The sequence below is a fragment of the Actinomadura scrupuli genome (assembly GCF_050971785.1).
GTDB lineage: Bacteria > Actinomycetota > Actinomycetes > Streptosporangiales > Streptosporangiaceae > Actinomadura_E > Actinomadura_E scrupuli.
In genome coordinates this window covers 57,672-112,947 of record NZ_JBPCCU010000014.1, presented here as the reverse complement: position 1 = coordinate 112,947, position 55,276 = coordinate 57,672, and the positions used below count along the sequence as shown (strand labels likewise).

Here is a 55,276-nt window from a genome sequence, read left to right as displayed (position 1 = left end):
GCGGAATCCCCTTCACCGGGACGTCCAGCGTGTCCTTGAACTCCACCAGGATCGTGATCGGCACGTGCGAGGGGTTCGCCTGGGACCACGCCCGGACGGCCCGCAGGCAGGCCACGAACGTCAGGCAGGTGCTGTGGTAGTCGATCCCGGCGATGTGCAGGACCTTCGCGCCCGGCCGCCTCATCTCCGGGTCGTACTCGGCCGGCTGGCCGGTGAGCACCCGGATCGGCGGGGTCGCGTACGCCCCGCCCTTGGGGTCGGCGTAGACGTCCAGCTCGATCTGCCGTACGTGCTGCCCGTCGAACTGCTGGCCGAGCGGCGGATGGCTGTACTGCAGCCCCTCGGCCAGGGAGCCCCCGGCCGTGGAGATCAACCCGAACTCCTTCTGCGGTGGCTCGAAGCGGTAGCTGTTGTGGGTCCCGATGACCTGGATCTGGTTGAGGCGCAGCTCCGGGGCACGCGCCCCGGCGGATCCGGCGGGGAGGACCGCCAGGAGGAGGCCCGCGAGGGCGAGAGCGGCGGCGGGCAGCAGACGACGGCGCGACGGGGGGAGATCGCTCATGGACGTGAGAAGATCTCAGATCCGCTGTGGCGTCAAGAGACCACAGTGGCCGGTGTTGTCCGCTCCCGGCCGTTCCCGGCCGTGGCCGACCGGACGGGCCACAGGGCCCGCCGCGCCAGGTCCGGCGCGGCGGCGACCGCGTGGGGATCAGTCGTCGCGGTGGACGGTGTCCGGGGTGAAGGCGGGCAGGCAGACCGCGATGTACTCGGCTCCGGCCGGGTCGGGTGAGCTGTAGCGGATCCACTCCCCGGCCCTGGTCTGGACGGCCTGCCCGGCGGCGACGTCCAGGGCACCGCCTTCGTACTCCACGTGCAGGGTGCCGTTCAGCACGAGGGTGAACTCGTCGAACTCGGGACGCTGACCGGGCTCGGCCCAGCCGGACGGGCTCCGCATGTGGGCGATGCTGAGGCGCGACTCGCCGGTGTTCACCCCGCCGACGTACTCGTCGATCAGTTTCGGCGGCTCACCGGCGGCGGTCACCCGGGACGGCTTCTCGATCAGTTGAGGCATTGGCCCAGTATGCCCGCGGGCCAGGGCTCAGCCGCAACAGCCACCGCCGCAGCAGCCACCGCCCCCGCCCCCGCCGCCCCCGGACGGCCGGGGGGCCGGTGCCCCGCCACCGCCGAACGCGACGGTGGACAGCAGCTTGACGGTGTCGTCGTGGCCGGACGGGCAGGTGGCCGGTGCGGAGGACTCGCTCATCGGCCGGGACATCTCGAAGGTGTCCCCGCAGGAGCGGCAGCGGTACTCGTAACGTGGCACGTCACCAAGGATAGGTCAGGCCGCGGGTTCGCTGACGTACAGCGCCCATTGCGGATCGCCGTCGTGGACGATGCCGATCAGCCGCCAGTGCGCGCCGCGGGGCACGGCGGGGGTCGTGGGCAGCGTCCACCCGATCTCCTCCAGCAGCCGGTCGGCCTTGCGGTGGTTGCAGGTCATGCAGGAGGCGACGCAGTTCTCCCAGGTGTGCTTGCCGCCACGGCTGCGGGGTTGTACATGATCGATGGTCTCGGCGTGGCGGCCGCAGTAGGCACATCGGTAGTTGTCCCGCCGCATCAGGGCGGCCCGGGTCAGCGGGACCCGTGTCCGGAAAGGGATGCGCACGTATCTGCGCAGCCGGATCACCGACGGCACCTGTATGGAGTTGGTCGCGGATCGGAGCAGGGCACCCGAGGCGTCGTGGTGGACGACCTCGGCCTTCTCCCGGAGTACGAGGCACACGGCCCGCCGGAGCGGCAGTGTGGTGAGTGGCTCGTATGTCGCATTCAGGAGAAGGACCTGGCGCATCAGACGGCCTCCGCCGGTATCAGGGCGGCGGCCGCCCAGCAGGCCACGATCCGGCGCGCCCTGCGCCTGGACCCGGCCGAGCCGTCCAGCACTTGTACACCCGCCACGAGGACCTCCTCACGAGCGAACCCGAAGCTGAAATCAGTGTGACTGCTGGGAAGGTGTTCCCGCTACCCCATTCATCCCCAATCAGGCCTGGCTCCAGACGTGACGGGACGGCAAGAACTCCCAACACCGCGCGGTTCGCGGCGTTGGGAGCCCTGCTGGAAATTGCCAGATTTTCCGGAAAAATCCGGCTATGTTCGCCTGCTGTGCGGCCGTACGGAAGCCGTGGACGTGCTCGCCACAGTGGACCTGCCCGCTCCGGCGGAGGTGCCGGCGACCGCGGACACGCCCGCGGTGGCGGACCCGGCCGCCCGGGCCGTGGGCGCCACCGCGGCGACCTGGCCGCTGACCTGTACCGGGACGGTCGGCACGACCGTCTCGAACACGCCCTGCCGCACCTCACCCGCCGCGAGCGAGGCGAACTGGCAACGGACCACCGAGGCCGCCGTCGTGCACGGCGCCGACGCCGAGGTCACCGCCACCGCCGGCGTCAGGGTGTGCGTCAGCACGACATTGCCCACCGCGTGCGACTGGGCGTTGGTGAGCGTCCAACGCCACACCACCCGGCCGCGGCTCGCGGCGATCTCCGGCGCGCCGAAGACCAGCCGGATGCCTGCCGGGCCACCCGCCACCGGTGCCGGTGCCGGTGCCGGTGGCGCGGGTTCCGTCCAGGTGGCCCCGCCGCTGACCCGTACCTGACCGGTCGGCACGACCGTCTCGATCACCCCCTGCCGCACCTCACCCGCCGCGAGCGAGGCGAACTGGCAACGGACCACCGAGGCCGCCGTCGTGCACGGCGCCGACGCCGAGGTCACCGCCACCGCCGGCGTCAGGGTGTGCGTCAGCACGACATTGCCCACCGCCTGCGGCTGCGTGTTGGTGAGCGTCCAACGCCACACCACCCGGCCACGGCTCGCCGCGATCTCCGGCGCGGCGTAGGCGAGCGAGACACCTGCCGCCTGAGCCCGTGGCGGCTGCGCCGCGCGCGCCGGCACCCCGGCGGACATCGGCGCCGCGGCCAGCACCGCCGCGGTCAGCGCCGGTACCAGCAGTCGTCCTCGCCTGAAAATCGGTTTCACTCGTCCCCCCTCTGTCGGACCACATCCGGGTCCCCCGCCACCTGATACCGAAGATCACCGACGGTGTGACCCCGCCACACGGGGCTTGACCCGAACAACAGGCCGGGCCGGTGGGGTACTGGCCACCCGGGAGGCGGCGACCATCGCCACCAGGACGTAAGGTGCGGCCATGAGCCGCCCCGCGCCGCCGACGGCGTACCCGCCCGCCCGCCGCCAGGAGATCGTCGAAGACCTGCACGGCCGCCGTGTCCCCGACCCCTACCGCTGGCTGGAGGAGGCGGGAAGCGAGGAGACCCGCGCCTGGCTGACGGCGCAGGACGAGCTGTTCCACCGGCGGGTCGACGGGCTCCCCGGCCGGGAGCGGCTGCGCAAGCGGATCAGCGAGCTGCTCGGCGCCGGCCATGTGAGCGCACCCACCTGGCGCGGTGACGTGCGGTTCTTCATGCGCCGCACCGCCGAGCAGGAGCACGCGGTGCTCTACATGACCGACGCCGAGGGTGCGGAGACCGCGCTGATCGACCCGATGCGGCTCGACCCCGGCGGGACGACGACCCTGGACTCGTGGCGGCCCGACGTCGAGGGCAGGCTGCTCGCCTACCAGCTCTCCCACGGCGGTGACGAGGAGTCGCTGCTGTACGTCATGGACCTCGCGAGCGGCGAGCAGGTCGAGGGCCCCATCGAACGCGGCCGCTACTCGCCCATCGCCTGGCTGCCGGGCGGGGAGGCCTACTACTACGTGCGCCGGCTGCCCAAGGACCAGGTGCCCGAGGGCGAGGACCAGTACCACCGGCGGGTCTACCTGCACCGCGTCGGCACCGACCCGGAGACCGAGGATGTCCTGATCTTCGGTGCGGGCATGGAGAAGACCAACTACTACGCCGTCTCGGTGAGCCGCGACGGCCGCTGGCTGACCATCTCGGCCTCCCAGGGCACCGCCCCGCGCAACGATCTGTGGATCGCCGACCTCGCCGCCTCCGCGCCCGAGCGGCCGGTGCTCCGGGCGGTCCAGGAGCACGTGGACGCCGAGACCGGGCTGTACGTCGGCCGGGACGGGCGGGCCTACGTCTTCACCGACCGGGACGCGCCACGTGCCCGGCTGTGCGTGACCGACCCCGCCGATCCGGCGTACGAGACCTGGCGGGATCTGATCCCCGAGGACCCGGAGGCGGTGCTCACCGACTTCGCCGTCCTCGACGGGCCGGAGCTGGAGCGGCCGGTGCTGCTGGCGGGCTGGACCCGGCACGCCATCAGTGAGATCACCGTCCACGACCTGGAGACCGGCGAGCGGACCGGCACGGTGCCGACCCCGGGCCTGGGGTCCATCGGCGGCCTCGCCGAGCGGCCCGAGGGCGGGCACGAAGCGTGGTTCGGCTACACCGACAACGTCACTCCCTCGTCGGTGGAGCGATACGACGCGCGTACCGGCGAGACCTGCCTGTGGGCCTCGGCCCCCGGCAGCGTGGACCTGCCCGAGGTGGAGACCCGCCAGGTCACCTACGCGTCCAAGGACGGCACACAGGTCCGGATGCTGGTGATCGGCGGCCCCGGCGACGGGCCGCGGCCCACCGTCCTGTACGGCTACGGGGGCTTCAACGTCCCGCTGACCCCGGCGTACTCCGCGGGGGTGCTGGCCTGGGTGGAGGCCGGCGGGGTCTACGCGATCGCCAACCTGCGCGGCGGCTCCGAGGAGGGCGAGGAGTGGCACCGGGCGGGCATGCTCGACCGTAAGCAGAACGTCTTCGACGACTTCCACGCCGCCGCGGAGAAGCTGATCGCCGACGGCTGGACCACTCCGGACCGGCTGGCGATCTCCGGCGGCTCCAACGGCGGGTTGCTGGTGGGCGCGGCCATGACACAGCGGCCGGAGCTGTACGCGGCGGTGGTCTGCTCGGCCCCGCTGCTCGACATGGTGCGGTACGAGCGCTTCGGGCTGGGCCAGACCTGGAACGGCGAGTACGGCTCGGCCGACGACCCCGAGCAGCTCGGCTGGCTGCTGGCGTACTCCCCCTACCACCGGGTGCGCGAGGGGGTGGCGTATCCGGCGACGCTGTTCACCGTGTTCGAGAACGACGGCCGGGTCGATCCGCTGCACGCCCGCAAGATGTGCGCCGCCCTGCAGCACGCGACCTCGGCGGAGGCCCCGATCGTGCTCCGCAACGAGAGCGAGGTGGGGCACAGTGCCCGCTCGGTGAGCCGCAGCGTGGACCTGTCCGTGGACAGCCTGTCCTTCATGGCCGCGCACACCGGCCTCGTGCTCCAATAGAAGCGGGAGCGGACCACGAGCGATCACGGAGAGTCGCCCATCCGACCACAAGGAGGCTCCGGCCCACCTGGCCGCGTTGAGCCGGATGGACGTCAAGCTGGGGCACCGTATGCGCCCCTGTCCCGACGTGCTGGTCATCGACGCCGTGGTGGCCGAGGACGACGACCGGACCTGCTACCGCCCCGACGAGGTCCAGCTGGTCATCGAGGTGGTCTCCCCGGAGTCGGAGGAACGCGACCGGAAGACCAAGCCGCAGCGCTACGCGGAGGCGGGCATCGAGCATTTCTGGCGGGTCGAGGACGTCGCCGGGGCACCCGTCGCCTACGTCTACGAGCTCGACCCGGCGACCAGGGCGTACGCCCTCACCGGCATCCACCACGGCCGGCTCACCGTCCCGGTGCCGTTCAAGATCGACCTTGATCTGGACGCCCTGCCCCGCTAGCCGTACCGGCACGGCCGGCCGGGTCGCGACGGCACCGGCGGAGTAGGCTCGATCACATCGCGTCAGGACACCTGGCCCGCCTATTCGACTACTGATCGAATACCTCTCATGGCCATGCCGACCGCTTATGAGCGGATCCTCAAGCTGCTCGACAGCGCTCCCGCCGATCCGGATCTGTCCGGCGGTTATCTGAACCTGCTCCAGACCACGCCGGAGCCGAGCCTGGCGCAGAGCGTGATGCAGTCCACCTTCCTTCCGAAGATCTACGAGCGCGTGTGGCGGCCGGTGGGGTTCAACCTGGCCAAGGGCTGGCCGTTCGGTCCCAGCACCGCCGAGGAGTTCGCACTCGCCCGGGAGCGGCTCGGGCTCAGGCGTACCGGCGACGGGGACGGTCCGGCCGCGACGGTGCTGGACGTCGCCTGCGGCCCCGGCAACGTCACCCGCGGGCTCGCGGCGGGCGTCGGCGAAGGAGGGCTGACGGTGGGCATCGACATGTCGCCGACGATGCTCGCCCGGGCGGTCGCCGACACCGCGCTCCCCGGCGTGGGCTATGTGCGGGGCGACGCCATGCACCTGCCGTTCCGGGAGGGCTCCTTCGACGCGGTCTGCTGCTTCGGCGGCCTGTACCTGTTCAGCGACCCCTGGGCGGCGCTCGACAGCATGACCCGGGTGCTGAAGCCCGGCGGGCGGATCGCCCTCCTCACCTCACGGCGGCCACGGCTGCCGCTGAGCCGGCGGGCCGGGGACCTCGCCGCAAGGGCCGGGGGCATGACGATGTTCGGGGACACCGAAGTGACCGGGGGCCTCGGCGCGCGAGGGTACGAGGACGTACGGCGGCGGAGCTATCCGCTGATGCAGTTCGTCTCCGCGCGGCTCGGCTGAGCGGGAACGGATCGCGCACCGGACCGCGCTCCGGTGCGCGATCCGTTCCCCCTCAGCCGAGTGGCTTCTCGATATGGATGTTGGTGATGCCGTTGATGACCTCGCGCCGGGTCTCCCGCCAGCCGAAACGGCGGTAGAGCTCGAGCGCGGGTTGCTGGTACGCCGTCGTGTCGGCGCGCAGCGTCAGGTAGCCGAGCTCCCTGGCGCGTTGCTCCAGCGCCGTGACGATGGCCGAGCCGTAACCGAGGCGCTGGAGGTCGGGGCGCACCCGCAGCCGCACCATCTCACCGACGTCGCCCCGCTGGGCGACGCAGCGGAAAGGGCGGAGGCCTCCCATCGCCACCGGCCGTCCGGCGTCCAGCGTGCCGACGAGGAACTCACCTCCGTCGCGCAGGTAGAGCTCCCGCATCTGGAACAGGTCGTGCTCGTAGTAGACGCCGTCGCCGGGGCGCAGGCCGACCTGGGCGAGCCCTTCGCGGTGCAGGGCGAGAACGGTGTCGAGGTCGGCAGGGTGGTAGCGGCGGATCAGCAGGTCGCCGTACTCCCAGACCGGGGGTTCCGCGCGGAGCCGGAACAGGGTGCGGGTGCCGCCGGCCGGCCGTTCCGTCGAGCGTCCCTCGCCCCCGCCGAGGCAGGCAGGTGGGATCATGACCTCAGACGACCTCGGACGGCGGCGGGCTGACGGTGGGGCTCTGCACGCTCGGCCCGGCGAGCGCCTCGCGGAAGTCCCGGAGGGCGGGCATGTCGCCGTGCGTGCTGGCCGCCGCGGCGCCGAGCTGGCGGGCGCGGTGCATGAGGATGTCGGAGCGGTGCTCGGCCGGCAGATCCAGGATCGCCTCGCGGCCCGCGCTGAGCGCCGCCTCGGGCTCGCCGGCCTGCAGCCTGCAGTGCGCCCGGTCGAGCCGGACCAGGGTCCGGTCGAGCCGGTCGTTGACGGTGTAGAGCGTGAGCGCGTGGCTCAGCACCTCGTCGCCACGCTGGTGATCGCCAAGATTGGTGTAGGTGTCGCCCTCGTAGAAGGTCATCTGCCGGTCGGTGAACCCGAAGACCAGGTCGCCGACCTGGTTGCGGGAGAGCTGGTCGAAGACGGCCCGCCCTCGTACCAGTGCGCGGCGCGCGCTGGGCGCCGCGTCCGAGCGGCCGCGCAGTGCGAGCATGCCGAGCGCGCGCGCCTCCACGGCGGGCGCCATCGCGGCCGCCGCGCAGGGGGTACGGCCGGCCAGGTCCTGCGCCTTGCGGGCCAGGTGCAGCGCCTCGCGCGGATCGCCGTAGTACATCGGCACCAGTGACTCGCGCACCGTCACCCAGGCGCGCAGCGCGCGGTCGCCCGTCTCGTCCGCCGCCGTGCGAGCGGTACGGAAGAACGAGCGGGCCAGCCGGTGGTCACCAAGATTGATCATGATGAGCCCGGACATCCCGGCCAGCTGGGCCGCCAGCCGGCACAGCCGTTCCTGCAACTCGATCGGCTGCCGCTGGTCGCACATGCGCCGGACCTCGCTGAAGTCCAGCAGGACGTCGCAGAGCAGACGCAACGACGGGGTGGCCTGATACTGCTGGCCGTACCCGAGGATCGTCTCCTCCCACTGGTCGAGCATCGTCGGCGACACCGTCGCGCTCACCAGGGTGTCGTCCATCTTGCGCCGTAGGTTGTCGATGGCGCCCAGGAATTGCCCATCCACGGCCACGCCCGCGCCGGCAAGAAGCTGTAGAAGCGTTCTGCGAAGCACGATGTCCTCCTCTCCCATGTCCGCGCTCCCGGAGCCAACGGCGCGGTGCTGGCTCCGAGGATCGCTATTGATCATCCAATGGGGGTCGACGTGCGAGGGCACGACGACCGATCCGACGAGGGTGTCGGACTCGCCCGGCCGGGACTGCGCGGTCTGCGCCCCGCCGGGACGTGCGTTATGACCTCGGCCGCAGACGCACTGCCCCTGAAAACCGAGATCCTGAGGCTCGACCCGGTAGACACTGCACAAATAGTGCAGATATGCCGGGCCCGGCTTTTTGTAACCACTCTCGTAGGCCGACAGCAAAGTCTCACCGAGCTTCGGCGGAGGTTTTCCGTCGACCTCGTAGAGGGCCCTGATCTGCGCGATGACATCAGAGAGCGCGATGCCCCGCGCGAGCCGCTGGGATTTGACCTTGCTGGTGCCGAATAGCGGTGCGCACTGATCGTGGATCTCATCCGCGATCTGTGCGTGGGTATGCCCCCTCGCCAGACCGTGCGCGCGTATCCTGCGCGCTATGTCCGTTTCCTTGCGGGGGGTCTCCGGCATCCCTATCTCACCACTTCGGCGAACGTCGGTGACCGTAGATCATGGCCACAGCAGATAGCCTCTTGCGCACGCAGCGTAACTCTCTAGTCGTACCAGGCCAACCCATTCCCGAAAAGTGGGTGCGCACCGGGTGTACCGCCTGGCACCTGGGCAGACGAACCTTACACCCGGGATGGCAATCGTCCCCCCGGTGGCAAGTATTTCCTTCTCCCTCGACAAGCGGCCCTTGACCGGCAACGGCGGACTTGCAATTCTCGCCAGGCGTAGTGATACGCATTCAAACTGTTGATCACATGACTTCGAGGTCAGGCCGCACGGACACGGAGGGGGTGCGCGAGGTGGTCAGCGACAACCGGCTCGGCTACCTGGAAGAGCTGGTGGACGAACTCGGTACGCGTGGACTGACCGCCCGGGTGGTGCGCACCCGGTCGGGACCGGCGTTCCTGCGGGTGTGCAACCCGGAGGCGGCGAGCCTGGCGGAGAACGTCACGTGCGCTCCGGCCCCCGACTCGAGCGAGCACTACTACTGGTGGTCGTGGGGCGAGCGCATGCACCGGGTGGACGATCCGGGCGGTGCCGCCACGAAGGTGGCGCACGTGCTGGAGGCCCACCCCCACTGACGTGGCACGTCCCGCGGATCCTGGTCTGGAACGGCGCGGGGATCCGGCTCCGCGGGACGTGTCCACCCTCATGCGACACCCGGCGTCGCCCCGGTCCGCAGTCCTCATCCGAGAGGCATCTGAGGGGCGGGCGACTCCGCCGGACGGCGTCCGACTCCGAGAGGGGGGTGGGTCGGGCGCCCGTCCGGCGACCCTCCATCGGTGAGCACTACCCTCACCCCGCGGTCGTACGTTCCGGTCGCCGCCGTCCCCTACGATCGGTTTGCGTACTCGCCGGGATCCACGGCGGCAGTCCGACCGACCCGGGAGGGTCCCCACTCGTGTTCCAGCACTACCCCACTCTGGCCGGACCCATCTTCCAGGCGAAGGGGACGGCCGAAGAGTTCTGCGGCCGGAATCCGGCGCCGAAGCTGCCCTGCCGGCTGGTATGGAACATCACCCACAGCCCCGACGCCGCGAGGTTCGTCCACGCCTACAACCTCGATGTCTGGACGAACAAGATCGTCGCGATCATCGTCACCATCGTGATCGCGCTGATCGTCCGCCGCGTCGTCCACAAGACCATCAGCAAGATCACTACCCGCATGGCCGAGGGCACCATGTCGGAGAAGATCCGGGAGAAGACTCGGACGATCTTCGATGGCAGTCCCGCGCTGGTGAGCGAGCGCCGCCGCCAGCGCGCGGAGACGATGGAGTCCCTGCTCCGCAGCATCGCCTCGGTGATCATCCTGGGCATGGCGGTGTTCTCGGTGCTCGGTGAGATCGGTCTCAATCTGGCCCCGGTGCTGGCCAGCGCGAGCATCATCGGCGTCGCGGTGGCCTTCGGCGCGCAGAACCTCGTCAAGGACTTCCTGTCCGGCATCTTCATGCTGCTGGAGGACCAGTACGGCGTCGGGGACGTCATCGACGTCGGCCCGGCCAAGGGCACCGTCGAGGCGGTCACCCTGCGGGTCACCCGGCTGCGGGACGTCAACGGCGTGGTCTGGTACATGCGCAACGGCGAGATCCTGCGCATCGGCAACGAGTCCCAGAACTGGGCCCGCGCCGTGCTGGACATCCCGGTGTCGTACGCCGAGGACGTCGACAAGGTGCGCAGCATCCTGGAGACGACGGCGGCCGGCATGACCGTCGACCCGCCCTGGGACGAGATCGTCCTGGACGAGCCGTCGGTCTGGGGCGTGCAGGCCCTCACCGGCGAGGCGGTGATCGTCCGGGTGGTCGTCAAGACCGCTCCCGGCAAGCAGGGCGAGGTCGCCCGGGAGCTGCGCGGCAGGGTCAAGAAGGCCTTCGACGAGGCGGGCATCTCGGTGGCCCCGCTCACCGGGTGACGAGTCCGCATAGGCTTGGAGCGATGGCTACCGAGTTGAGTTTGTACGATGCCGTGGGCGGCGAGGAGACCTTCCGCCGGCTGGTCCACCGCTTCTATCAGGGTGTGGCCGAGGATCCGGTGCTGCGTCCCCTCTACCCGGAGGAGGATCTCGGCCCGGCCGAGGAGCGCCTCCGCCTCTTCCTGATCCAGTACTGGGGCGGTCCGCGGACCTACGGGGAGCGGCGCGGGCATCCCCGGCTGCGCATGCGGCACGCCCCGTTCACGGTCGGGGCGGTGCAGCGCGACGCCTGGCTTAAGCACATGCGCGACGCGCTGGACGAGGTCGCCCTCCCGGAGGAGGCCGACACCCTGTTCTGGAACTACGTGGTGATGGCCGCGAGCAGCCTTCTGAACACCGACTAGGGGTGCTGACCCGGAAGGCCCAGTTCGACCTTCCTTGTCATCCCTGGCGTTCTCTTGGGTAGAGCGCACCTTATGATGCGATCCTCCTGGTGGCGCGATGCCGTCGTGTACGAGGTGTACGTCCGCAGCTTCACCGACTCCGACGGGGACGGCGAGGGCGACCTCGCCGGAATCCGGAGCAGGCTGCCCTACCTCCGCGACCTCGGCGTCGACGCGCTCTGGCTGACCCCCTTCTACCGTTCCCCGCTGGCGGACGGCGGTTACGACGTCGCCGACTACCGGGACGTCGACCCGCGCTTCGGCACCCTCGACGACTTCCAGGAACTGGTCGGCGACGTCCACGCGCACGGCCTCAAGCTCATCGTCGACATCGTGCCCAACCACACCTCCGACCAGCACGCCTGGTTCCAGGAGGCGCTCGCCGCCGGGCCGGGCAGCCCGGCCCGGGAGCGCTATCTGTTCCACCCGGGCAGACCGGGCGGCGCACCGCCCAACGACTGGCCGTCGGCCTTCGGCGGCCCGGCCTGGACCCAGGTCCCCGACGGGGAGTGGTACCTCCACCTGTACGCGGCCGAGCAGCCCGACCTCAACTGGCGCAACCCGCAGGTGCGCCAGGAGTTCGAGGACGTGCTGCGGTGCTGGCTGGACCGGGGCGTCGACGGCTTCCGCATCGACGTGGCCGCCGGCCTGTTCAAGGACCCGTCGTTCGCCGACCTCGGCGACCTGCACCGCCACGCGGTCGGCAGCCCGATGTACAGCCGCCCCGAGGTGCACGAGGTCTATCGCGACTGGCGGCGCATCCTGAACGCCTACTCGGGCGAGGAGCCCGGGGACGAGCGGATGGCCGTCGGCGAGGTCTGGACCGACAGCCCGGAGGACCTCGCGCTGTTCCTGCGCCCCGACGAGCTCCACCAGGCGTTCAACTTCGCCCTGCAGCTGGCGCCCTGGTCGGCCGGGGACTTCAAGACCGTCGTCACCGACTTCCTGCGGACCGCCGAGCCGATCCAGGCCGCGCCGACGTGGGTGCTGTCCTCACACGACGCCACCCGGCACCGCACCAGGTACGAGGACGGCACCGGCAACGGCCTGCGGCGGGCCAGGGCCGCGCTGCTGTTCATGCTGGCGCTTCCCGGCTCGGCCTACCTCTACCAGGGCGAGGAGCTGGGGCTGCCGGAGGTCGTCGACCTCCCGGACTCGGCCCGCCAGGACCCGATCTGGTTCCGCACCGGGGGCACCGAGCGCGGCAGGGACGGCTGCCGGGTCCCCATCCCGTGGTCCGGCACGGACGAGCCGTACGGCTTCTCTCCCGACGGCGGCAAGCCCTGGCTGCCGATGCCGGAGGACTGGGGACCGCTGACGGCCGAGGCCCAGGCCGGCGACCCCGGCTCCGTGCTGAACTTCTACCGGCAGGCGCTGCACCTGCGGCGGGAACTGCGGGGGACGCTACCGCAGGACCTGGATCTGCAGTGGCTCGACTCCGGCTCCGCGCAGGCGCTGGCGTTCCGGCGCGGCCCGCTGGTGTGCGTGCTCAACTGCGGCGCCGAGCCGGTCCCGCTACCGGCCGGGCGCGAGCTCCTCCTGGCCAGCGCCGCCCCGGCCGGTGACCTGCTGCCCGGCGACGCCGCCGCCTGGCTCCGTTGAGATCATCGGCACCATGAGGGTCGCGACGAGCGGGAAGACGAGCACCGACGCGAACGCCGCCCCGTAGCCCGGCCCGCCGACCACGATGCCCAGCACCGGCGCGGTGGCCAGCGCGAAGGCGTTCTGCACGGTGTTCTGCAGGCCCAGCGCCCGGCCCGCCCAGGCGCCGCCGGCGTATTCGGCGACGGCGGTGAAGGCCAGCCCGTTGGGGCTCACCGTGATGACACCGGCGATCAGCAGCGGCACGATCGCGGCACCGGAGCCGGCGTAGGCCCCGGCCGCCAGGGCCAGCATGACGACCGTGATCGCGGCCGCCACCAGCCGCAGCGGGCGGACCCGGCTGCCCACCCGGTCGGACCAGATCCCGGCAGCCAGCCGGGTCAGCGCGCCGCCCACCTGCGTCAGCGCCAGCACCCGGCCCGCGGTATCCGGGGCCCAGCCGCACGCGTCGACCAGGTAGACCAGCGAGAAGGTGGCGACGGCGAACTGGGGGACGACCAGCAGGGCGCTGGTGGCGTGCAGCCGCCACAGCACCGGTGTGCGATACGGCGACCGGTCCCGTACCGCCGCCCGGGCGGTACGAGCCGGGTCGCGGGCGAGCAGCGCCGCCAGGACGGCCATCGACACGCAGAAGCCGCCCAGCGCCAGCAGAGGGGCGCCCAGGCCGAAGGCCGCGAGTCCCGGCAGGGTCGCGGCCGCCAACGCCACCCCCAGCGGCTGAGCGGTCTGCCGGATGCCCATCGCCAGGCCCCGCTCGCGCGCGGAGAACCAGCCCAGGATCAACCGGCCGCTCGCGGCGTGCACCGACGCGCCGCCCGCGCCGGCGACGACGATGCAGATCGCCAGCGGCACCAGGCCGTGCACGAACGCGGCGGCGCACTGGGCCAGCCCGGCGATCAGCAGGCCGAGCACCAGCACCAGCCGCTCCCCGTGGCGGTCGGCCAGCAAGCCCCAGGCGAAGAGCGTGCCGAGCAGGCCGGCCATCGGACAGGCCACCACGATGCTCGCCTGGCCGAGTGAGAGTCCCTCGGCGCGCAGGGCCGGGATGAGGAAGGGCAGCCCGAACTGCGCGGCGCAGCCGGCGGTCATCGCGCCGAGACCGACCGCCAGCACCACCCAGCGCCACCGTGCGGGGGGCGTGGTCGCTGTGTTCATATGATGATACTAGCGTCTCGCATTCTGAGACGCCGATCAGGTGTGCGCGACCGCCGCTCGCTCGCTCGGTGAGTGGACGGCGGTCGGAAGCCGGCAGGTGGCGGACGGCGGGTCAGGCCTGGGGTGCCATGTAGCGGCGGATGAACTCCCGCTCCTCGGCCGTGAAGCGGCGCAGCGTGGCCGCCTCCGGGTCGAAGGCGACGATCGAGGAGGTGGCGGTGGCGTACACGTGCTCGTCGTCGCGGATCTCGTAGGCCAGCTTGAACGACGCGGCGCGCGCCTCGACGACCCAGGTCTCCACCCGGATGGGGTACAGCACACCGGTCAGCGGCCGCAGGTAGTCGATCTCGTGACGGGAGACGACCATGCCGCGAACCGGCTTCTCCCCCTTGCGCACCGGATCGGAGTGGAACATCTCCAGCCGCGCGTCCTCGAGATAGCCGAGGAACTTGACGTTGTTGACGTGCAACTGGGAGTCGATGTCTCCGTAGCGGACACGGAACTCGTAGACATGCCGGTAGTCGGTCGCGGACGGCATCATCTCGCTCATGTCCTCACCAGGGAATAGGCGGCGCTCACACAGGGATCGCAGCGATGCTACCCGGCCGGGAGGCACCCATCCGGCGACTGTGACGCGCCCCACTCTCCGTGATCATGCAATCGTTCGACGAACGATTGCATGATCACGGAGGTGAAGGGGTCAGCGAGTGAGCTTGCGGTGGGTGACGCGGTGCGGGCGGGCCGCGTCGGCGCCGAGCCGCTCGATCTTGTTCTTCTCGTAGTCGGCGAAGTTGCCCTCGAACCAGAACCAGCTCGAGCCCTCTTCCCACGACAGGATGTGGGTGGCGATGCGGTCCAGGAACCACCGGTCGTGGGAGGTGATGACCGCGCAGCCGGGGAACTCCAGGAGGGCGTTCTCCAGGCTGGACAGGGTCTCGACGTCCAGGTCGTTGGTGGGCTCGTCGAGCAGCAGCACGTTGCCGCCCTGCTTGAGGGTGAGCGCCAGGTTGAGCCGGTTGCGCTCGCCACCGGACAGCACGCCCGCGGGCTTCTGCTGGTCGGGGCCCTTGAAGCCGAACGCGGCGACGTACGCCCGGGAGGGCATCTCGACCTGGCCGACCTTGATGTGGTCGAGCCCGTCGGAGACGACCTGCCAGACGTTCTTCTGCGGATCGATGCCGCCACGGCTCTGGTCGGCGTAGGAGACCTTGACGGTCTCGCCGAGGCGGAGCTTGCCGGCGTCGGGCTCCTCCTCGCCGACGACCATGCGGAACAGCGTGGTCTTGCCGACGCCGTTGGGCCCGATGACCCCGACGATGCCGTTCGGCGGCAGGTTGAACGACAGGTTGTCCATCAGGACCCGGTCGTCGAAGCCCTTGGTGAGGTTCTCCGCCACGATGACGGTGTTGCCCAGCCGCGGGCCCGGCGGGATCTGGATCTCTTCGAAGTCCAGCTTGCGGGTCTTGGCGGCCTCGGCGGCCATCTCCTCGTAGCGTTCGAGCCGCGCCTTGCTCTTGGTCTGGCGTGCCTTGGGGTTGGAGCGCACCCATTCCAGCTCGTCCTCGAGGCGCTTCTTGCGCTTGGCGTCCTTGGCGCCCTCGACCTTGAGGCGGTCGGCCTTCTTCTCCAGGTAGGTGGAGTAGTTGCCCTCGTAGGGGTGGCAGCGGCCGCGGTCGAGCTCGAGGATCCAGCCGGCGACGTTGTCCAGGAAGTACCGGTCGTGGGTGACGGCCAGGACGGTGCCCTCGTACTTCTCGAGGTACTGCTCCAGCCACTGCACGCTCTCGGCGTCGAGGTGGTTGGTGGGCTCGTCGAGGAGCAGCAGGTCGGGCTTCTCCAGCAGCAGCTTGCACAGCGCGACGCGGCGGCGCTCACCACCGGAGAGCTGGCCGACCTCGGCGTCCGGCGGCGGGCAGCGCAGCGCGTCCATCGCCTGCTCGAGCTGGCTGTCGAGGTCCCACGCGTTGCGGTGGTCGAGCTGCTCCTGCAGCTTGCCCATCTCCTCGAGCAGCGCGTCGGAGTAGTCCGTCGCCATCTGCTCGGCGATCTCCTCGAAGCGCGTGAGCAGGGCCTTGGTCTCGGCCACGCCCTCCTCGACGTTGCCGAGCACCGTCTTTTCCTCGTTGAGCGGCGGCTCCTGCTGGAGCATGCCGACCGTGAAGCCGGGCATCAGCCGGGCATCGCCGTTGGACGGCTGCTCCAGACCGGCCATCATCTTCAGCAGTGTCGACTTACCGGTCCCGTTGGGGCCGAGGACACCGATCTTCGCACCGGGCAGGAAGCTCAGGGTGACGTCGTCCAGGACGACCTTGTCTCCGTGCGCCTTGCGCACGCGCTGCATGGTGTAGATGTACTCGGCCATGCCACAAGCCTAGGGGCTCCCGGGCAGTGCTCGGGGGCCGTGCGGTCACACCGGCCGGGTCACGCCGGCCGCGGGGGCTCCGGCCGCGCGGCGGGCAGGCAGACCCGATCCCGGCCGGACTCCTTCGCCCGGTACAGGGCAAGATCGGCGGCGGCCATCAGCTCGATCAGATCCTGGCCGTGGGTGCGGAAGAGCGACACCCCCACCGAGATCGTCACGGTGGCGGTGCCGTCCTCGGCGGGCACCGCCAGCCTGCAGACCCGGTTGCGCAGCCGCTCCGCGACCCGGCAGGCCTCGACGGTGTCCGCGCCGGGCAGCAGCGCCACGAACTCCTCGCCGCCGAACCGGCCCACCACGTCGTAGTCGCGCAGCTGGCTGACGAGGGTGTTGGCGACCGCGATGAGCACCTGATCACCGACCAGATGGCCATGGGTGTCGTTGACCCGCTTGAAATGGTCGATATCAATGATCAACACGGCCAGCGGCTCCGTGGTCCGCTGTGCCCGGGACAGCTCGGTGTCGGCCTCGCGCTGCCACGCGGCCGCGTTGAGCAGCCCGGTCTTGGCGTCGGTGCGGGCGGCTGCCTGCAGCTGCTGATGCAGCAGGCTGCGCTGGAGCAGCACGACCGGCGGCAGCGTGAGCAGCAGCAGCCCCAGGGAGTCGGTGCAGGTGATGGCCACGATCACCCCGACGCAGAGCTCGACGACGTCGAGGATCACGCTCTCGCGGTTCCACAGGACCTCGCGCCACCGGGTCTCCGGCGCGGCGCTGTGCGCGGCCACCGCCACCAGCCCGGTGTTGACCACGATGAACAGCACCGCGGCGGCGACGGCCGTCAGGAGCGACGACGGGATGTCGACGACCCAGTCGACGGCGTCGTCCAGCGGGTCCGGGACGACCCGGTGGAACAGCACCGACGCGGCGGCCCCCGCCAGCCCCAGGGCCGAGGTGACGAAGACCCGGCGGTAGAGCAGGGTGCGGCGGACCCGGAACTGGAGCAGCGCCTGCAGCGGGATCGGCATCAGCAGGGCGTAGAACGGCGGCAGCAGCAGCGCCACCGGCAGCCACCACGCCGACAGCAGGTCACGGGCCACGCCCGCGGGCATGCTGAGCCGCCGCGACGCCTCGATGCACACGGCGCCGCAGGCGAGCAGCGTCACGAAGGTGACCACGTGGTTGGGCCGGAACGGGATCCGCGCGCCCTGCTGGACGACCAGCGCCAGGTGCAGGGCGACCACCGCGAACACGTAGCCGACCAACGCCACCGGCTGGGTCAGAAGAGGCCACCCGGATGGCGTGCGCGGCACGTCACCACGACTCCCGGCGGCCGACTGGTGCACTGCCGTCATGCTCCCCCCTCGGTCGGGACAGCCCTCAGGGGTTTGCGGGTCCGGACCCCCACGGCGTATCACGTTGTGTAACACGATAGTTGCAATGTGTGCGGAGCGGGTGAAGAACCGGTACCTTCGTTGACGTATATCTCTGGACGCACCGCTCTCTGGACGCACCGCTCACAGCGGCCACCGGCGCTGCTCGGCTCACACCGCCCTCGGCACCACCGGAGGGGGAGAAACGATGCGCGGCATCTCGTGGATCTAGGCGCCCCGCCGTCGCCCCGCCGTCACCGCGCCGTCGCCCCGACGGCAGCGGGGACGCCGCCGCGCCCGGCGACGCCCCCGCCCCGCACCGGATCACTCCTCCGGCCGCCCCTCAGCCGGCGCGTCAGGCCGCCGCGGTGCGGGCGTCGTACCGGTCGTAGTCCCGCTCGTCCTCCTCCTCGTCGCCGAGGCCGGAGCCGCCGGCGCCGGATCGGCCGTCGTCACCCGGATGACCCATCGCTGCCACGGCCCCCTCGTCCGCGGCATCGCCGTCCGGGTCCGGCGCCGGACCGAGGTCGCTCGCCCACTGGTCGTTGCCGGCCAGCGCCTCCTTGATGTCCTCCGCCGTGGTGGTGCCGCCCCGGCTGACCCGCTCGAACCGGGAGACGCCGCGGGTCATGTCGTAGCCCACCGTGGTGGCCTCGATCTCGACGGAGTAGCGCAGGTTGCCGTTCTTGGCGTACTCCCGGATCCGCAGCCGGCCGGTCACCAGCACGGGCGCGCCGCGCTTCATGTCCGAGGCCCGGACGTTGTCGGCGAGCCCCCGCCAGCAGTTCACCGTCAGGAACATGCTGTCCAGGTCCTGCCACTGCCCGGTGGCCTTGTCGAACCGGCGCGGGGTGCAGCCGACCCGTAACGACGCGAACGGCGTGCCGTTCGCGGTCACGGTGTGGAACGGATCGGCGGCCAGCCAGCCCACCAGGGTGATGTGCGCGTCGTTCATGCGTCCTCCACATCAGGTGCGGTGCGGGGTCTCCTTGACCCCGCGCACCACCACCGTGACGCATCGCGACATCCGCTGCCCAGCCCTGACGCGGACTGTGGATAACCGGTGCGGGCCGCTGCTCAGCTCGGGGTCTCGCCGCGGGCCACCGACACCTGGGCGCGGTAGCGGGCACAGGCGGCCAGCTCGGCGTTCACCGGGTCGAGGATCTTCTCCTCGACGACGTCGATGATGCGGTCCCGCATGGCCGCCTCCATGCGCTCACCGTGCCGGGCCGACGAGAGCGCGACCACGTTGCGGCAGGCGGAGGAGGTCAGCACGCCCATGCCGAGCGTGCACGCGACGAGGACCGAGACGTACGGGACGAGGTCGGCGTCCCCGACCAGGTCGAAGGGCGGATGCCCCACCTCGGCCACGCCGTAGGCCAGCAGCAGGCCCACCCAGACGACGCTGATGACGGCGACCACGACGAGCACGTACTGCCAGATCCGGATGACCGACCACCAGCCCGGGACCTGGTTGAAGGTCGGCAGCGCGTCCTTCAGCGAGGCGCCCAGGGCCTCCGGCAGCTCGGCGGCGTGCGACCGGCTGGCGTCCCGCACCGACAGCTGCCAGGCCTCCGGCAGCTCGGCGGTCACGTCGTCGGTGATGCCCTGCAGCGCGGTGTCGACGTCGCCCTGCTGGGCCCCGACCGGGCCGGTGAAGGCCCCGCGCAGCTCGTTGCGCAGCTCGGTCAGCCGCATCTTGCGCAGCGGGTCGCTGCGCAGCCGGGCGACGAGCTTGGCCACCGGCCAGCCGATGTAGTCGGTGGCCCGCAGCTCGTAGGCGCTCTCCATGGCCTCGGCCACGGCGGAGGCGCCGGCCGCGTCGGTGAGCGCGTCGATGAGGGTGATGATCCGCTCGTCGGCGACGGCCTCCGGTGGCGGTTGCGCCGAGCGGTAGGCGGAGAACCGCTCGGCCAGCCGGTCGATGTCCGCGGTGAGCCGCTCGGTGCGCGCCCGCCGGGCCGCGACGGTGTCGACCAGCACTTCCCGGAAGCCGTCCGCGCCGCCGTCGACGACCGCAGAGGTGGTGAGGATGCGCGGCCGTTCCAGCCCTTCGGCCTCCAGCAGCCGGCGCAGGTCCGAGACGCAGTCCTCGACCTCCTCGGGCTGCAGCCGGTCCACCTGGTTGAGCACGATGAGGGTGACGCCGGCGTGCTGGGCGAAGGGCACGATGTAGTTGCGGTGCAGCGAGGCGTCGGCGTACTTCTGCGGGTCCACCACCCAGACGAGCAGGTCCGCGACGGCGACGAACCGGTCCACCTCGGCCCGGTGCAGGGCCTGGATGGAGTCGTGGTCGGGCAGGTCGAGCAGCACGAGCCCCTGCAGCGAGCCGGCACCGCCGACCGTGCGGTCCAGGGCGCTGGCGCGGGCGTACCGGAAGCGCTTGTCGACGGCGAGCCAGTCGAGCAGCGGCCCGGCGCCGTCCAGCCCCCAGACGCAGGCGTGCGCCAGCGAGGTCATCGGCCGGCGCATCCCCACCGGCGAGAGGTCGAGCCCGCAGATGGCGTTGAACAGCGACGACTTCCCGCTGCCGGTGCCGCCGGCCAGGGTGACCACGGTGTGGTCCCCGGACAGCCGCAGCCGCTCCCCGGCCCGGTCCAGGAGTACGGCGGCGTCATCCAGCAGTGGCTGGTCGATCCGGCCGGCTCCGAGCTCGACCAGGGCGTCGAGCGCGCTGAGGCGGATGGAGAGCCAGGAATCGGCCGTGGAGTTGCCGCTTGGGGCGGGCTCCTCGGCCGTTTCCCCGCTCAGGGGGGCCGTCGTCGTCATCGCGCGACCTCGAGGTTGTATGTGGCCTGGTAGAGCTGGACGGCGGTAGTTTCGTCGGGAATCCCCGCCGCGTCCAGCGCCTGGCCGAAACGTATGGCCTCTTCGTCGAAGAGCATGCCGATCCTGCTGCGCAGGTCGGCCCGGGCCTTGGCGCCCATGCCGCGCAGCGACTCGGCGCCGAAGAGCGCCTTCAGCAGCCGCTGCGGTACGGCGCTGGTGCCGCCCTCGACGGCCACGTCACTGGTGCCGTAGCCGAGCAGCCCGATCATCAGGACCACGGAGAGGGCTTCTTCGTCGAAGGAGACGACCTTGGCGACCGAGCGTTTGGTGACGCCCTCCGTGCGGATCAGCTGAAGCACGTGGTCCTGCCAGGAGCTGACCGCCCGGGTGACCCGGCGGGGCAGCTCGGCGGAGATGTGGCCGAGCGCGGACGTCTGCGCGTCGAGGATGTCCTTGCTGGCGGGGTTGACGCGCCAGCGTGAGATCACCGACTCGGCACCGTGCTCGGCACCGGCCAGGATCAGCGACTCCAGGCTGGACCGGAGCGCCTTCTTGAGCGCGCGCACCCGGGTGGGGCTACGGCGGCGCCGGCTGGCCGGCTTGGGCAACCGGGCGCCGCGGCGCACGTGCAGGGCCCGGACCAGGTCGCCGGTGCCCGCGAAGTCCTGCCACCGGGCCAGCACCTCGCCGCGCAGCAGCGAGCCGTTGCGGGTGGCCTCGTCGAGCTCGGCCAGCGCGGTGGCGTAGGCGCCCTCGACGTCCTGGCTGAGCGACATCCGTAGTTCGACCTGCGTCTCGACGTGCTTGGCGAGCTGCGGCACCCGGGTGCGGAGGCTGTCCAGGACCCCGACGAGGGTGGCGTCGATGACGCGGGTACGGCGGTCGCCGTCCTCGGACATGTCGAGCAGCCACTCACGGATGCCCTCGACGCACTTCTCGGGCAGCTTGCTGCCCTCGATCCGGGTCTCCGGGATGCTGAAGCGCCGGGCCTCCCCGACGCCGTGCGCGGCCAGCATCTCGGCGAAGTGGTCGACGACCTCGGAGCCCGCGCCGTCCGGGACGCGCGAGAGCACGGTGCCGATGGTCGCGCCGTGCTCACGGGCCCGCTGGAGCATCTCCCACACCTGGGCGTCGGCGTAGCGGGCCGCCGTGGTCACGCACAGCCAGAGGTCGGCGGCGTCCATCAGCTTGGTGGCGAACTCGTAGTGGTCCTCGAAGACCGAGTCGAAGTCGGGACTGTCCAGCAGCGCCAGCCCGGCGGGAAGGGCGTCGCTGGCGATGATCACAAGCTGGTCGCCGGCGATGGCGTCCGGGGCGGGCCCGGGCACCCGGCCCATGCCGGGGATCACGTCGGTGCTGAGGAAGTAGTCGAAGTGCTCGGGGTGGCAGACCAGGATCGGGCTGCTCGTGGTGGGCCGCAGCACCCCGGTGGCGCTCACCCGGGAGCCGACGAAGGTGTTGACCAGCGTCGACTTGCCCGCGCCGGTGGAGCCGCCGAGCACGACCAGCAGCGGGGCGCCGCTGCCGCGCACCCGGGGCAGCACGTAGTCGTCGAGCTGGTTCCGCAGCTCGAGCTGGGCGGCCCGCGCCTCTTCGACGGCGGGCTCGTCGAGCACGAAGCGGAACGAGTCGATCTGTTCTCGTAGGTCCATCAGGGCTCGATCGAGACCGGCCTGCCCGGCCCGGGCCGGAGGCGCCGGGGGTACGGACGCGACCGCATCGCTGACGGCGCTCTGATCCGCCGGAGATGTCACGGATCCTGCCCCATGTCCGCTCTTATCATGTTGATCTCTCGTGCCACATGCACCACGTCACCGACGACCACGATCGCCGGAGGACGCACACCGTCTGCGGTCATCTCGTCCACCACCGTGCCCAGCGTCGCCATGAGGGCGCGCTGATCCGGCAGAGTACCGTCCTGGACGACCGCGACGGGCGTGTCAGAGGACCGACCATAGCGCATGAGAGCCTTGGCTATAAGGGCCATCCGCTCGACCGCCATGAGCAGAACGACGGTCGCGCGGGAGCGTCCGAGAGCCTCCCAGTCGACCGTCGACCGCGGGTCGTCCGGGGCCACGTGCGCGGACACCACATGGAACTCCTGCGCCACTCCCCGGTGGGTGACCGGGATGCCCGCTGCCGCCGGCACGGCGACCGCGCTGGTGATGCCGGGGACGACGGTCACCGGGATTCCGTGCCGGGCGCAGTGCAGGACCTCCTCACCGCCCCGGCCGAACACGAACGGGTCGCCGCCCTTGAGCCGGACCACGAACTTGCCCTGCCTGACGCGGTCGACCAGGTAGTCGTTGATGTGCTCCTGGGTCACCGAACGGCCGTAGGGGATCTTGGCCGCGTCGATGACCTCGACGTCGGCGGAGAGCTCGTCCAGCAGCAGCCGGGGGGCCAGCCGGTCGGTGACGACCACGTCGGCCTGGGCCAGCAGCTGCCGCCCCCGCACGGTGATCAGCCCGGGGTCGCCGGGACCGCCGCCGACCAGCGCCACCCCGACGGGCTTGTGCCGTGAGTGCCGGGCCTCCAGGCTGGCGTCGCGCAGCCCCTCCACGATCGCGTCGCGGATCCCGGCCGCCCGCCGCGGGTCGCCGCCGCCGAGCACGGCCACGGTCGTCTCGCCCACCTGGCCGCCGGCCGGCGTCCACGCGGCGGAGGCCTCGGCGTCGTCGGCCCGCACGCACCAGACCCGGGCCTCGGCGGCCTCGGCGGCGACGGCGGCGTTGATCTTCCCGTCGTCGGTGCAGGCCTGCACCAGCCAGGCCTCCGCGCAGTCGCCCGGCTGGTAGGCCCGCCGGTGCCACAGCACCTTGCCGTCGGTGATCAGGTCCTCCAGCGAGGGGGTCACCTGGGGTGAGACCAGCACGACCTGGGCCTCGGCCGCCAGCAGGGCCGGAACCCGGCGCTGGGCGACCCGGCCACCGCCGACGACGACGACGCGTCGCCCGCTGAGGCGCAGACCAAGGAGGTACGGAGGCACGCTAGAGCTCTTTCCCATCTGTGACACTCGACGACTAAAGGTACTCGGATTCATCTGGTCATGCCGACTCGCCGGTCTTGTCGGTGACCCCGGCGGAGTCGAAGGTCGCGACCTCGTGCAGGACCCGGACCGCGCTCTGCACCAGCGGCAGTGCCAGCAGCGCGCCGGTCCCCTCGCCGAGCCGCAGGTCCAGCTCGATCAGAGGACGAAGCCCCAGGTGAGCCAAGGTAGCCGCATGACCGGACTCCGCGGAACGGTGGCCCGCGACCCAGCCCGCGACCGCGTCCGGCGCCAGCGCGGCGGCGACCAGCGCGGCGGACCCGGCGATCACCCCGTCCAGCACCACCGGGACCCGGCGCGCGGCAGCCCCCAGGAGGAACCCGGTGATCGCGGCGTGCTCCAGCCCGCCGAGCGCGGCGAGCAGTTCCAGCACGTCGTCCGCCGACGGCGCGCCGCCCGGCCCGGCCTCGTGGTCGAGGCTCCCGGCGCCGGACGCCCGGGTGACCACGGCGTGGTGGCGGGCGAGGGCCCGTCGCACCACGTCGATCTTGCGGGCGTGGGTGGCATCGTCGATGCCGGTGCCCCGGCCGGTCACCTCCTCCGGCGGCCGGCCGGTGCGGGCGGCGATGAGGGCGGCCGAGGCCGTCGTGTTGGCGATCCCCATGTCGCCGGTGATCAGGCAGCGGTGGCCGGCCGCGATCAGGTCCCGGGCCACCTCGATGCCCACCTCGACGGCCCGGCGGGCCTGCTCGCGCGTCATGGCGGGGCCCAGCGTGAGGTCCGCCGTGCCGTGGGCCACCTTGCGCGCCAGCAGGCCGGGGGCCGGGGACAGGTCCGCCGCCACGCCCACGTCGACCACGCGGACCTCCGCGCCGGCCTGGGCGGCGAACGCGTTGACCACCGCACCGCCGGCCAGGAAGTTGGCGACCATCTGCGCGGTGACCTCCTGGGGCCACGGCGTGACGCCCTGGGCGTGCACTCCGTGGTCCGCGGCGAAGATCGCTACGGCGGCGGGCTCGGGCATCGGCGGCGGGCACTCCCCCGCCAGCCCGGCCATCCGTACCGAGATCTCCTCCAGCACGCCGAGCGCCCCGGGCGGCTTGGTCAGCCGGGCCTGGTGCTCACGCGCGTCCTGCATGGCGGCCTCGTCCAGGGGGTGGACCGCCGAGATGGTCTGCTCGATGAGCTCCATGCGTTCCTCTCTTCTCTCCGTGCCGTCGATTCCCCGGTGCCGCGCTCGGAACCGGGCTAGAAGGACAGGTCCGCCAGTACCTTCAGGAGGGCGTCGTCGGCGGGCCGGTCGCGGACGGTGATCCGCAGCCAGTCCGGGCCGAGGCCGGGGAAGGTGTCGCCGCGCCGTACGGCATGGCCGCGCTCGCGCAGCAGGGCCCGCAGGCCGAGCGCGTCCGGGACCCGTACGCACAGGAACGACGCCTGCGCGCCCGGCACGGCCCGCAGCCCGCACGCGTCCAGCCCGGCGGCGAACCGGTCGCGTTCGGCGGCGAGTTCGCGGGCCCACCCGGCGGCCTCGGCCAGCGCGGCGGGCGAGCAGCAGGCCTCGATGGCGACCAGCGCGGGCGTCGAGACCGCCCACAGCGGCTGTGCCCGCGCCAGCTCCGGCACCAGGTCCGGCTCGGCGAGCAGGTAGCCGGCGCGCAGCCCCGCCAGGCCCCAGGTCTTGGTGAGGCTGCGGATGACGACCAGGCCGGGTTCGCGCCGGTGCGCCAGGCTCTGCGTCTCGCCGGGCACGCAGTCCATGAACGCCTCGTCGACCACGACGGTGCGGCCGGGCCGGGCCAGGGCGGTGATCGCGGCGGCCGGGTGCAGCACCGACGTCGGGTTGGTCGGATTGCCGATCATGACCAGGTCGGCGTCCTCCGGGATCGCGGCCGGATCGAGGGTGAAGTCCCCGGTCAGCATGTGCCGGGTGACCTCGTGCCCGGCGGCGCGCAGGGCGGCCTCGGGCTCGGTGAACTGCGGGTGCACGACGACGGCGCGGCGGGGCCGCAGGACCCGCGCGAGCAGCACGAACGCCTCGGCGGCGCCGGCCGTCAGCAGCACCTCGGAGCGGCTCCGGCGATGCCGGACGGCGACCGCGGCGCGGGCGGCCCCGGGATCGGGATAGCCGGCGAGCCCGGCGATGGAGTCGCGCAACCGGTCGGCGAGCCACTCCGGCGGCGTGCCCGCCCGCACGTTCACCGCGAAGTCTGCCAGCCCCGGGCCGACCTCGGAGTCCCCGTGATGCCGCAGATCGATCTCGTCCGCCCGCGGGGTGTCGCGCGCCTCCGGCCCGGCCGGGCGCGCGGCCCGCCACGGCTCAGCGCGCATGGGCGTGGCCGTGACCGTGCGCGGGGTCGTCGGGGTGGTGGTGGGGCTGCTGGGCGGCGCCGACCCGGTCCTCGAAGCCGGGCAGCGCGCTCCGGTAGACGCAGGTGTCGCAGTTCATCCGGATGTCGCCCGCCAGGGCCTCCGCGTAGCGTTCGGCCACCAGCTCGGCCAGCCCGTCGCAGTCCCCGATCACCTCGGCCACGCGGATGTCGAGGCCGGGGTGCTCGGCCGCGTACTGCCGGGTCTGCACCACGACCCGGTCCGGCAGGACCCCGGCGAACAGGAAGTACGGCAGCACGACGATCCGGTGCGGGCCGCCCTCCCCCAGCAGGAGCCGGCAGCGCTCCAGTCCCGCGGCCACGCCCGGCTCGGCCAGGGACACGAACGCGGGCTCCACCAGGCGCAGGCCCCGGCCCTCCCACAGCAGCCGGGCCACCTTGCAGATCTCCGCGTTGGCGTCCGGGTCGGTCGAGCCCCGGCCGACCAGCAGCACGGTCGTCCCGGCCCGGTCCGCGCCGCCGAGCACGGCGTCCAGCCGTTCCTCCAGCACCCTCAGCAGCACCGGGTGGGGACCCAGCGGACGGCCGTAGACATAGGACATCCCCGGATGGCGGACCAGCTCCCGGGCCATCGCGGCGGGGATGTCGCCCTTCCCGTGACCGGCGGCGACCAGCATCATCGGCACCGCGGCGAGCCGGCGGTGCCCGCGCCGGTAGAGCCCGGCGACCGCCTCGGTCAGCGGCGGCGGGGACAGCTCGATGAAGCCGCCGGCGACGTCGACCGGGAGCCTGCGGTCCAGGCGTTCGACGAACCTGCCGAAGTCCGCCGCCCCGTCCTCGTCCCGGGTCCCGTGCCCGACCAGCAGCAGTGGCGGCCCGGCCGCCCCCGGCGCCTCGCTCACCGGTCCCCCCCGAAGTACAGCAGGGCGTTGATCGCGGCCGCCGCGACGGCGGATCCGCCCTTCTCCGAGACGTTGCTGACCTGCGACAGCCCGCTGGCCCGCAGCGCCGCCTTCGACTCGGCCGCGCCGACGAAGCCCACCGGCATGCCGACGACGAGGGCCGGGTTCACCCGGCGCAGGACGATCTCCTCCAGGGCGGTGGGGGCACAGCCGATCACCCAGACCGCCCCGGGCCCGACCTCGGCGTAGGAGAGCCGGATCGCCGCGGCGGACCGGGTGATCCCGGCCGCCTTGGCCATCCGGGCCGCCGCCGGATCACCGATGTGGCAGATCGTGTCCCGGGCCGTGATCCCGGCGGCGACCATCCCGACGTCGGTGACGATCGGCGCGCCCTGCCGCAGCGCGGCCAGGCCCCGCTCCAGATGCTCCTCGCGGGTGACCAGGTCCACCGCGTACTCCAGGTCGGCGCTGGCGTGGATCACCCGTTCCACCACCGTCCGCCACAGCGGGGGCATCGGCGACAGGTCGATGCGCGAGCGCAGGATCTCGTACGACCGGACCTCGATCGGATGGGGCTGACGAGTGGTCATGGGAGCTCCTCGATGGCGTCGGCCGGACAGATCTCGATGCACTCGCCGCAGCCCGTGCACAGCTCCGCGAGCACCAGCAGCGGCTTTCCGTGCGGCCGGATGGCATGCTCGGGACAGGTCAGCAGGCAGGCCCCGCAGCCCTGGCAACGATCCGTGACGATCACATCCATTGGTACCCCCGCGGGGTAACAAATCGCCCTGAGATCGTACGGCTGCGGCTGGACCCGACGATCACCACGGTGAACATGTCGACCTCACCCGGGTCGACTTCGCCGAGGGTGGTGACGGTCGTCGTCTCGTCGGCCCGGGTGGCGTTGCGGACCAGGCCGACCGGGGTCTCCGGCGGCCGGTGCCCGGCCAGGATCCGCAGCGCCTCGGGCAGCTGCCAGTCCCGCTTGCGGCTGCGCGGGTTGTAGAAGCACACGGTGAAGTCCCCCTCGGCGGCGGCGCGGAGCCGACGCTCGATGATCTCCCAGGGGGTGTGCAGGTCGGACAGCGAGATGTAGGCGTGGTCGTGGCCGAGCGGCGCCCCCAGCAGGCCCGCGGCGGCGACGGCGGCGGTGATGCCCGGCACCCCGTCCACGTCGAGGTCGGTGCCGGCGAACTCCAGCGCCGGGCTGGCCATCGCGTAGACGCCCGCGTCGCCGGAGCCGATCAGTGCCACGGCGTTGCCGGCGCGTGCCTCCGCGACGGCGGTACGGGCCCGCTCCTCCTCCTGGCCCAGCCCGGACTCGATCACCCTGGTGCCCGGCCGGAGCAGGTCCCTGATCTGGTCGACGTACTGGTCCAGCCCCACCACCACCGACGCCCGGTGCAGCGCCGCGACGGCCCGCGGGGTGAGCAGGTCACGTGCCCCCGGGCCGAGCCCGACGATGCTCAGCCGGCCTCTGGGGGTGAGCCTGGCGACCGCCACCGTGGCGCCCGCCGACTTGCGCTTCTCGACCACCAGCTCGCCGCTGCGGCCGTACGACCGGGCGGCGTGCAGCGCGGCGGCCTCGGCGACGCTGGGGGTGCCGACCTCGGCCCGGACGACCGCGGAGGGGTTGGGCACCTCCACAGCGCTCAGCACCTCGGCCGGGTAGGTCACGACCGGCCAGCCCCGCTCCCGGGCCGCCGCCAGGATGCCCTCCTCGTCGGCCTTGAGGTCCACCGTCGCCAGCGCCCGTACCGACATCGGATGCAGGTCCGCGCCGTCGAGCGCCGCGTCGATGAGGTCCCCCACCTCCCGCGCCGGCACCCCCCGCGCGGACCCGACCCCCACCACCAGGGACGGGGGGCGGTAGTACACCGCCGGACCCGCCAGGTGGGCGCGCACATCGCTGATCACGATGGTGGGCGACCCGCCCGGGACGCCCACGTTGCCGGGGAGCGGCGGCAGCGGCCATCCCGCTCCCCCCACCAGGCCGACCGGCTCGCCGGACAGGATCCGCGAGCCGGCCCAGGCGAGGGCGCCCCGATCCTCGATCACGAAACCGAGGTCGGCGCCGAAGGTGTCGAGCGGCGTCCCGCCTGCCGTGTCGGTGGCCGTGGTGATCACGGGCTCGCAGCCGAGCAGCAGCCCGACGCGGTTCGCCAGGTCGTTGGCGCCGTGGTGCCCGCCGAGCAGGGCGACCGCGTACCGCCGGGACTCGTCGACGCAGACCACCGCCGGATCGGTCGCCTTGTGCTCCAGCAGCGGCGCCAGCAGCCGTACGGTCGCGCCCACGGCGAGGAAGCTCACCACCCGCTCGCAACTGCGGAACGCCTCGACCAGCGCGTCGGAGACCTTCCCGCCCTCGACCAGCCGCACCTCGTCCGGCCACGCCTCGGCGAGCAGGCGTGCGCCCTCCCGGCCGCTCGCCGTGGCGGCCACGACTCCGATCATTGCTTGGACCCCCAGATGACGAAGACGGGATTGGCGGCGGCCAGCCGGTGGACGTCACCGGGCAGCGGCGAGAGGCGCGCGGCCGACAGCTGGACGCCCGCGGTGTCGAAGCCCTCGGCGGCCAGCGCGTCGAAGACCGGGCGGACCCGCTCCAGCGCCGCCACGGCGACGACGACCCGGCTCAGCGCCCGGCGCGCGCAGGCGCGGACGACGTCCGGGCCGCCGCCGCCGACGAACACCGCGTCGGGGTCGGGCAGGTGGTCGAGGACCAGCGGCGCCGGTCCCTGCGCGACCTGCACCTTGACCCGGTGGGCGCGCACGTTGCGGCGGATCCGCTCGCAGGAGTCGGCGTCCCGGTCGACCGCGATGACGGCGGCGCCGAACCGGGCGCACTCGATCGCCACCGAGCCGCTGCCCGCGCCGACGTCCCAGATCAGATCGCCGACCCGGGGGCCCAGCTTGGCCAGCGCGAACGCCCGTATCTCGGCCTTGGTGACGACCGAGTTGCGGTGCTCGAACTCCGCCTCGCCCAGGGCCCACTCGCGGGGGCCCGGCCGGGCGCCGGCGATCCAGGTGCGCGGCCCGACCGCCTGCCGGGCGTCCAGCACGATGACGATGTTGGGGTCCCGCCAGCGGTGGGTGCTGGCCTCCGCCGGACGGCAGTGCGTCACGCGCTCCGCCGGGCCGCCGAGGTCCTCGCAGACCACGAAGGTGCGGGGCGCGGACGGGGCCAGCTCCCGGGCCAGCTCGGCCGGTCCGGCGCCGGGCGCGGTGAGCACGGCGACCTTGGGGTGGGCCCGGCAGGCGTTGACGGCGCGCCGCAGCTCACGGCCGTGCGCGGACACCACGAGCGCGTCCTCCCAGGGCAGCCCGGCCAGCGCGAACGCGCGGGTCACCGACGAGAGGGCGGGCAGCACCTCGACCTCGTGCCCGCGCTCCCGCAGGGCCCGCACGATCCCGAAGAACCCCGGGTCACCGCTGGCCAGCACCACGACCCGGCCCTCGGGCGCCTGCCCGCCCTGCGGTTCCCCGCCCGCGGGGTCCTTCCGCACGGTGGCGCCGATCTCGTCGAGGGCCGCGGCGACGTCGCCCATGACGACCGTGCGGGCGTGGTCCGGCAGCCGTACGGACTCCAGGTGCCGGGCCCCGCCGACGACCAGGTCCGCGGAGTCCAGCAGGGTCTGCGCGTGCTCCGCGAGCCCGGTGCCGTCGAACCCGACCACAGTGATCATCTGGCCAGCCGCCCGTACATGGCGACCATGCGCTCGCCGGTGAAGTCCACCATCACGACCTGCGCGGCGATCGGGCCGTGGGCGGCGGCCGGCACCGCGACCGGCCGCTCGCCGCCGGGCGCGCCGCCCTCCCCGGCGGCGGGGCGCGGGGCGTCGCCGGCCGCGAAGCGCTCGAGGACGTCCGCGGTGCGGCGGCACAGCTCGCGGCCGCAGGGGCCGAGCCGGCCCGCCGCCTCCCAGAGCTCGTAGGCGTGCCGGGCGGTGTTGGCCCGGGCCACCTCCGCCGCCAGCTCGGCCGGGCCGCCCAGGTCGGTGGTGATGGCCGCCAGCAGCTCGGTGGAGACCTTGGACCGCGTGTAGTGGGTCATCAGGACCCCGGAGGCCAGCTTGGTGAGCTTGCCGACCATGCCGACGAACACCACCTGGGTCAGCCCGTGCTCGACCGCCCGGCGCAGCGCCGCCCCGGTGAAGTCGCCGACCTCGACGAAGCACACCTCGGGCAGCTTGGGCAGCATCTTCATGGCGCCCTTCTCCGTCCGGCCGCCGGTGCACAGGACCAGCGTCCTCTCGCCCTGCGCGGCCATCACCGAGACGGCCTGCTCGACGCTGGCCCGCCACGACGCCGTCGAGAAGGGCCGGACGATGCCGGTCGTGCCGAGGATGGAGATGCCGCCGAGGATGCCGAGGCGCCGGTTGGTGGTCTTGCGGGCCATGGCCTCGCCCTCGGGCACCGAGATGACCACGCGGACGCCCCGCCCGGCGTCGCCGATCACCTCGGGAACGGTCTCCAGCGGGCCGCCGGCGAGCGCCTCGGCCACCGCATGAGTGATCATCTGACGTGGCACCGGGTTGATGGCGGGGCCGCCGACCTCCAGGCCGAGCCCGGGTTTGGTGACGACCCCGACGCCCTCTCCGCCGTCGAGCTCCACGCCCGGCTCGGCGCGCCAGGACACCGTGGCCGTGACGTGCGCGCCGTGCGTGGCGTCGGGATCGTCGCCCGCGTCCTTGACGACCACCGCCTCGGCCCGGTCCGGACCGGCCTGCGACGACTCGACCGCGAACGTCACCCGGCGGCCGGAGGGCAGCGCGATCTCGACGTACCCGGGCAGGGGCTGCCCGCGCAGCAGCAACGTGGCCGCCTTGGCCGCCGCCGACGCGCAGGAGCCCGTCGTCCAGCCGGTCCGCAGCGCCTTCTGCCGGACCTTCATGGTGCGGGGGAGGTCCGGTTCGCTCAGCTCGGGAGGTTGTGAGGTCACGGCCGATGAGCATCCCGGAGTTCGCGCCGTGCCAGCCGCTCGGCGCGCCGGAAACCATGGAAGTGACCGGGGTGGTAAAGGTGCGAGCGCGTACCGCCGGCGGCGAGCGCCGGGCCGACCAGCACCAGCGTGTGCTTCCACAGCCGGTGCTCCCTGACGGTGTCGGCCAGCTCGTCCAGCCGGCACCGTACGATCAGCTCGTCCGGCCAGCTGCACTGGTAGGCGACCACGCAGGGCGTGTCGCCCGGGTAGCCGCCCTCGGTCAGCTCCTCCTGGAGCTGCCGGGAGCGGGCGGCGGACAGGAACAGCGCCATGGTCGTGCCGTGCCGGGCGAACTCGCGGACCTCCTCACCCGCGGGCATCGGCGTCTTACCGCCGCCGAGCCGGGTGAGGATCACCGACTGGGCCACCTCGGGGATGGTCAGCTCACGCCCGACCGCGGCGGCCACCGCGCTGAACGCCGACACCCCGGGGATCACCTCGGTCGCCAGGCCCAGGTCGTCACACCGGTCGAGCTGCTCCTGGAGCGCCCCCCACAGGCCGGGGTCGCCGGAGTGGATCCGGGCGATCGTCAGGCCCTCGGCGACCGCCCGCCGGTAGTAGGGCAGCACCCCTTCCATGGGCAGCAGCGCGGAGTCGACGATCTCGGCGTCCGCGCGGGCGTGCTGGAGGACGTCCGGGTGGACCAGGCTGGCCGCCCAGATGACCACGTCGGCCGCCGCGATGGCGCGTGCCGCCCGGAAGGTCAGCAGGTCGGCCGCGCCGGGCCCGGCGCCGACGAAGACGACCCTCCCCGCGGCGGGAGCCTCCGGTCGCTCCGCCTGGTCCGCGCCGCTCGCGTGCCGCTCGCTCATAGTCGTCCCCCTCGGGTGCCGCGGTGTCCGGGCACGATCAGTGTCGACAGGTACGGCACCGGGCCGTCAAGCTCCCGGGCCGGCCGTACGTCCTCGCCGGGCAGGCCCAGGCGCGCCCCGTACACCGCCCGGTCGATCCGGCCGGTGTCCTTCAGTACCTCGATGACCTCGGTGGCCACGCTGCCGAACTTGTAGGCCACCACCGTCTCGTGCCGGTCCAGGGCGGCGCGGAAGCGCTCCCCGCCGGCGGTCAGCGGAAGCAGCGCGAGCGACTCGGTGCCCTCGGTGAGGACGGTCCCGGAACGGGCGGCCAGGTCCTGCATGGCGGTGATGCCGGGCACCGTCCCGACCACGGTCCCGGGTCTGCGGGCCCGCACGGTCTGCGCGAGATAGGTGAAGGTCGAGTAGACGTTGGGATCGCCGATGGTGGCGAACACCACGGTCCGCGCGCCCTCCGCGAAGGCCCGCAGCACCCGGTCGGCGGCGCCGTCCCAGGCCGCGGCCCGTGCGGCGGTGACGCCCCCTCGGTCGTTGAGCGCGAACACGACCCGCTCGGCCCGGTCGGTGTAGGCGCGCACCACCGACTCGGCCCGGCCCTGCTCGTCGAGGGCCATGACCGGCACCAGCGTGAGGTCGGCCTCGCGCAGCAGGCGCACGGCCTTGACCGTCACCAGCTCCGGGTCCCCGGGGCCGACCCCGATCCCGACGAGCCGCACGTCGTCGTCTGTCATGTCGTCCCTCGCCTGGTCCCTGGTGCCGTCTCTCGTGCCGTCTCGAGGGTCAGCAGTGCCATGTCCGCCCGGCCGCCGGGCGCGACGCCCTCCGCGCGGGCGAAGCCGGCCCGTTCCGCGACGCCCAGCGACGACAGGTTGCCGTGCGCGGCCAGCAGCTCGATCCGGTGCAGGCCCGTGCGCTGCCCGTACGCGACGACGGCGCGGACGGCCTCGGTCGCGTAGCCCTTGTGCCGGGCCCAGGGGGCGATCCAGTAGCCGATCTCGGCCTGCCCGGCGGCCCAGTCGGCCCGGTCCAGCCCGACGGAGCCGTCGCACCGTCCGCTCCGCCCGACGACGGCGAAGTGGATCTGACCCTCCGGGTCGTGGTGGGCCAGCCGGGTGCACCAGTCGCGGGCCTGCGCAGGGGTCCGCCGCGACGCGAACGGCATCCACTGGAGCATCTCCGGGTCGCGCCCCGCCTCCAGCACGTCGTCGATGTCGCTCCCCGTGAAGGGCCGCAGCACCAGCCGCCGTGTGGTCAGCACCGTCCCCGGTTCGAAGGTCATGCGCAGGCCCCCACGAATCTCGCCGCCTGCTCGGGCCGGGCCGCCCAGTGCAGGTGAAGGTAGGACGCGACGCGGTGGCCGCGGACGAATCCCTCGGGGCCGCCGGTGCTCCACTGCCACGCGGGCCGGCCGCCGTGGGCCGGCGTGACCGCGGTCCGGTGGAACTCGTGGCCGCGCACCCGCTCGCCCGCGCGGGCGACCACCGAGTCGGAGACCGCGACGGCCGCGCGGTAGCCGAGGGTGAGCTTCGGGGTCATCGTGGCGGTGGCGTCTAGCATCCCGCACATGGGTGCTCCGTCCAGCGCCTTGGTGAGGTACAGCAGCCCGGCGCACTCGGCGTACACCGGGCCGCCGAAGGCGGCGATCCGGGTACGGAGGGGCTCGTTGGCGGACAGGTCGGCGGCGTACATCTCCGGGAAACCGCCGCCCACGACCAGCCCCGCCGTGCCCTCGGGCAGTGCCTCGTCGCGCAGCGGGTCGAACCATACGACCCGCGCGCCGGCGGCCTCGAGCAGCTCGGCGTTCTCCGCGTAGCCGAACGTGAACGCCGCCCCGCCGGCCACCGCCACCACCGGCCCGGCCGCCCGGCCACCGCTGCCGCTACCGCTGCCGGTGCCGTCGGTACGGGCGCCGGCGTCGGCGGGGTCGACCGCGGCGGGCGTCCACGGCCGGTCGGGCAGCGCGGGAGCGGTGCGGGCCAGGGCCAGCAGGGCGTCGAGGTCGCAGGATGCGGCGATCAGGGCGCCCAGCCGCCGCACGGCGGCGACCGCGTCGGCCCGGCGTTCCGCCGCGGGGATCAGGCCGAGGTGCCGGGACGGCGTCTCGACGTCGGCGTGCCGGCGGACGAGCCCCAGCACCGGCAGGCCGAGCTCCTCGACGGCGGCGCGGCAGATCTCCGCGTGCCGGTCGGAGCCGACCCGATTCAGCACGACCCCGGCCAGGTGCAGGCCGCCGTCGGCCGACACGGAGTCGTAGGTCATGAAGCCGTGCACGGTGGCGGCGACCGACCGGCCGGCGGAGGCGGCGTCCACGACCAGGACGACCGGTGCCCGCAGCAGCTTCGCGACGTGCGCGGTCGAGGCGAGCTCGCCCTGGCCCGCTGCGCCGTCGTAGAGGCCCATGACCCCTTCCACCACGGCGACGTCGGCCCCGCGCGCCCCGTGCAGGAACAGCGGCGCGATCAGGTCCTCGGACGTCAGCCACGGATCGAGGTTGCGGCCGGGACGGCCGGTAGCGAGCGCGTGGTAGCCGGGGTCGATGTAGTCCGGCCCCACCTTGTGCGGGGAGACCGCCAGCCCCCGGGCGGCGAGGGCCGCCATCAGCCCGGTCGCGACCGTCGTCTTGCCCGCACCCGAGGAGGGCGCGGCGACGACCAGCCTGGGCGCGCTCACCATTCGATGCCCTTCTGCCCCTTCTGGCCGCGGTCCATGGGGTGCTTGACCTTGCCCATCTCGGTGACGAGGTCGGCGAACCCGATCAGCCGGGGGTCGGCGTCCCGGCCGGTGATGACGACGTGCTGCTGCCCGGGGCGGTCCCGCAGGGCGGCGATGACGTCCTCGACGTCGATCCACCCCCACTTCATGGGATAGGTGAACTCGTCGAGGACGTAGAAGCGGTAGGTCTCCGCGGCGAGGTCGCGCTTGATCTGCTCCCAGCCCTCCCGGGCGTCCGCCGCGTGGTCCTCCTCGGTGTCCGGGCGCTGGATCCACGACCACCCCTCGCCCATCTTGTGCCAGGTCACCGGCCCGCCCTCGCCGGAGGCGCCCAGCACCCGCAGCGCCTGCTCCTCGCCGATGCGCCATTTCGCCGACTTGACGAACTGGAAGACCCCGACCGGCCAGCCCTGGTTCCAGGCGCGCAGCGCGAGCCCGAACGCCGCGGTCGACTTGCCCTTGCCGGGCCCGGTGTGCACCACGACCAGCGGCTGGTTACGGCGCTGCCGGGTGGTGAGCCCGTCCTCGGGCACATATGACGGCTGTCCCTGCGGCATTACGCTGCTCCTGCCTTCCGTGCGCCTCGTACGATCCCGGTCAGCGAGTCGGCGGCCAGCTCCTCCAGCCGGACGACCTCGGCGCCGAGCCGCAGGCCCAGCGCGGCGGCCAGCCCCAGCCGGACCGGACCGGACTCACAGTCCACCACCACTCCCGCGACCCCGGTGAGCAGGGCCGCGGCCCGCGCGGGATCCGGGCCGTACGTCGCCCGGCCGTCGGTCACCACCACCAGCAGCGGGCGGCGGGCCGGGTCCCGCAGCCGCTCGATCCGCAGCACCTCGGCGGCGCGCAGCAGCCCGGCGGTCAGCGGGGTGCGCCCGCCGGTGGGCAGTTCGGCCAGCCGCCGGGCCCCGGCCTCCACCGACGAGGTGGGGGGCAGCGCCAGCTCGGCGGACGAGCCACGGAACGTGATCAGCCCGACCTTGTCGCGGCGCTGGTAGGCGTCGGTCAGCAGGGAGAGCGCCGCGGCCTTCACCGCGCGCATCCGCTGCCGCGCCGCCATCGAGCCGCTGGCGTCGACCACGAACAGCACGAGGTTGCCCTCCCGGCCGTCGCGGACCGTCTCCCGCAGGTCGTCCCCGGCGATGACGAGCCCGGCGCCGGTACGGCCGCGGGCGCGCTGGTGCGGGGCCGCGGCGCGCAGGGTCGCGGTCAGGTGCAGGCTCCGCGAACCCGGCTGCGATCCGGACACCCGCCCGTACGGGGTGCGTGCCTTGGACCTGCGGCCGGGCGCTCCCATGCCGACTCCCGGCACGGTGAACAGGCGGGGCCGGTAGGCCGCGTCGGCCGGTGCGGGCCGGCTCTCCCCGGCCGCGCCGTTCCGCTGCCCCGCCGGCTCCGCGGGCGCGGTGGGCTCGGCCGCCTCCGCGGCACCGCCGTCCGGCGGCACCGTGCCCTGTCCGGGGCCGTTCCCCGACCCGCCGGGATCGTCGGGACCGCCGTCGGGAGGGTCGGTGGGCTCGGGCTCCCCGCCGTGCTCTTCCAGGAGGTCGTCGAGCCGCTGCCGGTCGAGGCCCGGCGCGTCGAAGGGGTCCCGGCGCCGGCGGTGCGGAAGCGCCAGCCGTACGGCCTGGCGGACGTCCTCGTCGGTGACGGCGTCCCGTTGGTGCCAGGCGGCCAGCGCGATGGCGGCGCGGGCGGAGACCAGGTCGGCGCGGAGCCCGTCCACCTCGAAGGCGGCGCAGACCGCGGTGATCTGGCGCAGCGCCACGTCGGTGAGCTCGACGCGCGGTAGCCGGGCGCGGGCGGCCGCGATCCGGAGGGCGAGCTCGGCGTCGGCGTCCGCCCACTCCGCGGCGAACGACACCGGGTCGTCCTCGAAGCGGAGACGACGGCGTACGACCTCGGCGCGCTCGGCCGGGTCCCGGGTGGCGGCCACCTCCACGGTCAGCCCGAACCGGTCCAGCAGCTGCGGCCGGAGCTCCCCCTCCTCCGGATTCATGGTGCCGACCAGCAGGAACCGGGCGGCGTGCCGCACCGAGACGCCTTCGCGCTCGACGTAGGACTGGCCCATCGCAGCGGCGTCCAGCAGCAGGTCGACCAGATGGTCGTGCAGGAGGTTGACCTCGTCGACATAGAGCACGCCGCGGTGCGCGGCGGCCAGCAGGCCGGGGTCGAAGGCCTTCACGCCCTGGGTGAGGGCGCGCTCGAGGTCGAGGGACCCGGTCAGCCGGTCCTCGGAGGCACCGACCGGCAGCTCGACCAGCCGGGCCGGGCGGGTGACCGACCCGGCGCCGTGCGGGCGATCGGGGCACTCGGGGTCCGGGGCCGCCGGGTCGCAGGAGAAGCGGCATCCGGCGATCTCCGACACCGCGGGCAGGAGCTCCGCGAGGGCCCGGACGATGGTGGACTTGGCGGTGCCCTTCTCCCCCCGGGCCAGCACCCCGCCGACGCCCGGTGAGACCGCGTTGATGAGGAGGCCCAGCTTGAGGTCGTCCATGCCGACGACCGCCGAGAACGGGTAACGGGGCATGCAGCATCGTCCTTTCCCTCGGGTGTCCACGCCCGTGGTGGTCTGGTCGACGGCCGAAGTCTCCTGGCTCCCGGATCGATGCTCACCCTCGGCCTTCCGGCTTCCGCCGTGGCCCGTGCTGAGGGCGAACTCCCCGGTCACAGTTGCGGGACAGCCCCGGATTCTCACCGGGTTCCTCCACCTCCGTCGCCTGCACAGGATGACACACCAGGTGAACCACCCCAAGTCGCGGTGGCCCGGCCGGCCCCGCGGAGGGCTCCCGCGGAGCCGGTGCGGGCCGGGTCCGGCGGGTCCCCGGGCCTCCCGCGGGTGAGGTGCGCACGGCCTGAAATGTAGGGTGGTCCGATGACCACGCCGGGCCCTCGCTACCGCCGGCTCGACCGGGATGAGCGGCAGGAACAGATCCTGAACGTCGCTCGGCGGATGTTCACCGAGCTTCCGTACGCCGACGTCTCCACGACCGCCATCGCGCGCGAGGCGGGCGTCCAGCGGGGGTTGATCCACTACTACTTCGGCACCAAGCGCGAGCTGTTCCTCACCGTGGTCAAGGACCTCACCGCCCAGGTCGCCTACGAGACGCCGCCGATCGACGAGAGCCTGGAGATGGAGGAGATCGTCGCCGTCAGCGTGGGGCTCTTCCTGGACGCGGCCGAGGCCAACGCCACGACGTGGTTCGCCGCGGTCGACGCCGAGGGCTTCGGGCGCGATCCCGAGCTGGCGCGGATCGCCGCCAGGACCCGGGACGCCACGGTCGAGCGGATGCTCCAGGTGCTGCGGATCCCCGCGCCGACGGACACGCTGCGCGCCGTGCTGCGGACCTACTCGGGCCTGGCCGAATCGGCCACCCGCGAGTGGCTGCAGCAGAAGAGCCTGACCCGGTCGCAGGTGCACACCCTGCTGGCCGGTGCGCTGCTGGCCCTGATCACCGACATCGCCCCCGACGTCGAGCGCGCCTAGGAGCCGTGCTTGGTCAGCTTGCAGGCGAACCACACGCACTTGCCCGGCACGTGCGACCTGAGCCGGGAGCGGGCGGCCTCCAGCCCCCATCGGCCGGCGGACAGCTCGGCGACGATGCTGAGGCCCCGGCCGTAATCACCGGAGAACGCGAGATCCCCGGTCAGCTCCTTCATCGGCAGCGCGTCGAACACGGCGCAGATGAGCTCGTCACCGCCCCGGTCGAACCACAGCTCGTGCGGGACGTACTCGCTCGCGTGCTGGTGGGCGTTGGTGGCCAGCTCGCTGATCATGAGCTTGGCGTCACAGACGACCTCCCGCGGCATGTCGAAGGCGCTCATGGCCATTTCGACCAGGTCACGCGCGTGCCGCGCACAGCCGGCATCCGCGGGCAGCGCCCAGACCCTGTGGTCACGGCTGGTCTTCGGAACCGTCTCCGACGAGATGTTCACGGGCCTTCTTCCCACCGCTACCTGCCGTACCGGATAGTCACAGTCCGTCGCCGACTCATCACCTCTGCAGCGTTTCCCGAGATTCGCCGGGCCGCAACTCTCTTCACTAAAAAAGCCTCTTGCAAGTGCAGGCTGCCTTTTGCAGCTACCGTGAAGCCGCCCCTGGACAGGCCGCGCGGGCTTTCCCGGGACGGTCTCCCCTGACAGACTTGTGCACCCCCGACCCCGAGGGTGCCCGTGTCCTACCCACCTGCCCCCGCCCCGTACGGAACCCCTCCGCCGCCGGCCCCGCACACCCGCACGACCAACCGCGGCCTCGTCATCGCCCTCGTCGCGGGCGCGGCGCTGGTGATCCTCGTGGTGGCGGTCGGCGTCCTGCTGGTCGTGCTCGGCCGCCCGGATCAGGCCACGAGCGGCGGCCCGCACTCGGTCGCGGTCCGGTTCCTGTCCGTCACCGGCAGCACCCCGGGCGCCTGCACCTCCGGCGGCACCCCGTCGGCCGACGGTTCGGAGTGCTTCCGGCTGGGTGACGGGATGACCATCACCCGGGTACGCGACATCCGCGTGGTGGGCCCCGACGCCACCAATCCGCAGTGGCGCATCGCGATGGAGCTGATGCCCTCCGACGCCCCCGCGTTCGCCGAGCTCACCCGCAAGGCCTCCACCGAGGCACCCGAATCACCGCGCCAGCGGGTGGCGATCGTCGTCGGCGACAAGGTGGTCTCGGCACCGGCGGTCCAGTCCGCCATCCCCGGCGGCAAGATCGAGATCCAGGGCCGCTTCACCAAGCAGGCGGCGGAACGGCTGGTCCAGCAGATCATCACCTAGCCGTACCCGGTCACCACGGCCCCGGCCTGTCGCGGGGTTCCCGCTAACTAGAACATGTTCTAGTATCGCCAGGGCATCGACGGAACGCGGAGGCGATCGTGGCGGCGGAACTGAAACTCGGCATCAACGTCGGGTACTGGCAGCGCGACCCGGATGACCAGACCGAGACAGTGCAGGCCGCCGAGCGGCTGGGCTACGACTCGGTGTTCACCGCGGAGGCGTACGGCTCGGACGCGTTCAGCACCCTCGCCTGGTACGGGGCCCGTACCTCGACGATCAAACTCGGCACGGCGGTCGTGCAGATCCCGGCGCGCACTCCGGCGGCGACCGCGATGCACGCGCTCACCATCGACGCGCTGTCGGGCGGCCGGCTGATCCTGGGCCTGGGCGCCTCGGGCCCGCAGGTCGCCGAGGGGTGGTACGGGCGGCCGTTCCCCAAGCCGCTGGCCCGCACCCGGGAGTACGTCGACATCATCCGCCAGGTGCTGGCCCGTACGGACCCGGTCGTCAACGACGGCCCGCACTACCCGCTTCCGTACCCGGGCGGCACCGGGCTCGGCAAGCCGCTCCGGTCGATCGCGCACCCGGTCCGGAACCGCATCCCGATCTATCTGGGCGCGGAGGGGCCGAAGAACATCGCCCTGGCCACCGAGATCGCCGACGGCTGGCTGCCGCTGTTCGTGGACCCCACCAAGATCGACGAGATCTTCGGCGGGTCGCTCGCCGGACGGTCCGCGGACTTCGAGATCGCCGCGACCGTGACCACGATCGTCACCGACGACGTGGCGGCGGCGCTGGAGTTCGCCAAGATCCCGCTGGCCTTCTACATCGGCGGCATGGGGGCCAAGGACAAGAACTTCCACCTCGAACTGATCGGCCGGCTGGGCTTCGCCGAGGCGGCGGAGAAGGTCCAGGAACTATTCCTGAGCGGCCGGCGGCAGGAGGCCGTCAGGGCGGTGCCCGACGAGCTCGCCGACTCCATCTCCCTGCTCGGCCCGCTCGGCCGGATCGCCGAACGCCTCGCGCTATGGCGGGACAGCCCGGTCACCACCCTGCTCATCGCCGGAGTCCGGGACGAGCCCACCCTCCGCTCCATCCGCGACCTCGTCCGGGGCTAGATCCGGGACCGGGGCCGCCGGGCTCAGAGGCGGGCGCGGCCGGGCGTACGGCTGACCCCCGGGGCGGTGAGCACGCCCGGATCGAACTTGATCGGGAACGGCGTGTCCAGCCTCAGGCGCTGCCCGGAGACGGCCTCGCCGACCTTCACGTAGCCGTCGCCGTCGAGCCGGAAGGCCTCGACCAGCGGCCGGCCGAGCCCGAGCGGTTCGACCTGCAGGTAGGTGCCGATGCCGGCGGCGGCGTACAGGCCCGGCTTCCAGAGCAGGTCGAACTGCGCCTTGCCCGGCCCGAGGATCTCGGCGACCAGGGACACGTGCGACGGGTCCACGGCCGGGCCCTCGGCGAGGGCGGCGGCGGCCGCCACGACCATGCACGGGACCAGCAGGTCCGCACCGGCGGTGAGGGTGACGTCGCAGGAGGCCGCGGCGCCCTCGGGCGCGGCCGCTCCGAAGAGCTGGGCCAGGCGCCCGGCGATGGTGCGGTGACCCGGTACGGGGGGCGGGGAGACGATCAGCCGCCCGGCGATCAGCTCGTGCACCTCGTTGCCGGGAGGCAGCGCAAGCAGGTCCTCTGCGGAGTACCGGCCACGGCGGGGCCGGGGTACGGCGGGCATCATGCGGCCACTCTAAGCAGCCCACCCCGTCGCCGTGAGTGACTTTAACCGGCCATGACCCGGGCCCCCGGCGCGGATCCGGTGAGTCCGGCCCCGGGGCCTCGGCCGAACGGCCGATGCCGGGGCGGCCGCGGAGTCGTACCCTCGTCGGTCATGAGCGCGGGCACGCGGTTCGACCGGATCCAGTCCTGTGGCGGATGCCTGATCCGGAGCGTGGCGGCCGGTTTCCTGGGGCTGCTCCTGCTGATCGCCCTGCTCTCCGAGCGGCCCGACCCGCGCGGTCTGCTCCTGGCCGGGGCGGCCGCGGTGGCGGCGGCCGGGGCCCTCCTGCGCGGGCGGCTGGAGCTGTGGGCCACCGCCGCGGGCACGCTGTCCGTCGCCGTGACCGGGGCGGTCTCGGCGACCTCGCCGCCGCACGGCATCAGCATCGTCGTCGAGGGACTGTGCCTGGCGACGCTGGTGGTCCGGGTCGTGTGGCGCGCCGGGCCGAACCGAGTGGTCCCGCTCACCGTGCTGCTGGGCGCGGCGATCATCGTGTTCCCGCTGCGCTCGTCCACCTTCTGGGCGGTGCTGCTGTCGGCGCCGCTGGCCGTGCTGGTCGCCATCGCGGTCGGCGTCGGGGCCTACCTGCGGGCGATCGACAACCGGCGCGCCCGCTCGCTGGCCGAGGCCCGGCGGGACGAGCGGCTGGAGCTCGCCAGGGATCTGCACGACTTCGTCGCCCACCATGTGACCGGCATCGTGGTGCAGGCCCAGGCCGCGCGGTTCGCCACCGGCTCGGGCGTGGTCCAGACGCCGGCACAGCTGGACCAGATGCTCGGCGACATCGAGAAGGCGGGCGGTGAGGCGCTGTCCTCGATGCGGCGCCTGGTCGGCGTGCTCCGGGAGGCCCAGGGCGACGCGGCGACCCGCCCGGTCGGCGATCTGGCCCAGATCGGCGAACTCGTCACCGGTTTCACCGACCCGCCGGCGGTGCTGACGGTCGCTCCCGACCTGCCCCCGCTGCGCCCGGAGATCGCCACGTCGCTGCACCGGGTCGTCCAGGAGTCGCTGACCAACGCCCGCAAGCACGCGGCCGACGCGACCATGGTGCGGGTGACCATCCACCGGCTCGGCGACGAGGTCCAGCTCGCGGTACGCGACAACGGGCAGGGCCGCGGCCGGCGGCTGCCCGCGGGCGGGTACGGGCTCGCCGGCCTGCGGGAACGGCTGGAGACGCTGGGCGGCCGGCTGCACACCGGAGTACGGCCGGAGGGGGGATGGGAGGTCGTCGCGGTGCTTCCCCTGGGAAACTGATCCCGATGATCCGCACACTGATCGCAGACGACCAGCAGATGGTCCGGACCGGCTTCCGGATGATCATTGACTCGCAGCACGACATGGAGGTGGTCGCCGAGGCCGCCGACGGCGCCGAGGCGGTGTCGCTGGCCCGGCGGCTGCGTCCCGACGTCTGCCTGCTCGATATCCGGATGCCCACGATGGACGGGCTGGAGGCGACCCGGCTGCTGGCCGGGCCGGACGTGGCCGAGCCGCTGCGCGTGGTCATCGTCACGACCTTCGATCTGGACGAGTACGTCTACGGCGCGCTGCGCGGCGGCGCGGCCGGGTTCCTGCTGAAGGACAGCGGCCCCGCGCTGCTGGTGGAGGCGGTCCGGGCGGCCGCGCAGGGAGACGCCCTGGTGTCCCCCTCGGTGACAGTGCGGCTGCTGGCGGCCCTGGCCCGGGCCCCCGCCCCCGGCCGGCCGGCAGTGCGCGACCCGCTCACCGGCCGTGAACTGGACGTCGTACGGCTGGTGGCCCGGGGCCGTACCAACGAGGAGATCGCGAGCGAGCTGTTCGTGGCCCTGTCCACCGTCAAGACCCATCTGGGCAGCGTCCAGCGCAAGCTCGCCGCCCGCAACCGGGTCGAGGTCGCCGCCTGGGCGTGGGAGTCCGGCATCGTGGGCGGTACATGACGATCCTGTGGGCGGCGGCCGTGCTGGGATGGGGCGTGGTCGCGGCGGGACTGTGGCGGGGGCTTCGCGGGCGGGCGCGGTCGGCCGCCGTGATGGCGCACGCGCTGTCGCTGGGCGGGGTCTTCCTGCTCGGCACGATGCTCGGCTACGGCATGCTCCTCACCGTGATCTCCGCCACCGCCGGCTGGTGGGCGCTGGCCCTGGTGACCGGGCTGCGGCCGGAGCTGCTGGTGGACCCGCCACGCGGTGGGCTGCTGCGACTCGCCGCGTGGCTGCCCTTGTGGGCTGCGGTCGATCTGACCTGTAGCTGGGCGATAGGGGTTAAAGGTCCGTAGTATCCGGGGAGCGGTCGCAAACTCCCCGGAGGTGCGTCATGCCGTGTGGACTGTGCGGCGACATCATCCCGACCGAGATCGCCCGCTGCCCGGCATGCGGGGCATGGGCGAGACGCCGTGACTTCCGAGCCCTCGGCATCGGGGTCTTCATGCTGCTCGGCTTCAACGCGTTCATGGCGCTCGGCGCCGGGATCAGCCTGCTCAGGCTGCTGCGCCCGCTGTCGCGCATGCCCCGTGACTCCTACGACGCCTCCGTCACCGGCGGGACCCTGGTCCCGTACACCGACGTGTTCGCGATCTCTGGGGTGCTCGCCGTGATCACCGGCGCGCTCTTCCTCAGCTGGCTCTGGCGGGCGCACGGCCAGGCCGCGGGACGGCGGCGGCACGGCCGGCTGTGGGTGATCGCCTCGTGGGTGGTGCCGGGGGTCAACCTGTGGCTGCCGGCGAGGCTGGTCCACGACGTCTGGATGGGCAGCGGCCGTTTCCGCATCATCGACCGGCACCGGGCCGGCGCGCTGGTCACCGCGTGGTGGGCCTGCCTGCTGGCGTCCGCCGGGCTGGCGGAGGCGTTCCGGGCGGGCGGCACCGACACGCTCCGGGACGCCCAGCAGATGGTGCACCTCGGCATCGCCGCGGCCGCCTGCATCGCGCTGGCCGCCACGCTCTGCATGGCGATCGTCTTCCAGATCACCCGCCTCCAGGTCGAGCAGCCCGAGTAACCGTCCGGCGCACTGGAAATGGCGGTGTGTAAGCCGAAAGTCGCCTGGCGCCCGGCACGCGTCGATGCGGAGTCAGCCGGAGCCGCCCAGGGCGACCGTGGCGAGACGCTCCCACCGGTACACGTGCCCGGCTCGCGCCTGCGCCACCAGGTGAACGTCACGGATCGTCGCCTGGCAGGGCTCCGGCCGGGACCGCAACGCGTGGCGGATAGGGCCCGCGGGCTCCTCGGCGTTGCTATAGGCGACCGAGACGTGCGGTTCCCACCCCGGGCCGTCATCGAGCCGGGGGATGCCGGCGGTCTCCGTCATCGCCGCCCGGATGCCGTGACGGACCGGGTCGAGTGCCCCGGCGGGCCGGACGCCGAGCACCACCGCCTCGGTGTAGAACAGCGATTCGCCGATGTCCACCGTCACCGGGCCGAGCGCCCGCAGCCGCTCGGCGACGGCGGCGGTCAGGTTCCGCACCTCCGCCGGGCCGATCTCGTCCTCGAAGCCGACGATCTGCGTCGTCAGGTGCAGCCATTCGGCCGGAACCGGGTCCAGGCCGCCGATCCCGTCGAGCCGGCACTGGTACTCGGCGGCCAGCGCCCGGACGCCCGGCTGGTCGTGCAGCAGGATGTGCCAGACGAGCACGCGCCGCCCGGGCCGTACACCCGGACGCCACCACCAGTGATCGCTCATCCGCTCCGGGAACGAGTTCATCGGCGAGCGCTCCCGGACGCTGCGGGTACGCACAGTTCCCGATAGGCCTCCCGTAGCCGTGCCGCTTCGGACATGCCGCGCGCTTCCACGGTGGTGATCACCTCCGCCGCACGCCAGTGGTTGGACGGCACCAGGATGCCGCTCATCATCGCGGTGAGCGTCAGTTGTGCGGCCTCCTCCCCCTTGCCGGCGGCCAGCAGGGCCAGCGACAGATCAAGGCGCGCAACCGCGGCCCGGCGTGGACGAGGTGGGCCGTACACGGATGACTCCAGCCGCGCGAGCACCCGCCGGGCGTACCGCTCGGCAGCGGGATCACCGAGCCAGGACAGTGTCGTCGCGGCGTACGCCTCGGCTTTTCCGGGGTCGTAGCGGTAATGGTGTTCAGGACGCTCCGGCATGGGCAGCGCCGAGGAGAGCCGGTCGACACGGTCCAGTACGGCACGGGTCTGCCGACGTGCCGAGAGCCGTGCCCATGCTCTGCCTTCCTGCGCCGTCGCCTGGATGTACGCGGAGCTCCCGCGCGGAGCGATCTCCTGCGCGCCCTGGGACAGGGTCACAGCGCGCCTGTGGTCGCCCTCGGTGAGCGCCTGCCATGCCCGTGTTTCCACACACCATGCGGCGATCTCGGGATGCTCGGCGTGGCCCGCCAGCTGGGCGGCCGTGCGAAGTCTGGCGGCTGCGGCGGATCGCTGATGAAGATCGATATGGCAGGTCGAAGCGAGCAGTGACAGCCACCCGCCGAGCACCAGCAGCCGACGATGAGCGTTGAGCGTCTTCTTGGCATCGACCAGCCGACCGGCGTACGACAGGTGTCGACGCAGCCGATCGAGCAAGTCGGCCGGTGGCGTACTGGAGTAGGACGCTGCGAGGTCATCGACCGCGCGCTCGAACCGCAGCAGCGTCTCCTCGCTCACATCGCTGGCCGCGACCCGCCGGCTCAGCTCGAGAGCGTCGAGCTCGTCTTCGTCATCCGATGCCGTCCGCGCGGCCTCGGGTCCTCCCCCACCACGGGAGAACCCGTGACCGGCGAACAGCTCGTCCTCGTCCATGCCGAGTGCGGTGGCGCAGGCCAGCCGGTAGCGCTCGCTGACGCCCACCTTCCCGGTCTCCCAGCGCTTGAGGTAGCTGATCAGAGTGTCGGAGTCCGGGCGGGTTCCCGTGAGCGCGCGGCCGAGCCGGCGCGCCATCTCCGGCCGGTCCCATCCGCGTCGCCGGCGTTCGGCACGGAGGCGTTCGCCGCACGCACGTCGTTCTGCTTCCGAGGTCATCGCGGGCACCTCACCTCGCCGTATTCCCGAGCACACCGCCTGCTCCGGCCTGCCCCTCATTGTCACCTCCCGGACGGAAGCGCGCAGGTGTTCACTCAACGCGACGAATCAATCACATGAGGAGAGTGGCCAGGTGCACGCGTCCCCGGACGAGGAGACCATCGAGCAGATCACCGCGGAGTTCCGCGGCTGGCGGGTCTGGCGCCCCCGGCGCCGGGACGGCCGGCCGTCCTCGTGGGCGGCGACCCGCCACGACGAGTCCGCGGGCGTGGACCCGACCGTCATCGCCGACACGGCCGCGCAGTTGCGGGCGGCGCTGGCGGAGCAACGCGACCTCGCCGAGCGCGGCGGCCGGCCGCGGCCCGATCTGGATGAGATCTTCCCGGCGGGCGGCCGATGGTGAGCCGGGAGCGGGTGGCGCACCGCCGTGAGTTCACGGCCGCGGCACGGTCGCGGCGGACGGACGGACGCCCACAGGGGCCGCGTCGGGGTGGTCAGGGCAAAGCAACGGGAAGACAGCACCGGCCTCCCGCTCCGGGAACAGACGGACATCCACTTTGTCGGGGCCCTGCAGTGAGGTCACCGATCCGAGGGGCCCGAGCTGCCGGGGCTGGCGTGCCACGATCCACTCGGCGGGCGCTTGGGCGGGGTACCCGCCGGGGCCAGGTCCGCGTAGGGCGACATCGCGAACCCGTTGGCGTAGACGATCCGGGACGTGCCCAGACCCCGCGGCCCCGGTCCCGGCCCCGCCGCCGCCATGATCTCCCGGACGGCCGCCATCCCGCCGCGCCGCCACACCTCGTGCAGTCGGCCGAGATCCCAGCAGGCGGTGGCGTTGACCGAGACGGCCCGTTCGCCGGTGCGCCGCAGCCGGCCCTGGATCACCAGGAGCCACGAGCCGAAGACGGTGGCCGCGCAGCGGTCCTGTACCGACTCGAAGAACGTGGCGTCGACCGGGCCGGTCGCGTCGTCCACCGTGGCGAAGATGATCCGCTGCCCGGAACGCACCGCCGGGGTCTGGGTGGCGACCTTCACCCCGGCGACCAGCACCTCGCTGCCGCCACGCCGCCCGGCCAGGCCGGTGGAGCGTACGACCCCGAGCTCGGCCAGGAAGTCGTCGTAGAAGCTCAGCACGTGCCGGCTCACGTCCATGCCGAGGATCTCCAGCTCCGCCTCCACCACCTCGGCGTCCGTCATGGCGGGAAGGTCCCCGCCCGGGATCTCCTCCAGCAGGCCCGGCATCGGCAGCTGGTCCTGCCCGACCCCCTTGGGCCGCCGGCGGCCGGCCCGGTCCAGCGCGCCGACCTGGCAGAGCAGGTCCCGCCGCCGCAGGCCGGACCGGGACGCGTACAGGGAATCGAAGGCTCCGACCATGACCAGGCGTTCCGCGACCGGCCGGGAGACCTTCGCCCGCCGCCAGAAGTCGCCCAGCGAGTCGTACGGGCGCCCGGCCACGATCCGCTCGATCTCGGCGTCGCTGATTCCCCGGACCTGGCGGAGCGCCACCCGGATCCCGTACCCCCCACCGTGATCACGCGATCGCTCGACCGGCTGCGGCACCACCGAGAGGGCGGGCTCGATCCGCCAGTGGGCGGCGGAGCGGTTGACGTCCAGGGGCAGGATGGGGACGCCGAAGTGCCGGGCGTCGTCGAGGATGGCCCGCTGCGGGTAGAGGCCGGGTTCGTGGGTGAGCACGCCGGCGTAGAAGGCCGCGGGATGGTGCCGTTTGAGCCACGCCGACTGGTAGGTGGGCAGCGCGAACGACGCGGCGTGCGCCTTGCAGAACCCGAAGGCCCCGAACGCGGTCAAGGTCGTCCAGACCCGGTCGAGGGTGGCCGGGTCGTAGCCGCGCGCCCCCGCCGCCGCCCGGAAGAACGCCTCGACCTCGGCCTTGCCGGCCTCGTCGGCGAGCAGGCGGCGGAGCCGTTCGGCCTCCGAGAGCCCGCAGCCGGTCATCGTGTGGATGATCCGCAGCACCTGCTCGTGGAAGACCACCACGCCGAGGCTCTCGCGCAGCGCCTCGGTCAGGTCCGGATGCGGGTACGACGGCGGCCGGAGACCCTGGCGGCTCTCCAGGAACGGCGTGATCATGTCTGAGTTGACCGGGCCCGGCCGGAACAGCGAGATGTCGACGACCAGGTCGCCCAGATCGCGGGGCTTCAGCTTGGCGATCAGCTCCCGCTGGCCGGGTGACTCGATCTGGAAACAGCCGAGCGTCCGGGACGTCCGGATCATCTCGTAGGTCGGCTCGTCGTCCCGCGGGATCGCCTCGAGGTCCACCTGGGTCCCGGTGGCCCGGCTGATCTCCGACACCGAGTGCGCCATCGCCGACTGCATCCGCACCCCGAGCACGTCGAGCTTGAGCAGGCCCATCTCCTCGACGTCGTCCTTGTCGTACTGGCTCATGGGGAAGCCCACGAGGCTCCGCTCCACCGGCGTGCGGTCCAGCAGGGTGGCGTTGGAGACGAGCACCCCGCAGGGGTGCATGGCGACATGGCGGGGCAGTCCGTCGAGCCGCTGGGCGATCCGGAACAGCACGGCCAGCCGCCGCTGGGCCAGCCCGCTCTGCCGGAGTTCCGGCAGGTCCCGCAGGGCGGCGCCGATCTGACCGGCCCGGACGTGCGGGAACGTCTTGGCGATGGCGTCGATCTCGTGCGGCGGCAGCCCCACCGCGGCGCCGACGTCCCGGATGGCGCTGCGGGCCCGGTAGGTCTCCATCATCGAGACGCAGGCCACCCGCTCCTCACCGTACCGTTCGATGATCAGCCGGTAGGCCTCCAGCCGCCGCGCCGACTCCACGTCGAGGTCGATGTCGGGCAGGCCGGTCCGGCTGTCGGCGAGGAACCGCTCCATCAGCAGGCCGTGTTCGAGGGGGTTCACGTCGCTGATGCCGATGAGGTGGTTGACCAGGCTGCCGGCGCCGGAGCCGCGGATGGCGCACCGGATGCCATGGGCACGGATCAGCGCGGCGATGTCGGCGACCACGATGAAGTACGCCGACAGGCCCTTGCGCGCGATCACCTCCAGCTCCTGCTCCAGGCGCGGCCGTGCGGACCCGTCCAGACCGCGCCGGACGAGGCCGGCCTCGCACCGTGCCCGCAGCTCGGCCGGCGCGTCGCCGTCGACCTCCGGCAGCTGGGGGACCCCCAGGCCGAGATCTTCGCGGGGGTCCAGGACGCATCGCTCGGCGAGCCGCCGGGTGGTGGTGAGCAGCTCCCGGGCGGCGTCCTGGTCGGGGCCGCAGAGCAGCCCGGCCACCCGGCTCATCTCCGCGCCGGACTTGAGGTAGGCGTGCCCGGTCCGGTCCTCCAGGTGCCGGCGGTGCAGCGGGACCAGCTTGCGGGAGACGTCGAGCACCTGGGCGGCCGTCCGGTCCTCCGGGCGGAGGTAGCGCACCGCGTTGGACAGGATCACCGGCACACCGGCCTCCTCGGCCAGCGCCATCATGCGGACCGCGCGGTGGTCGTCACCGCGATCGTGGTGGTCGACGACCTCCATCACCACCTCGGCCGACTCGCGCCATCGCGCGAGCCGCCGGGCGGCCACGTCGGGGCGCCTGGCGGCGACGGCCCGTCCCACGTCCGAGCCGGGCCCGAGCAGCACGACCAGGCCGGTGGCGTGCCCCGCGATCAGCTCCCGGCTGGTGACGGGCCGGCCCCGGGCACCGGACAGATGGGTGGCGCTGACCAGCCGGCAGAGTGACTCCCAGCCCGGCCGCCCGGTGGCCAGCAGGGCCACCCGGTCCTGCCTGCCGACGGTGACCTTGCCTCCGTCGCCGTACGCGAGCTCACGCTCGCCCGCCACCGCGAGGTCGGTGCCGACGATGGCGCCGATGCCCGCGCGCCGGCAGGCGAGGACGTGCTTGACCGCGCCGTAGAGCCCGTCGCGGTCGGTCAGCGCCAGCAGGTCCATGCCGAGCTCGGCGGCCCGCTCCGCCAGTTCCCGTGGCTGCGCGAGGCCGTAGCGCATCGAGTACGCCGAGGCCACCCGCAGATGCACCCAGCTCAATCCCACACCCTCGACAGCATCCATGAGGCGGTGGCCGCGTCGAAACGCAGCTCGTAGACCCCGACCTCCTTGTCGGGCGAGGCCTCCACCCGCCAGAACTCACGCTCGCTGGGCTCCTCGGCGGCCTCGGGGTGCTGCTCCCGCCACCAGTCCCTGGTGGTGACCCAGTGCTCCAGGACCCGCCGCACCGTGTAGAGCCGGTCGCGCCATACGAATCTGATGGGGCGCCCGTCGTCGGTGGTGAACACGTCGACCGGGTCGCCGAATACGCGACTCATTACGCCTTACCCCTTGTCCCTGTCACCGCCAGGGGGAAGGCAGGCGGAACTTACACGATGTCGACCAGCGCGCTGCCGTCCGACGGCAGCGGCAAGTATTTCGAACATACGTTCGCGGGAGGTTCCGCGTCAAGCCGGGCTAACCGAGCAGCCGGGCGATCTGATCAGCGGCGACGGCGGGCGCGGCGGCGTCGGCCATGCCGCCGCCCGACCAGAGAAAGGACCAGCCCGCGGCGGACGCCGTCGCAAGGATCATGACGTTGCGGCCGGTGGCCGGGCTGGCCACCCGCAGCACGGATTCGCCCGCGCCGAGGATCCGGCAGCCGAGGCCGCGCACCTCGAGCTCGTAGGCCAGTGCGGCCAGATGGTGCCTGCGCGCCTCGACCAGCTCTTCTTGGGACCCGACAACCGGCGCCATCGCTTCAGTCACTCCTGTTCGCCGTCATCGCTCAGCCACACGTGCATGCCTACCACAGGAGAACACGGACTCCCGACCGGCCGGTGACGATCAGCACACGCTTGGCGACAATCGGTAACGTCCTCCGTCAGGATGACCCCAGAAGGCGATCACTACAAGTACTTCAACGAAGTCGATCAATTCAATTTTCGCGACATACGCCATCAGATCGGTAGGAAACAAGCCTCATCCATCACGAATCCATCGCACGATTTTCACGATTACCTCCCGAAAGACACGCAGTCACGCCACACTTACGTACGGTACCCGCCCCTGGAGGTGCTGAATGTCCGCCAGTCAGAGCCCGACCGTCCGCCGTCGGCGGCTGGGCATGGAGCTGCGCAAGCGCCGCGAGAGCGCCGGCATGCGGATAGAGGACGTCGCCAGAGCACTGGAGTGCTCGATGTCGCGCGTCAGCCGGATCGAGACCGGCCGCTCGGTGGCCCGCGGCCGCGACGTGCGCGACATGCTCAAGCTGTTCGGAGTGACCGACAAGGCGGAGTGCGAGCTGCTGACCGCCATCGCCCGGGAGGCACAGCAGAAGGGCTGGTGGAGCACCTACGAGGGGGTGCTCCCGGCCGGCCTCGACACCTACGTCGGGTTCGAGGAGTCCGCGGCCTCGCTGCGCAGCTTCCACAACACCCTCGTCACCGGGCTGCTGCAGACCGAGGAGTACGCCCGCGCCGCCGTCACGGCGGCGCTGCACACCAACGACCGCGAGGAGATCGAGCGGCTGGTACGGCTGCGGATGCGCCGGCAGGAGCTGCTCACCCGGGAGTCCCCGCTGGAGCTGTGGGTGATCCTGGACGAGGCGCTGCTCCGCCGCCCGATCGGCGGGCCCGAGGTCATGCGGGCCCAGCTCGTGCGGCTGCTGGAGGCGGCCGAGCTGCCCAACGTCACCCTCCAGGTGCTGCCGTTCGCCCGTGGCGGGCACGCGGGCCTGGACGGGCCGTTCACCATCATCACGTTCCCCGACCCCACCGATCTGGACGTCGTGTACGTCCCCGGCACGGTGTGGAACTCGTTTCTCGAGCGGGAGAAGGACGTCCACCGTCACACGGCCTGCTTCGACCACCTGCGGGCGGAGGCTCTGCCGCCCGACGAGTCGGCCGAGCTCATCGCCGAGGCGGCGGATGGTCACAAGTCCTCGACCGCCTGGGCACCCACCCCGGCGGGATGAGGATCGGCACGCACACCGGAAAGGAGGCAAGAGGATGAGTAGCCACCTTGATCTCACCCACGCGCGCTGGCGGAAGAGCGCGCGCAGCGCGGCGAACGAGGCCTGCGTCGAGGTCGCACCCCTGGAGCGCGTCATCGCGGTCCGCGATTCGAAGCACCCCGACGGCCCCTCGCTGATGTTCTCCGACCACGCATGGTCGGCGTTCCTCAGCACGGTCAAGGAGGGCTGAGCCACGCGGACGCCCTGCCCGCCTTTTCCCGCGCCCGGGCAGGGCGTCACCCGTCGGGCCGAGGAGCCTGTCGCACGGGCCCGGTCTGTCCGCCGAAGACGCCTGGACGGCACGGGAACCAGGGGCGGACCTCGCTAGTCTGTTTCCTCGCAAGCCGTTATCAACGGGCAAGAGGCGACAAGAGGCGATATGACCATGCATTCCCGGCCAGGCGCCGAATCGCTACGACCCGGCGATCCGCGAGAACTGGGGCCCTACCGGGTGATCGGAAGGCTGGGCCGGGGCGGCATGGGCACGGTCTACCTCGCCGAGACGGCCAGTGGCGCACCCGCCGCGGTCAAGGTCATCAACGCCGACCTGGCCGACGACCCGTCCTTCCGCGACCGGTTCCGCCGCGAGGTGGACGCCGCCCGCAGGGTCCGCCGCTTCTGTACGGCTCCGGTGGTCGACGCCAATCTGGACGACGACCCGCTCTACGTCGTCACCGAGTACGTCGAGGGCCTCAACCTCGACGAGCGGATCAGCACCAGCGGGCCGATGCAGGGTTCGAGCCTGGAACATCTGGCGGTCGGGGTCGCGACCGCGCTGACCGCCATCCACGGTGCCGGCATCGTGCACCGCGATCTCAAGCCCGCCAACGTGCTGCTGTCGCCGATCGGCCCGCGGGTCATCGACTTCGGCATCGCCCGCGCCCTCGACACGGTCACCCAGGCCACCCGCACCGGCCAGTTCATCGGTACCCCCGCGTACATGGCCCCCGAGGTGATCGCTGGCCAGACCGCCACTCCCGCCGCGGACGTCTTCGCCTGGGGCGCCGTCGTCGCCTATGCCGGCACCGGCCGGGCACCGTTCCAGGCGGCCACCGTGCCGGCGATCCTCTACCAGGTCACCCAGGGCCAGCCCGTACTCGACGGGCTGGACCGGACCGTGCGGGCCATGGTCGAACGCGCGCTGGCCAAGGACCCACGGCAGCGTCCCACCGCACAGCAGTTGCTGGACGGCCTGGTCGGCCAGGAACACGCCGACACCGAGGCGGTGACCGCCTCGCTCAGGAGCGACTGGCGGGGCGTCACCCGCGCCGACGGCCCGCCGCAGCCCCCCACCAGGGTGGCGCCCCGGCGTGTCCCCTCCCCGCGCACCCGCTGGATCCTCACCGGGGTGGCGGCCGTGGCCGGTGCCGCGCTGCTCGCCACCGTCCTCGCGCTCGCGCTGGGCGGCGACGACGGGCCGCCCACGAGCGCCACCCCGGTCTTCAGCGACGACTTCGCCGGCAGCGGATCGGGCTGGGAGGGCGGCGCCTACACCGAGTACCCCTTCTCCACCAGCGGTTACCGATACGGCGCGTACGCCGTGAAGGTCGGCGGCTCCGACACGCTCCGTCTCGCCCGCGCCCCGTACAAGGGCGTCATGCCGCAGCGCGCCCTGATCTCAGCCGACATCATGGTGCGTTCCGGTCCCGACTACGGGCAGGTCGGGCTGTTCTGCCGCGACTCCAAGGACGACAGGGAATCGGGCGGATACCTGTTCCTGGTACGGGTCGACGGCAAGGGCGTGCTCATCCGCAAGGTCTACGGCGTGACGACCGCCCAGCAGCTCCTCGCCGGCACCACCGCGCCGGGCTTCCGGCCCGGGAAGCAGAACCGGCTCCAGATCGCCTGCGAGCAGCAGGGCAAGAAGGTCCGGCTACGGCTGTGGATCAACGAGCGGCTCGCCGCGGACCACGTCGACGGGACGGCCGCCCTCTCCGCCGACGGCCTGGCCGGCACGCTGGTCGCCCAGCAGAACGGCGGCGGGAACGGCGTGACGGCGGACTTCGACAACTTCGAGATAGCCCAGATCAACGGCTGATCCGGCGGGGGTGGCCCCGGCTCACAGGTGGGCGCGGATCCAGCGGGCGAGCTCGGTGAACACCAGGTCCCGTGCCGGTTTGGCGGACAGCACCAGGTCGTGCATGCCGCCGTCGATCCGCACGATGGTCACGTGCGGGCCGAGGCCGCTGGACCAGCGGGCGATGTGCGCGACGTCCAGCACGATGTCGGCGCCGGTGACGTCCACGCCCGCCTTGGGCTTCACCGTCGTGGCGGAGGCCATGACCAGCACCGGGACGTCGATCGCCAGCCCGGCGTGCAGTCTGCGCTGCCCCCTGCGGATCGCGGCCAGCCAGGCCGCCCGGATCGGGAAGCCCGCCAGCGGCTTCCAGTTCAGGTCGAACTCCCACTCCCCGTCGTGGTCGCGGTGGATGCTGCGCACGTAGTGCTCCGACAGCGCCGCCGGCAGCTTGGCCAGCGGCCGGGGCCGCGCCAGTGAGCGGGCCAGCGCCACTCCCGCCACCCGCAGGAACGCCGACTCGTTGAGATCGAAGAACGGGCTGTTGAGGAAGA

Annotated in this window: 55 protein-coding genes and 1 riboswitch (2 of these 56 only partly in view); of the genes, 18 read left to right on the top strand and 37 right to left on the bottom strand. The window is 72.6% G+C overall.

The features are described from left to right. The 5 genes from ACRYCC_RS40910 to ACRYCC_RS40890 all read right to left on the bottom strand — a co-directional run. Positions 1–562, bottom strand: partial view of a phosphatidylinositol-specific phospholipase C1-like protein gene (locus ACRYCC_RS40910; protein WP_433819480.1) — the 5' portion only. 587 nt of this gene lie to the left of the window's left edge; the window shows 562 of its 1,149 coding nt (coding positions 1–562); it begins with the start codon at positions 560–562; its stop codon lies off the left edge, out of view. A gap of 147 nt (positions 563–709) precedes the next feature. Beyond that, positions 710–1,072, bottom strand: a complete 363-nt coding sequence (locus ACRYCC_RS40905) for a cupin domain-containing protein (RefSeq protein WP_433819479.1) — start codon at positions 1,070–1,072, stop codon at positions 710–712. A gap of 27 nt (positions 1,073–1,099) precedes the next feature. Further along, positions 1,100–1,324 carry an FmdB family zinc ribbon protein gene (locus ACRYCC_RS40900; protein WP_433819478.1) on the bottom strand — a complete coding sequence of 75 codons (225 nt, stop codon included), beginning with the start codon at positions 1,322–1,324 and terminating at the stop codon, positions 1,100–1,102. A 15-nt stretch (positions 1,325–1,339) separates the two neighbouring features. Then, on the bottom strand, positions 1,340–1,849 hold the full coding sequence (locus ACRYCC_RS40895; protein WP_433819477.1) for an HNH endonuclease: 510 nt from the start codon (positions 1,847–1,849) through the stop codon (positions 1,340–1,342). A 296-nt stretch (positions 1,850–2,145) separates the two neighbouring features. Next, complete coding sequence (locus tag ACRYCC_RS40890; RefSeq protein WP_433819476.1) at positions 2,146–3,033, bottom strand: hypothetical protein; 888 nt, start codon at positions 3,031–3,033, stop codon at positions 2,146–2,148. A 169-nt stretch (positions 3,034–3,202) separates the two neighbouring features. Between ACRYCC_RS40890 and ACRYCC_RS40885 the strand changes: the two genes are divergently transcribed. The 3 genes from ACRYCC_RS40885 to ACRYCC_RS40875 all read left to right on the top strand — a co-directional run bounded on the left by ACRYCC_RS40885 (position 3,203) and on the right by ACRYCC_RS40875 (position 6,620). Beyond that, positions 3,203–5,296 (top strand): prolyl oligopeptidase family serine peptidase, encoded by a 2,094-nt coding sequence (locus ACRYCC_RS40885; RefSeq protein ID WP_433819475.1) that lies wholly within the window; start codon positions 3,203–3,205, stop codon positions 5,294–5,296. 76 nt (positions 5,297–5,372) lie between these two features. Then, entirely contained in the window at positions 5,373–5,738 is a 366-nt protein-coding gene (locus tag ACRYCC_RS40880) for a Uma2 family endonuclease (RefSeq protein ID WP_433819474.1), read from the top strand. Between the two features lie 108 nt (positions 5,739–5,846). Then, on the top strand, positions 5,847–6,620 hold the full coding sequence (locus ACRYCC_RS40875; protein WP_433819473.1) for a class I SAM-dependent methyltransferase: 774 nt from the start codon (positions 5,847–5,849) through the stop codon (positions 6,618–6,620). A 52-nt stretch (positions 6,621–6,672) separates the two neighbouring features. Here ACRYCC_RS40875 and ACRYCC_RS40870 read toward each other — a convergent pair whose 3' ends face one another. Beyond that, the gene (locus ACRYCC_RS40870) at positions 6,673–7,269 is read right to left on the bottom strand and encodes a GNAT family N-acetyltransferase (RefSeq protein WP_433819472.1); all 597 of its coding nucleotides are present in this window, start codon (positions 7,267–7,269) and stop codon (positions 6,673–6,675) included. 4 nt (positions 7,270–7,273) lie between these two features. Next, positions 7,274–8,422, bottom strand: coding sequence for an NsdA family TPR-like regulatory protein (locus ACRYCC_RS40865; RefSeq protein WP_490885262.1), 1,149 nt, complete (start codon positions 8,420–8,422; stop codon positions 7,274–7,276). 767 nt (positions 8,423–9,189) lie between these two features. On the opposite strand from ACRYCC_RS40865, the gene ACRYCC_RS40860 reads away from it, so the two are divergent. The 4 genes from ACRYCC_RS40860 to ACRYCC_RS40845 all read left to right on the top strand — a co-directional run bounded on the left by ACRYCC_RS40860 (position 9,190) and on the right by ACRYCC_RS40845 (position 12,889). Beyond that, the gene (locus ACRYCC_RS40860; RefSeq protein WP_433819470.1) at positions 9,190–9,516 is read left to right on the top strand and encodes a hypothetical protein; all 327 of its coding nucleotides are present in this window, start codon (positions 9,190–9,192) and stop codon (positions 9,514–9,516) included. Between the two features lie 320 nt (positions 9,517–9,836). Next, positions 9,837–10,844 carry a mechanosensitive ion channel family protein gene (locus tag ACRYCC_RS40855; RefSeq protein ID WP_433819469.1) on the top strand — a complete coding sequence of 336 codons (1,008 nt, stop codon included), beginning with the start codon at positions 9,837–9,839 and terminating at the stop codon, positions 10,842–10,844. Between the two features lie 23 nt (positions 10,845–10,867). Beyond that, a complete protein-coding gene (locus ACRYCC_RS40850) occupies positions 10,868–11,248 on the top strand; it encodes a globin (RefSeq protein WP_433819468.1) in 381 nt (126 codons plus the stop codon). A gap of 75 nt (positions 11,249–11,323) precedes the next feature. Beyond that, the gene (locus ACRYCC_RS40845; RefSeq protein WP_433819609.1) at positions 11,324–12,889 is read left to right on the top strand and encodes a glycoside hydrolase family 13 protein; all 1,566 of its coding nucleotides are present in this window, start codon (positions 11,324–11,326) and stop codon (positions 12,887–12,889) included. On the opposite strand, the gene ACRYCC_RS40840 is transcribed toward ACRYCC_RS40845, so the two are convergent. The 22 genes from ACRYCC_RS40840 to ACRYCC_RS40735 form a co-directional block, all read right to left on the bottom strand. Next, positions 12,803–14,044 carry an MFS transporter gene (locus ACRYCC_RS40840; protein ID WP_433819467.1) on the bottom strand — a complete coding sequence of 414 codons (1,242 nt, stop codon included), beginning with the start codon at positions 14,042–14,044 and terminating at the stop codon, positions 12,803–12,805. The genes ACRYCC_RS40845 and ACRYCC_RS40840 overlap by 87 nt on opposite strands. 112 nt (positions 14,045–14,156) lie before the next feature. Beyond that, entirely contained in the window at positions 14,157–14,594 is a 438-nt protein-coding gene (locus ACRYCC_RS40835; protein ID WP_433819466.1) for an acyl-CoA thioesterase, read from the bottom strand. A 150-nt stretch (positions 14,595–14,744) separates the two neighbouring features. Further along, positions 14,745–16,406, bottom strand: a complete 1,662-nt coding sequence (gene ettA / locus ACRYCC_RS40830) for an energy-dependent translational throttle protein EttA (RefSeq protein ID WP_433819465.1) — start codon at positions 16,404–16,406, stop codon at positions 14,745–14,747. Between the two features lie 59 nt (positions 16,407–16,465). Further along, a complete protein-coding gene (locus ACRYCC_RS40825) occupies positions 16,466–17,755 on the bottom strand; it encodes a GGDEF domain-containing protein (protein ID WP_433819464.1) in 1,290 nt (429 codons plus the stop codon). A gap of 373 nt (positions 17,756–18,128) precedes the next feature. After that, positions 18,129–18,728: a single-stranded DNA-binding protein gene (gene ssb / locus ACRYCC_RS40820; RefSeq protein ID WP_433819463.1), complete on the bottom strand. Its 600-nt coding sequence runs from the start codon at positions 18,726–18,728 to the stop codon at positions 18,129–18,131. Positions 18,729–18,850: 122 nt separating this feature from the next. After that, entirely contained in the window at positions 18,851–20,542 is a 1,692-nt protein-coding gene (locus tag ACRYCC_RS40815) for a GTPase family protein (RefSeq protein WP_433819462.1), read from the bottom strand. After that, on the bottom strand, positions 20,539–22,194 hold the full coding sequence (locus ACRYCC_RS40810; protein ID WP_433819461.1) for a GTPase family protein: 1,656 nt from the start codon (positions 22,192–22,194) through the stop codon (positions 20,539–20,541). Before ACRYCC_RS40810 ends, ACRYCC_RS40815 begins: the two co-directional genes overlap by 4 nt. Before the next feature lie 98 nt (positions 22,195–22,292). After that, positions 22,293–23,549, bottom strand: a complete 1,257-nt coding sequence (cobA, locus tag ACRYCC_RS40805) for a uroporphyrinogen-III C-methyltransferase (RefSeq protein ID WP_433819460.1) — start codon at positions 23,547–23,549, stop codon at positions 22,293–22,295. 40 nt (positions 23,550–23,589) lie between these two features. Next, positions 23,590–24,723: a nicotinate-nucleotide--dimethylbenzimidazole phosphoribosyltransferase gene (locus ACRYCC_RS40800; RefSeq protein ID WP_433819459.1), complete on the bottom strand. Its 1,134-nt coding sequence runs from the start codon at positions 24,721–24,723 to the stop codon at positions 23,590–23,592. Positions 24,724–24,779: 56 nt separating this feature from the next. Then, positions 24,780–25,859 carry an Rv2231c family histidinol phosphate aminotransferase CobC gene (gene cobC, locus ACRYCC_RS40795; protein WP_433819458.1) on the bottom strand — a complete coding sequence of 360 codons (1,080 nt, stop codon included), beginning with the start codon at positions 25,857–25,859 and terminating at the stop codon, positions 24,780–24,782. Continuing rightward, a complete protein-coding gene (locus ACRYCC_RS40790) occupies positions 25,849–26,760 on the bottom strand; it encodes a sirohydrochlorin chelatase (RefSeq protein ID WP_433819457.1) in 912 nt (303 codons plus the stop codon). Before ACRYCC_RS40790 ends, cobC begins: the two co-directional genes overlap by 11 nt. Then, on the bottom strand, positions 26,757–27,350 hold the full coding sequence (locus tag ACRYCC_RS40785; protein WP_433819456.1) for a precorrin-8X methylmutase: 594 nt from the start codon (positions 27,348–27,350) through the stop codon (positions 26,757–26,759). Before ACRYCC_RS40785 ends, ACRYCC_RS40790 begins: the two co-directional genes overlap by 4 nt. Then, complete coding sequence (locus ACRYCC_RS40780; protein ID WP_433819455.1) at positions 27,347–27,520, bottom strand: ferredoxin family protein; 174 nt, start codon at positions 27,518–27,520, stop codon at positions 27,347–27,349. The genes ACRYCC_RS40785 and ACRYCC_RS40780 overlap by 4 nt, the downstream gene beginning before the upstream one ends. Next, positions 27,511–29,214, bottom strand: a complete 1,704-nt coding sequence (cobJ, locus tag ACRYCC_RS40775) for a precorrin-3B C(17)-methyltransferase (protein ID WP_433819454.1) — start codon at positions 29,212–29,214, stop codon at positions 27,511–27,513. Before cobJ ends, ACRYCC_RS40780 begins: the two co-directional genes overlap by 10 nt. Further along, complete coding sequence (cbiE, locus tag ACRYCC_RS40770; protein ID WP_433819453.1) at positions 29,211–30,446, bottom strand: precorrin-6y C5,15-methyltransferase (decarboxylating) subunit CbiE; 1,236 nt, start codon at positions 30,444–30,446, stop codon at positions 29,211–29,213. Before cbiE ends, cobJ begins: the two co-directional genes overlap by 4 nt. Next, entirely contained in the window at positions 30,443–31,702 is a 1,260-nt protein-coding gene (locus ACRYCC_RS40765) for a cobalt-precorrin-5B (C(1))-methyltransferase (protein WP_433819452.1), read from the bottom strand. The genes cbiE and ACRYCC_RS40765 overlap by 4 nt, the downstream gene beginning before the upstream one ends. Beyond that, positions 31,699–32,556: a precorrin-4 C(11)-methyltransferase gene (cobM, locus tag ACRYCC_RS40760; protein ID WP_433819451.1), complete on the bottom strand. Its 858-nt coding sequence runs from the start codon at positions 32,554–32,556 to the stop codon at positions 31,699–31,701. The genes ACRYCC_RS40765 and cobM overlap by 4 nt, the downstream gene beginning before the upstream one ends. Beyond that, positions 32,553–33,287 carry a precorrin-2 C(20)-methyltransferase gene (gene cobI / locus ACRYCC_RS40755; protein ID WP_433819450.1) on the bottom strand — a complete coding sequence of 245 codons (735 nt, stop codon included), beginning with the start codon at positions 33,285–33,287 and terminating at the stop codon, positions 32,553–32,555. Before cobI ends, cobM begins: the two co-directional genes overlap by 4 nt. Then, on the bottom strand, positions 33,284–33,835 hold the full coding sequence (locus ACRYCC_RS40750) for a GNAT family N-acetyltransferase (protein WP_433819449.1): 552 nt from the start codon (positions 33,833–33,835) through the stop codon (positions 33,284–33,286). The genes cobI and ACRYCC_RS40750 overlap by 4 nt, the downstream gene beginning before the upstream one ends. Continuing rightward, positions 33,832–35,229: a cobyrinic acid a,c-diamide synthase CobB gene (locus ACRYCC_RS40745; protein WP_433819448.1), complete on the bottom strand. Its 1,398-nt coding sequence runs from the start codon at positions 35,227–35,229 to the stop codon at positions 33,832–33,834. The genes ACRYCC_RS40750 and ACRYCC_RS40745 overlap by 4 nt, the downstream gene beginning before the upstream one ends. Beyond that, on the bottom strand, positions 35,223–35,825 hold the full coding sequence (gene cobO, locus ACRYCC_RS40740; RefSeq protein ID WP_433819447.1) for a cob(I)yrinic acid a,c-diamide adenosyltransferase: 603 nt from the start codon (positions 35,823–35,825) through the stop codon (positions 35,223–35,225). The genes ACRYCC_RS40745 and cobO overlap by 7 nt, the downstream gene beginning before the upstream one ends. Continuing rightward, positions 35,825–37,798: a VWA domain-containing protein gene (locus ACRYCC_RS40735; protein WP_433819446.1), complete on the bottom strand. Its 1,974-nt coding sequence runs from the start codon at positions 37,796–37,798 to the stop codon at positions 35,825–35,827. The genes cobO and ACRYCC_RS40735 overlap by 1 nt, the downstream gene beginning before the upstream one ends. Positions 37,799–37,855: 57 nt before the next feature. Next, positions 37,856–37,975: riboswitch (cobalamin riboswitch) on the bottom strand. 168 nt (positions 37,976–38,143) lie between these two features. On the opposite strand from ACRYCC_RS40735, the gene ACRYCC_RS40730 reads away from it, so the two are divergent. Then, positions 38,144–38,755: a TetR/AcrR family transcriptional regulator gene (locus ACRYCC_RS40730; protein WP_433819445.1), complete on the top strand. Its 612-nt coding sequence runs from the start codon at positions 38,144–38,146 to the stop codon at positions 38,753–38,755. On the opposite strand, the gene ACRYCC_RS40725 is transcribed toward ACRYCC_RS40730, so the two are convergent. Continuing rightward, positions 38,752–39,204: an ATP-binding protein gene (locus tag ACRYCC_RS40725; protein ID WP_433819444.1), complete on the bottom strand. Its 453-nt coding sequence runs from the start codon at positions 39,202–39,204 to the stop codon at positions 38,752–38,754. The two genes, ACRYCC_RS40730 and ACRYCC_RS40725, sit on opposite strands and share 4 nt — an antisense overlap. A 237-nt stretch (positions 39,205–39,441) precedes the next feature. Here ACRYCC_RS40725 and ACRYCC_RS40720 point away from each other — a divergent pair, with 237 nt between their 5' ends. Then, complete coding sequence (locus tag ACRYCC_RS40720) at positions 39,442–40,032, top strand: SecDF P1 head subdomain-containing protein (protein WP_433819443.1); 591 nt, start codon at positions 39,442–39,444, stop codon at positions 40,030–40,032. Between the two features lie 98 nt (positions 40,033–40,130). Beyond that, the gene (locus tag ACRYCC_RS40715) at positions 40,131–41,150 is read left to right on the top strand and encodes an LLM class F420-dependent oxidoreductase (protein WP_433819442.1); all 1,020 of its coding nucleotides are present in this window, start codon (positions 40,131–40,133) and stop codon (positions 41,148–41,150) included. A 23-nt stretch (positions 41,151–41,173) separates the two neighbouring features. On the opposite strand, the gene ACRYCC_RS40710 is transcribed toward ACRYCC_RS40715, so the two are convergent. Beyond that, a complete protein-coding gene (locus ACRYCC_RS40710; RefSeq protein ID WP_433819441.1) occupies positions 41,174–41,767 on the bottom strand; it encodes a Uma2 family endonuclease in 594 nt (197 codons plus the stop codon). A gap of 150 nt (positions 41,768–41,917) precedes the next feature. Here ACRYCC_RS40710 and ACRYCC_RS40705 point away from each other — a divergent pair, with 150 nt between their 5' ends. From ACRYCC_RS40705 to ACRYCC_RS40690, 4 genes are read left to right on the top strand one after another with little or no spacing between them, the layout of a single operon-like run. Continuing rightward, positions 41,918–43,060, top strand: a complete 1,143-nt coding sequence (locus ACRYCC_RS40705; RefSeq protein WP_433819440.1) for a sensor histidine kinase — start codon at positions 41,918–41,920, stop codon at positions 43,058–43,060. A gap of 5 nt (positions 43,061–43,065) precedes the next feature. Further along, positions 43,066–43,719: a response regulator gene (locus ACRYCC_RS40700; RefSeq protein WP_433819439.1), complete on the top strand. Its 654-nt coding sequence runs from the start codon at positions 43,066–43,068 to the stop codon at positions 43,717–43,719. Beyond that, positions 43,716–44,054 (top strand): hypothetical protein, encoded by a 339-nt coding sequence (locus ACRYCC_RS40695; RefSeq protein ID WP_433819438.1) that lies wholly within the window; start codon positions 43,716–43,718, stop codon positions 44,052–44,054. Before ACRYCC_RS40700 ends, ACRYCC_RS40695 begins: the two co-directional genes overlap by 4 nt. A 38-nt stretch (positions 44,055–44,092) precedes the next feature. Continuing rightward, a complete protein-coding gene (locus ACRYCC_RS40690; protein ID WP_433819437.1) occupies positions 44,093–44,773 on the top strand; it encodes a DUF4328 domain-containing protein in 681 nt (226 codons plus the stop codon). A 72-nt stretch (positions 44,774–44,845) separates the two neighbouring features. Here the strand turns inward: ACRYCC_RS40690 and ACRYCC_RS40685 are convergent, their stop codons facing one another. Together ACRYCC_RS40685 and ACRYCC_RS40680 are read right to left on the bottom strand one after the other, a co-directional pair. Further along, on the bottom strand, positions 44,846–45,475 hold the full coding sequence (locus ACRYCC_RS40685; protein ID WP_433819436.1) for a 2'-5' RNA ligase family protein: 630 nt from the start codon (positions 45,473–45,475) through the stop codon (positions 44,846–44,848). Next, positions 45,472–46,743 (bottom strand): NsdA family TPR-like regulatory protein, encoded by a 1,272-nt coding sequence (locus ACRYCC_RS40680; protein WP_433819435.1) that lies wholly within the window; start codon positions 46,741–46,743, stop codon positions 45,472–45,474. Before ACRYCC_RS40680 ends, ACRYCC_RS40685 begins: the two co-directional genes overlap by 4 nt. A gap of 133 nt (positions 46,744–46,876) precedes the next feature. On the opposite strand from ACRYCC_RS40680, the gene ACRYCC_RS40675 reads away from it, so the two are divergent. Beyond that, entirely contained in the window at positions 46,877–47,146 is a 270-nt protein-coding gene (locus tag ACRYCC_RS40675) for a hypothetical protein (RefSeq protein WP_433819434.1), read from the top strand. A gap of 176 nt (positions 47,147–47,322) precedes the next feature. On the opposite strand, the gene ACRYCC_RS40670 is transcribed toward ACRYCC_RS40675, so the two are convergent. From ACRYCC_RS40670 to ACRYCC_RS40660, 3 genes are all read right to left on the bottom strand, one after another. Then, on the bottom strand, positions 47,323–50,757 hold the full coding sequence (locus tag ACRYCC_RS40670) for a DNA polymerase III subunit alpha (RefSeq protein ID WP_433819433.1): 3,435 nt from the start codon (positions 50,755–50,757) through the stop codon (positions 47,323–47,325). Further along, complete coding sequence (locus ACRYCC_RS40665) at positions 50,748–51,029, bottom strand: DUF6504 family protein (RefSeq protein ID WP_433819432.1); 282 nt, start codon at positions 51,027–51,029, stop codon at positions 50,748–50,750. The genes ACRYCC_RS40670 and ACRYCC_RS40665 overlap by 10 nt, the downstream gene beginning before the upstream one ends. Positions 51,030–51,168: 139 nt before the next feature. Continuing rightward, a complete protein-coding gene (locus ACRYCC_RS40660; RefSeq protein ID WP_433819431.1) occupies positions 51,169–51,447 on the bottom strand; it encodes a hypothetical protein in 279 nt (92 codons plus the stop codon). 325 nt (positions 51,448–51,772) lie between these two features. Here ACRYCC_RS40660 and ACRYCC_RS40655 point away from each other — a divergent pair, with 325 nt between their 5' ends. The 3 genes from ACRYCC_RS40655 (at position 51,773) to ACRYCC_RS40645 (ending at position 54,743) form a co-directional block, all read left to right on the top strand. Then, the gene (locus tag ACRYCC_RS40655) at positions 51,773–52,666 is read left to right on the top strand and encodes a helix-turn-helix domain-containing protein (RefSeq protein WP_433819430.1); all 894 of its coding nucleotides are present in this window, start codon (positions 51,773–51,775) and stop codon (positions 52,664–52,666) included. 34 nt (positions 52,667–52,700) lie between these two features. After that, positions 52,701–52,895 (top strand): DUF397 domain-containing protein, encoded by a 195-nt coding sequence (locus ACRYCC_RS40650; RefSeq protein ID WP_433819429.1) that lies wholly within the window; start codon positions 52,701–52,703, stop codon positions 52,893–52,895. A gap of 189 nt (positions 52,896–53,084) precedes the next feature. Beyond that, a complete protein-coding gene (locus tag ACRYCC_RS40645; protein ID WP_433819428.1) occupies positions 53,085–54,743 on the top strand; it encodes a serine/threonine-protein kinase in 1,659 nt (552 codons plus the stop codon). 21 nt (positions 54,744–54,764) lie between these two features. Here the strand turns inward: ACRYCC_RS40645 and ACRYCC_RS40640 are convergent, their stop codons facing one another. Continuing rightward, a protein-coding gene (locus tag ACRYCC_RS40640; protein ID WP_433819427.1) for an alpha/beta hydrolase crosses the window boundary here: on the bottom strand, positions 54,765–55,276 show its 3' portion. Its footprint extends 418 nt past the window's final position; only the last 512 of its 930 coding nucleotides appear in the window; its start codon lies off the right edge, out of view; it ends in the stop codon at positions 54,765–54,767.

Bases quoted from the DNA above. Each gene is read 5' to 3' on its own strand.
- ACRYCC_RS40865 (WP_490885262.1), bottom strand. From the start codon at position 8,422: ATGATCAATAGCGATCCTCGGAGCCAGCACCGCGCCGTTGGCTCCGGG.
- ACRYCC_RS40745 (WP_433819448.1), bottom strand. From the start codon at position 35,229: ATGGTGAGCGCGCCCAGGCTGGTCGTCGCCGCGCCCTCCTCGGGTGCG.
- ACRYCC_RS40665 (WP_433819432.1), bottom strand. From the start codon at position 51,029: ATGAGTCGCGTATTCGGCGACCCGGTCGACGTGTTCACCACCGACGAC.
- ACRYCC_RS40825 (WP_433819464.1), bottom strand. From the start codon at position 17,755: ATGACGGCAGTGCACCAGTCGGCCGCCGGGAGTCGTGGTGACGTGCCG.
- ACRYCC_RS40840 (WP_433819467.1), bottom strand. From the start codon at position 14,044: ATGAACACAGCGACCACGCCCCCCGCACGGTGGCGCTGGGTGGTGCTG.
- ACRYCC_RS40735 (WP_433819446.1), bottom strand. From the start codon at position 37,798: ATGCCCCGTTACCCGTTCTCGGCGGTCGTCGGCATGGACGACCTCAAG.
- cobJ (WP_433819454.1), bottom strand. From the start codon at position 29,214: ATGATCGGAGTCGTGGCCGCCACGGCGAGCGGCCGGGAGGGCGCACGC.
- ACRYCC_RS40815 (WP_433819462.1), bottom strand. From the start codon at position 20,542: ATGACGACGACGGCCCCCCTGAGCGGGGAAACGGCCGAGGAGCCCGCC.
- ACRYCC_RS40710 (WP_433819441.1), bottom strand. From the start codon at position 41,767: ATGATGCCCGCCGTACCCCGGCCCCGCCGTGGCCGGTACTCCGCAGAG.
- ACRYCC_RS40860 (WP_433819470.1), top strand. From the start codon at position 9,190: ATGACTTCGAGGTCAGGCCGCACGGACACGGAGGGGGTGCGCGAGGTG.
- ACRYCC_RS40680 (WP_433819435.1), bottom strand. From the start codon at position 46,743: ATGACCTCGGAAGCAGAACGACGTGCGTGCGGCGAACGCCTCCGTGCC.
- ACRYCC_RS40700 (WP_433819439.1), top strand. From the start codon at position 43,066: ATGATCCGCACACTGATCGCAGACGACCAGCAGATGGTCCGGACCGGC.
- cobA (WP_433819460.1), bottom strand. From the start codon at position 23,549: ATGGGAAAGAGCTCTAGCGTGCCTCCGTACCTCCTTGGTCTGCGCCTC.
- ACRYCC_RS40870 (WP_433819472.1), bottom strand. From the start codon at position 7,269: ATGATCCCACCTGCCTGCCTCGGCGGGGGCGAGGGACGCTCGACGGAA.
- ACRYCC_RS40690 (WP_433819437.1), top strand. From the start codon at position 44,093: ATGCCGTGTGGACTGTGCGGCGACATCATCCCGACCGAGATCGCCCGC.
- ACRYCC_RS40650 (WP_433819429.1), top strand. From the start codon at position 52,701: ATGAGTAGCCACCTTGATCTCACCCACGCGCGCTGGCGGAAGAGCGCG.
- ACRYCC_RS40655 (WP_433819430.1), top strand. From the start codon at position 51,773: ATGTCCGCCAGTCAGAGCCCGACCGTCCGCCGTCGGCGGCTGGGCATG.
- ACRYCC_RS40835 (WP_433819466.1), bottom strand. From the start codon at position 14,594: ATGAGCGAGATGATGCCGTCCGCGACCGACTACCGGCATGTCTACGAG.
- ACRYCC_RS40730 (WP_433819445.1), top strand. From the start codon at position 38,144: ATGACCACGCCGGGCCCTCGCTACCGCCGGCTCGACCGGGATGAGCGG.
- ACRYCC_RS40875 (WP_433819473.1), top strand. From the start codon at position 5,847: ATGGCCATGCCGACCGCTTATGAGCGGATCCTCAAGCTGCTCGACAGC.
- ACRYCC_RS40695 (WP_433819438.1), top strand. From the start codon at position 43,716: ATGACGATCCTGTGGGCGGCGGCCGTGCTGGGATGGGGCGTGGTCGCG.
- ACRYCC_RS40780 (WP_433819455.1), bottom strand. From the start codon at position 27,520: ATGGATGTGATCGTCACGGATCGTTGCCAGGGCTGCGGGGCCTGCCTG.
- ettA (WP_433819465.1), bottom strand. From the start codon at position 16,406: ATGGCCGAGTACATCTACACCATGCAGCGCGTGCGCAAGGCGCACGGA.
- ACRYCC_RS40685 (WP_433819436.1), bottom strand. From the start codon at position 45,475: ATGAACTCGTTCCCGGAGCGGATGAGCGATCACTGGTGGTGGCGTCCG.
- ACRYCC_RS40810 (WP_433819461.1), bottom strand. From the start codon at position 22,194: ATGGACCTACGAGAACAGATCGACTCGTTCCGCTTCGTGCTCGACGAG.
- cobO (WP_433819447.1), bottom strand. From the start codon at position 35,825: ATGCCGCAGGGACAGCCGTCATATGTGCCCGAGGACGGGCTCACCACC.
- ACRYCC_RS40800 (WP_433819459.1), bottom strand. From the start codon at position 24,723: ATGGAGCTCATCGAGCAGACCATCTCGGCGGTCCACCCCCTGGACGAG.
- cobI (WP_433819450.1), bottom strand. From the start codon at position 33,287: ATGACAGACGACGACGTGCGGCTCGTCGGGATCGGGGTCGGCCCCGGG.
- ACRYCC_RS40750 (WP_433819449.1), bottom strand. From the start codon at position 33,835: ATGACCTTCGAACCGGGGACGGTGCTGACCACACGGCGGCTGGTGCTG.
- ACRYCC_RS40785 (WP_433819456.1), bottom strand. From the start codon at position 27,350: ATGACCACTCGTCAGCCCCATCCGATCGAGGTCCGGTCGTACGAGATC.
- cbiE (WP_433819453.1), bottom strand. From the start codon at position 30,446: ATGATCACTGTGGTCGGGTTCGACGGCACCGGGCTCGCGGAGCACGCG.
- ACRYCC_RS40895 (WP_433819477.1), bottom strand. From the start codon at position 1,849: ATGCGCCAGGTCCTTCTCCTGAATGCGACATACGAGCCACTCACCACA.
- ACRYCC_RS40845 (WP_433819609.1), top strand. From the start codon at position 11,324: ATGCGATCCTCCTGGTGGCGCGATGCCGTCGTGTACGAGGTGTACGTC.
- ACRYCC_RS40660 (WP_433819431.1), bottom strand. From the start codon at position 51,447: ATGGCGCCGGTTGTCGGGTCCCAAGAAGAGCTGGTCGAGGCGCGCAGG.
- ACRYCC_RS40705 (WP_433819440.1), top strand. From the start codon at position 41,918: ATGAGCGCGGGCACGCGGTTCGACCGGATCCAGTCCTGTGGCGGATGC.
- ACRYCC_RS40905 (WP_433819479.1), bottom strand. From the start codon at position 1,072: ATGCCTCAACTGATCGAGAAGCCGTCCCGGGTGACCGCCGCCGGTGAG.
- cobC (WP_433819458.1), bottom strand. From the start codon at position 25,859: ATGCGCGCTGAGCCGTGGCGGGCCGCGCGCCCGGCCGGGCCGGAGGCG.
- ACRYCC_RS40885 (WP_433819475.1), top strand. From the start codon at position 3,203: ATGAGCCGCCCCGCGCCGCCGACGGCGTACCCGCCCGCCCGCCGCCAG.
- ACRYCC_RS40850 (WP_433819468.1), top strand. From the start codon at position 10,868: ATGGCTACCGAGTTGAGTTTGTACGATGCCGTGGGCGGCGAGGAGACC.
- cobM (WP_433819451.1), bottom strand. From the start codon at position 32,556: ATGAGCGAGCGGCACGCGAGCGGCGCGGACCAGGCGGAGCGACCGGAG.
- ssb (WP_433819463.1), bottom strand. From the start codon at position 18,728: ATGAACGACGCGCACATCACCCTGGTGGGCTGGCTGGCCGCCGATCCG.
- ACRYCC_RS40645 (WP_433819428.1), top strand. From the start codon at position 53,085: ATGACCATGCATTCCCGGCCAGGCGCCGAATCGCTACGACCCGGCGAT.